General features: G+C 73.2%; 33 protein-coding genes and 1 riboswitch (1 of these 34 cut by a window edge). Of the genes, 11 read left to right on the top strand and 22 right to left on the bottom strand.

Going from position 1 to position 41,513, the window contains the following annotated elements:
- Positions 1-425: 425 nt before the first annotated feature.
- Both C3489_RS02475 and C3489_RS02470 read right to left on the bottom strand, forming a co-directional pair.
- Entirely contained in the window at positions 426-1,100 is a 675-nt protein-coding gene (locus C3489_RS02475; protein ID WP_103779323.1) for a transglycosylase family protein, read from the bottom strand.
- Between the two features lie 3 nt (positions 1,101-1,103).
- Positions 1,104-1,273: riboswitch (cyclic di-AMP (ydaO/yuaA leader) on the bottom strand.
- 184 nt (positions 1,274-1,457) lie between these two features.
- Positions 1,458-2,525, bottom strand: a complete 1,068-nt coding sequence (locus C3489_RS02470; RefSeq protein WP_103779321.1) for a transglycosylase family protein — start codon at positions 2,523-2,525, stop codon at positions 1,458-1,460.
- A 223-nt stretch (positions 2,526-2,748) separates the two neighbouring features.
- On the opposite strand from C3489_RS02470, the gene C3489_RS02465 reads away from it, so the two are divergent.
- A complete protein-coding gene (locus C3489_RS02465) occupies positions 2,749-3,432 on the top strand; it encodes a DUF899 family protein (RefSeq protein ID WP_103779319.1) in 684 nt (227 codons plus the stop codon).
- 7 nt (positions 3,433-3,439) lie between these two features.
- On the opposite strand, the gene C3489_RS02460 is transcribed toward C3489_RS02465, so the two are convergent.
- The 7 genes from C3489_RS02460 to C3489_RS02430 form a co-directional block, all read right to left on the bottom strand.
- Positions 3,440-4,735 (bottom strand): cytochrome P450, encoded by a 1,296-nt coding sequence (locus C3489_RS02460; protein WP_103779317.1) that lies wholly within the window; start codon positions 4,733-4,735, stop codon positions 3,440-3,442.
- Entirely contained in the window at positions 4,732-5,769 is a 1,038-nt protein-coding gene (locus C3489_RS02455; protein WP_103779315.1) for a nucleoside triphosphate pyrophosphohydrolase, read from the bottom strand. Before C3489_RS02455 ends, C3489_RS02460 begins: the two co-directional genes overlap by 4 nt.
- 127 nt (positions 5,770-5,896) lie before the next feature.
- Positions 5,897-6,541, bottom strand: coding sequence for a SurA N-terminal domain-containing protein (locus C3489_RS02450; protein ID WP_103779313.1), 645 nt, complete (start codon positions 6,539-6,541; stop codon positions 5,897-5,899).
- Positions 6,542-6,687: 146 nt separating this feature from the next.
- Entirely contained in the window at positions 6,688-7,518 is an 831-nt protein-coding gene (locus C3489_RS02445) for a glycoside hydrolase domain-containing protein (RefSeq protein WP_103779311.1), read from the bottom strand.
- 123 nt (positions 7,519-7,641) lie between these two features.
- Positions 7,642-9,150 (bottom strand): serine/threonine-protein kinase, encoded by a 1,509-nt coding sequence (locus C3489_RS02440; RefSeq protein WP_181139466.1) that lies wholly within the window; start codon positions 9,148-9,150, stop codon positions 7,642-7,644.
- 17 nt (positions 9,151-9,167) lie between these two features.
- Entirely contained in the window at positions 9,168-9,743 is a 576-nt protein-coding gene (locus C3489_RS02435) for a hypothetical protein (RefSeq protein WP_103779307.1), read from the bottom strand.
- Positions 9,744-9,850: 107 nt separating this feature from the next.
- Positions 9,851-11,938 carry an N-6 DNA methylase gene (locus C3489_RS02430; RefSeq protein WP_103779359.1) on the bottom strand — a complete coding sequence of 696 codons (2,088 nt, stop codon included), beginning with the start codon at positions 11,936-11,938 and terminating at the stop codon, positions 9,851-9,853.
- Positions 11,939-12,185: 247 nt separating this feature from the next.
- On the opposite strand from C3489_RS02430, the gene C3489_RS02425 reads away from it, so the two are divergent.
- Together C3489_RS02425 and C3489_RS02420 are read left to right on the top strand one after the other, a co-directional pair.
- A complete protein-coding gene (locus tag C3489_RS02425) occupies positions 12,186-12,878 on the top strand; it encodes a hypothetical protein (RefSeq protein ID WP_103779305.1) in 693 nt (230 codons plus the stop codon).
- A gap of 67 nt (positions 12,879-12,945) precedes the next feature.
- Complete coding sequence (locus tag C3489_RS02420; RefSeq protein WP_103779303.1) at positions 12,946-13,677, top strand: hypothetical protein; 732 nt, start codon at positions 12,946-12,948, stop codon at positions 13,675-13,677.
- Positions 13,678-13,727: 50 nt separating this feature from the next.
- Here C3489_RS02420 and C3489_RS02415 read toward each other — a convergent pair whose 3' ends face one another.
- Positions 13,728-14,474, bottom strand: coding sequence for an HNH endonuclease family protein (locus tag C3489_RS02415; protein ID WP_103779301.1), 747 nt, complete (start codon positions 14,472-14,474; stop codon positions 13,728-13,730).
- 176 nt (positions 14,475-14,650) lie between these two features.
- Between C3489_RS02415 and C3489_RS02410 the strand changes: the two genes are divergently transcribed.
- Positions 14,651-14,836, top strand: coding sequence for an antitoxin (locus tag C3489_RS02410; protein WP_103779299.1), 186 nt, complete (start codon positions 14,651-14,653; stop codon positions 14,834-14,836).
- A 66-nt stretch (positions 14,837-14,902) separates the two neighbouring features.
- Here the strand turns inward: C3489_RS02410 and mfd are convergent, their stop codons facing one another.
- From mfd to C3489_RS02395, 3 genes are all read right to left on the bottom strand, one after another.
- Positions 14,903-18,436 carry a transcription-repair coupling factor gene (mfd, locus tag C3489_RS02405; protein ID WP_103779297.1) on the bottom strand — a complete coding sequence of 1,178 codons (3,534 nt, stop codon included), beginning with the start codon at positions 18,434-18,436 and terminating at the stop codon, positions 14,903-14,905.
- Positions 18,437-18,652: 216 nt separating this feature from the next.
- Positions 18,653-21,232 (bottom strand): ABC transporter permease, encoded by a 2,580-nt coding sequence (locus C3489_RS02400; protein ID WP_103779295.1) that lies wholly within the window; start codon positions 21,230-21,232, stop codon positions 18,653-18,655.
- A complete protein-coding gene (locus tag C3489_RS02395) occupies positions 21,229-22,017 on the bottom strand; it encodes an ABC transporter ATP-binding protein (RefSeq protein ID WP_103779293.1) in 789 nt (262 codons plus the stop codon). Before C3489_RS02395 ends, C3489_RS02400 begins: the two co-directional genes overlap by 4 nt.
- 431 nt (positions 22,018-22,448) lie before the next feature.
- On the opposite strand from C3489_RS02395, the gene C3489_RS02390 reads away from it, so the two are divergent.
- Complete coding sequence (locus tag C3489_RS02390; protein ID WP_103779291.1) at positions 22,449-23,945, top strand: MFS transporter; 1,497 nt, start codon at positions 22,449-22,451, stop codon at positions 23,943-23,945.
- On the opposite strand, the gene C3489_RS02385 is transcribed toward C3489_RS02390, so the two are convergent.
- Entirely contained in the window at positions 23,935-24,126 is a 192-nt protein-coding gene (locus tag C3489_RS02385; protein WP_103779289.1) for a hypothetical protein, read from the bottom strand. The two genes, C3489_RS02390 and C3489_RS02385, sit on opposite strands and share 11 nt — an antisense overlap.
- A gap of 114 nt (positions 24,127-24,240) precedes the next feature.
- Here C3489_RS02385 and C3489_RS02380 point away from each other — a divergent pair, with 114 nt between their 5' ends.
- Together C3489_RS02380 and C3489_RS02375 are read left to right on the top strand one after the other, a co-directional pair.
- Entirely contained in the window at positions 24,241-25,080 is an 840-nt protein-coding gene (locus C3489_RS02380; RefSeq protein WP_103779287.1) for a helix-turn-helix transcriptional regulator, read from the top strand.
- Positions 25,052-25,321: a DUF397 domain-containing protein gene (locus C3489_RS02375; protein WP_103779285.1), complete on the top strand. Its 270-nt coding sequence runs from the start codon at positions 25,052-25,054 to the stop codon at positions 25,319-25,321. The genes C3489_RS02380 and C3489_RS02375 overlap by 29 nt, the downstream gene beginning before the upstream one ends.
- Here C3489_RS02375 and C3489_RS02370 read toward each other — a convergent pair.
- From C3489_RS02370 to C3489_RS02355, 4 genes are all read right to left on the bottom strand, one after another.
- Positions 25,318-28,890, bottom strand: a complete 3,573-nt coding sequence (locus C3489_RS02370; RefSeq protein WP_103779283.1) for an SAV_2336 N-terminal domain-related protein — start codon at positions 28,888-28,890, stop codon at positions 25,318-25,320. The two genes, C3489_RS02375 and C3489_RS02370, sit on opposite strands and share 4 nt — an antisense overlap.
- 7 nt (positions 28,891-28,897) lie before the next feature.
- Positions 28,898-29,953 (bottom strand): MoxR family ATPase, encoded by a 1,056-nt coding sequence (locus C3489_RS02365; RefSeq protein WP_103779281.1) that lies wholly within the window; start codon positions 29,951-29,953, stop codon positions 28,898-28,900.
- Positions 29,950-31,461 carry a hypothetical protein gene (locus C3489_RS02360; RefSeq protein WP_258054535.1) on the bottom strand — a complete coding sequence of 504 codons (1,512 nt, stop codon included), beginning with the start codon at positions 31,459-31,461 and terminating at the stop codon, positions 29,950-29,952. Before C3489_RS02360 ends, C3489_RS02365 begins: the two co-directional genes overlap by 4 nt.
- A 120-nt stretch (positions 31,462-31,581) precedes the next feature.
- Complete coding sequence (locus tag C3489_RS02355) at positions 31,582-32,511, bottom strand: TIR domain-containing protein (protein WP_103779277.1); 930 nt, start codon at positions 32,509-32,511, stop codon at positions 31,582-31,584.
- Between the two features lie 306 nt (positions 32,512-32,817).
- On the opposite strand from C3489_RS02355, the gene C3489_RS02350 reads away from it, so the two are divergent.
- Positions 32,818-33,216, top strand: a complete 399-nt coding sequence (locus C3489_RS02350) for a DUF485 domain-containing protein (RefSeq protein ID WP_103779275.1) — start codon at positions 32,818-32,820, stop codon at positions 33,214-33,216.
- Entirely contained in the window at positions 33,213-34,823 is a 1,611-nt protein-coding gene (locus tag C3489_RS02345) for a cation acetate symporter (RefSeq protein WP_103779273.1), read from the top strand. The genes C3489_RS02350 and C3489_RS02345 overlap by 4 nt, the downstream gene beginning before the upstream one ends.
- 72 nt (positions 34,824-34,895) lie before the next feature.
- Here C3489_RS02345 and C3489_RS02340 read toward each other — a convergent pair whose 3' ends face one another.
- From C3489_RS02340 to C3489_RS02330, 3 genes are all read right to left on the bottom strand, one after another.
- Positions 34,896-35,780, bottom strand: a complete 885-nt coding sequence (locus C3489_RS02340) for a cellulose-binding protein (protein WP_103779271.1) — start codon at positions 35,778-35,780, stop codon at positions 34,896-34,898.
- A 191-nt stretch (positions 35,781-35,971) separates the two neighbouring features.
- Positions 35,972-39,067 (bottom strand): SUKH-4 family immunity protein, encoded by a 3,096-nt coding sequence (locus C3489_RS02335; RefSeq protein ID WP_103779269.1) that lies wholly within the window; start codon positions 39,065-39,067, stop codon positions 35,972-35,974.
- Positions 39,068-39,074: 7 nt separating this feature from the next.
- Positions 39,075-40,064: an SMI1/KNR4 family protein gene (locus tag C3489_RS02330; RefSeq protein ID WP_103779267.1), complete on the bottom strand. Its 990-nt coding sequence runs from the start codon at positions 40,062-40,064 to the stop codon at positions 39,075-39,077.
- A gap of 330 nt (positions 40,065-40,394) precedes the next feature.
- Between C3489_RS02330 and C3489_RS02325 the strand changes: the two genes are divergently transcribed.
- Together C3489_RS02325 and C3489_RS02320 are read left to right on the top strand one after the other, a co-directional pair.
- The gene (locus C3489_RS02325) at positions 40,395-40,913 is read left to right on the top strand and encodes a YwqJ-related putative deaminase (protein WP_103779357.1); all 519 of its coding nucleotides are present in this window, start codon (positions 40,395-40,397) and stop codon (positions 40,911-40,913) included.
- Between the two features lie 37 nt (positions 40,914-40,950).
- On the top strand, positions 40,951-41,445 hold the full coding sequence (locus C3489_RS02320; RefSeq protein WP_103779265.1) for an SUKH-3 domain-containing protein: 495 nt from the start codon (positions 40,951-40,953) through the stop codon (positions 41,443-41,445).
- A 13-nt stretch (positions 41,446-41,458) separates the two neighbouring features.
- Here the strand turns inward: C3489_RS02320 and C3489_RS02315 are convergent, their stop codons facing one another.
- A protein-coding gene (locus C3489_RS02315; RefSeq protein ID WP_103779263.1) for a sensor histidine kinase crosses the window boundary here: on the bottom strand, positions 41,459-41,513 show its 3' portion. 1,262 nt of this gene lie beyond the right edge of the window; the window shows 55 of its 1,317 coding nt (coding positions 1,263-1,317); its start codon lies beyond the right edge, outside the window — the gene reads right to left on this strand; it ends in the stop codon at positions 41,459-41,461.

The following is a 41,513-nucleotide window of genomic DNA, read 5'->3' as shown; positions in this document are numbered from 1 at the left end:
GCGCCGGGACCCGCCACGCCCACCCCGACGCGGCCCCGCCACGCCGACGCGGTACGTCCGCCGCCGGCACACCCTCACCCCGCCCCGCGACCCGCAGGGTGGGCCGAAGAGACCCCGCCCCGGCGCGCACGGGGGAACGCGCACCGGGGCGGGGGGATTGTGGGGACGGAGGCGCCGGGGACAGAGGCGTCGGCGCCGGGGCGTTGGGGGCGGGGCGCCGGGGCGAGGGCATCGGGGGGCCAGGGCGTTTCGCTCCCTCACCGCCCGCCGTCGGAGGCGAGCCGCCCGCCGGGGGCCGCCTCGCCCACCCCGACGCTGCCCCGCCCGACATCTGCCGCCGAGGCGGCCTCGCCCCACCCGCCCGGACAGAGCCCCGCCCCGGTGCGTACGGGGGAACACGCGCCGGGGCGGGGGGATCGTGGGGGTTACTTCAGGTGGAGCTGCTGGCCCGGGTAGATGAGGTCGGCGTCCTCGACGATGTCCTTGTTCAGGTCGAAGAGCTTCTTCCAGCCGCCCTGCACGTGGTGCTTCTCGGCGATGGTGCTCAGGGTGTCGCCCTTGACGACCTTGTACTCGCCGTCGCCCTTCTTGACCTTCTTGCCGGTCGGCGTGGTGACCGTCTTCGTGGACTTCTGGGTCTTCGCCGCCGGGCGCTCGGCGGAGCGCGAAGCGCTCTGCTGCTCGGTGGAGCGGGTGGTCGTGCTCGCGGTGGAGCCGCCGCTGTACGGGGTGCTCGACAGACCCGTACCGCACACCGGCCAGGCGCCCTTGCCCTGTGCGGCGAGGACCTTCTCGGCGATCTCGATCTGCTGCGCCTTGGTGGCCTTGTCGGCGGTGGAGGCGTACGCGGTGCCGCCGTACGCGGCCCAGGTGGAGGCGGAGAACTGCAGACCGCCGTAGTAGCCGTTGCCGGTGTTGATGGACCAGTTGCCGCCGGACTCGCACTGGGCGACGGCGTCCCACTCGGCGGCGGTGGCGGCGGAGGCGTTGCCGGCCGCCATCAGCGGAGCGGCGACGGCGGCGCCGGTGACACCGGCGAGCGCGAGGGCGCGAGTGGCCTTGGACGGACGACGGTGCTTGCCCTTGCCGGTAAACAGCATGGTGGATCCCCTCACCGACGCCTGCGAGGTGAGCTGTCGGGTTCGGGCCGGTTGAGTTGCCCGGCCACCCCTCCCCCTGGGAGGCGTGGCTCCACCCCTAGCCGCTCCGGCTCAACCGCCGGGTACGGCACTTACCTTGGGTCCCCCGCTCCTGCCTGCGGCGCGTGTACGCGACGACTGTTCCCGTGCGGCCGCTGGCAGGATTCGGCGTTGCGGCCGGCCGGGGCTCGCGGTGGCGAGCGGTCATGACCGTAGACAGGCGTTCGGCGGAATTTCAAAGACGATCACGGCTTCTGAGACTCATCCCACACTTTCACCAAACCGGACATCAGTCTCAAAACCGGGCGTCAACTCCCGCTACTTTTCGCCCGTTTCGCCCCCGACAACCAGCGTCTGACCGGGCACGATACTGCTCGGGTCGGCACCGATCGCTTCCTTGTTCTCCTCGTACAGCGCGCGCCACCCGCCCTCGACGCCAAGGGAGTCGGCGATGGAGGTGAGGCTGTCCCCGGTGCGCACGGTGTAGCGCGAGGCGTGCCGGCCGGCGGCGGGCGCCGCGCTCACGTCGGCCGCACCCTCCTCCGCGCTGGCGCCGCGATGGCGGCCGGTGCCGCCGAGGGCGCCGGTGTCGACGAGGTCCGAAGAACCGACGATCTGCTGCAGGTTGTCCGGATCGTCGCTGTTTGGGGCACCCGTGGAGGGGCTGCCGGACGGCGGTGTCGCGACCGGGTCCGGGCTGGCGGAAGCGCCGGGCACGGCCGTACCGCTCGCGGGCGGGGTGGTGGACGACGGGCCGTCAGAGGGCTGCCCGGTGGCGCCCGTGGAGGGCGTCTGGGAGGGAGGCGTGGTCGCGGCGTCCGAGGGCGTCCCGGAGGAGTCGGACAAGCCGGGCGAGTCCACCGAACCGGAGGTACCGGAGCTTTCAGAGGTTCCGGACGACTCGGAGGATCCCGAGGCGGAACCGGAGGAGCCGGCGGTCGCACCCGCGGAGGCCGAGCCGGCGCTCGCCGTGTCGCCCGGCACACCCGTGTCGACGTCCGCCGAGGAGGAGTCCCCGGACAGCCCCGAACTCAGCGCGCACAGCGTCCAGCGGCTGACGCCCTCGTCCGCGAGGATCTTCTCGGCGACGGCTATCTGCTGCGAGCGGCTGGCGAGGTCCGGCCGGGCCGCGTACTCCAGGCCGCCGTGGCTCTCCCAGTCGTCCTGCGACAGGTGCAGGCCGCCGTACAGCCCGATGCCGGGGTTGTCGCTCCAGCGCCCGCCGCTCTCGCACTGGGCCACCTTGTCCCACGTGGTGCCGTCCGCCGCGTGCGCGCTCGCGGCGCCGAGCAGCGGGATGGCGACCGCGGAGCCGGTCACTCCGGCCGCGACGAGGAGGGCCGGAGCCTGACGGGGGCGACGGTGACGACCGTTCCCGGAGAGCATGCGGTGACCTTTCGCGAGACAGCAGTGACGGCGCGACGCCTGAGGGGCTCGGTGTCACGCTGACGAGTGAACGTATCGGCTGACGATCTCCAGTCACAAGTTCATGCCGCGCAGATCACGTGAAGATCACAAAGTTGAAGGTGTGTCATCTTTGTGTCGACGGCACGTCAGATACACCATGAGTCCTACATGACCTGGGGGGCTTCCCAGCCAGGAGGACGCGTTGCACCGGCACACCCGACTGTCCGGCGAATCCGCCGAGTACCTCGCCGCCCGCGAAGAACTCCGCCTCGCCGAGATCGAGCTGATGCGCCACCGCGAGCAGGTCGCGGCACGGCGCAGGGCGCTGCCACCCGGGCCCGAGGTCGAGGACTACGTCTTCCTGGAGGGTCCCGCGGACCTCGACGCCGGCGACGAACCCGTCCGCGAGGTCCGGCTGAGCGAGCTGTTCACCGGCCCGGACCGGGCGCTCGTCGTCTACCACTTCATGTACGGCAAGCAGCAGACCAGCCCCTGCCCGATGTGCACCCTGTGGATCGACGGCTTCGACGGCGTCGCCCGCCACCTCGCGCAGAACGCCGACTTCGTCGTCGCCGCGGCCGCCGGCCCCGCCGCCCTGCGCGCGCACGCCCGCGACCGCGGCTGGTCCCGGCTGCGCCTGCTCAGCTGCGGGGACAGCACCTTCAAGTACGACCTGGGCAGCGAGGACGAGGACGGGGCGCAGGACTCCACCGTCTCCGTCTTCACCCGGGACGGCGACGGCACGGTCCGCCACTTCTACTCCGCCCATCCGCGCATGGCCGACGACATCCGGGAACGCGGCATCGACCTGCTCAACCCCGTCTGGCACCTGCTGGACCTGACGCCGGGCGGGCGCGGGGACTGGTACGCGTCGCTGGACTACTGACGGTCCCTCAGCCGCGCACCGGGGTGAACTCCACCGGCAGGGTGCGCAGACCCCGCATGATGAGCCCGCCGCGCCAGCGCAGCTCGGCCGGGTCGGCCGCGAGCCGCAGGTCCGGCAGCCGGGTGAGCAGCGTGGCCAGCGCGGTCTGGCCCTCCAGGCGGGCCAGCGGGGCGCCGAGGCAGTAGTGGATGCCGTGGCCGTAGCCGAGGTGCTGGTTGTCGCGGCGGGCGAGGTCCAGCACATCGGGTTCGGGGAAGCGCGCGGGGTCGCGGTCGGCGGCGGCCAGGACGACGAGGACGGGGTCGCCCGGTGCGATGTCCTGCCCGCCGATGGTGAGCGGCTCGGTGGCGAACCGCCAGGTCGCCAGCTCCACCGGGCCGTCGTAGCGCAGCAGCTCCTCCACGCCCGTCTCCAGCAGCGCGGTGTCCCGCGCGGCCAGCGACTCCTGCAGCCGCCGGCGCTGCCCGGGGTGGGTGAGCAGGGCGTAGGTGCCGTTGCCGATCAGGTTCACGGTCGTCTCGAAGCCGGCGAACAGCAGGATGAAGGCCATGGCGGCGGCCTCGTTCTCGGTGAGGTGCTCACCGTGGTCGGAGGCGCGGATCAGACCCGAGATGAGGTCCTCGCCGGGAGCCGGTTCGGCGGGCAGCGCCTGCCGCTTCCGGTGGATCAGCTCGGCGAGGTAGCCGCGCATCTTCTTCACCGACCGGGCGACCCCGCCCCTCGGCCCGCCGCCGTGCCGGATCATCATGCCCGCCCAGTCCCGGAAGTCGTCCTGGTCCTCGCGCGGGACGCCGAGCAGGTCGCAGATGGCGTAGATGGGCAGCGGGAAGGCGAACTCGTGGATGAGGTCGGCGGAGCCGCGCTCGGCGAACCGGTCGATGAGGTGGTCGGTCAGCTCCTGCACCCGGGGCGCGAACTCGGCGACGCGGCGTGGCGTGAACGCCTTGCTGACCAGCCGGCGCAGCCGGGTGTGGTCCGGCGGGTCGATGTTCAGCAGGTGCGTCATCAGCTCCGCCTTGCGCTCCCCGGGGATGCCGGTCTTGCCCTTGGCGTGCGCCGGCTCGTCGTGGTGCGCCGGGTTCTTGCTCAGACGCTGGTCGGCGAGGGCCTGGCGGGCGTCGGCGTACCGGGTGACCAGCCAGGCCTCCACCCCGCTGGGCAGCCGGGTGCGGCGCACGGGTTCGTGCTCGCGCAGCCAGGCGTAGGCGGGGTAGGGGTCGGTGGCGAACTCCCAGGTGAAGAGTTCGGGGGCGGGGCCGGCGGGGTGCCGCGCGGCGGGCCGGTCAGCGGGCTGGTCACTCACTCCTCGACGGTATCCGGCTCCGGGTGGGCCTCCGCGTCGCGGTGGGGGGTGAGGCCGGCGGACACCTCGTCCGGGGCGACGCCCTCGGCCTCGCGGATCGCGTCCCGGTAGGCGCGGGCCGCCGCGCGCAGGGACGTCTCGGGGTCGACGCCCTCCGCCTCGGCGCCGGCGGCGAGCGTGAGCAGCCGGTAGCCGATGCCGTCGCCCTGCGGCAGCTCCACGTCCAGGCCGGCCGTACGGGCGCGGGCGGCGAGCTTGGCTGCGAGGGAGAGGGCGGGCTGGTGCAGCGGGATGCCCTCGGTGACGGAGGCACGCCGCTTCTCCTGCGCCTTGGTGCGCAGCCAGTGCTCCTTGACCTCCTCGGGGGTGGTGGCGGTGGCGTCCCCGAAGACGTGCGGGTGGCGGTGGATGAGCTTGGCGACGATACCGCCGGCCACGTCGTCGATGGAGAAGGGCGCCTCGGCGTCCTCCTGGGCGATCCGGGCGTGGAAGACCACCTGGAGCAGGACGTCGCCCAGTTCCTCGCGCAGCTCGTCGCGGTCGCCGTCCTCGATCGCCTCGACCAGCTCGTACGCCTCCTCCATGGCGTACTTCGCCAGGCCCTCGTGGGTCTGCCGCGAGGACCACGGGCAGGCGGCGCGGATACGGTCCATGACCTGCACGAGGTCCAGGAGGCGGGCGCCGGGCAGGTCGTAGGAGGCGGGCAGCAGCTCCAGCTCCGGCATGCTGACGCGGCCGGAGCCGGCGAGCCGTGCCAGGCCGTCGGTCAGCGCGGGTTCGCCCTCGCCGCTCGCCACGACGACGACCGTGCGGTCGCCTTCGCAGGCGGCGAGGAGTTCCTCGGCGGTCGCGGCGGTCACCTCGACGTCGACGCCGGCCTCGCGGAGGTAGGGGAGCTGGGGGTGGGTGTCGTCGGCGCACAGCACCCTGTCGGCCTCGCGGAGTGCCTTCCAGGCGGGCCAGGAGAGGAGGCCCGGGGCGACTCTGTGGCTGGTGGTGAGCAGGACGATGCGGCCGGGGTTTGCGGTGTTCACGCTTCGAACGTACCGCCCACCAGCTCGGGGGGTGCCTGGGGGCGGGCGGGCGCGGGTTGTCTGTGGCTGGTCGCGCAGTTCCCCGCGCCCCTTGGTTGGATGCCTCGCCGTCGGCCGGGAGGTCCCGTTACGTCGGCTGCTGCTGCGTCGTCGCCGTGACCTCGCGGACCCACGGGGTCTTCACGTCGACCCTGCCGACCTTCTGGACGTCCCATGCGCCGTAGCGCGGGTTGACGTCCACGCCCAGTTCCTCCGACGCCTTGGACAGGGCCTTCCAGAAGGCGGGCTGGTCCGTGCTCGTGCCCAGCTTCGCGGCGAGCTTCTGGGCCTCGGCCTGCAGGCGCAGGTTGTCGTCGACGCGCTGCGGCGGGATGCCGTACTCGCGCAGCCAGGCCGCCTCCAGGGCCTTCGCGCCGCCGAGCTGCTGCTCCACGCCCGCGCGCAGTTCCTGCACGTCACGGCGGGTGACGGAGACGCCCGCGTCCTGCGCGGCGCGGTGCAGCACCTCGTCCAGGAGCATGCCGTGCAGGGTCTGCCGGGTGAGACTGCCGGTGCCGGCGACCACCCGGGCGTAGTTCGCCTGGTCACCCGCCGCCGCGCGCTGCGCCGAGCGGACCTCGTTCACCCGGTTCTCCAGCTGGGAGACGGTGATCTTCTGGCCGCCGACGACGGCCGCGGCGCCGGGATGCGAGTCGCTTCCGCAGGCGGTGAGCAGGGGCGCCGCGGCGATCGCGGCGGACAGCAGGAGCGCGGTGCGACGGCGGCGGTGCAAGGGGAACCTCCCGAGGAGATTGTGCGACGGTGCACAAAGTCTTGCGGTGATCGATGGTAGGCAGTGGGGCAGCTGAGGCCAACCCATTCGACCAACGATTCACCGCCACTTCGGGCACCGCCGCGCGCGCCCGCCGGGGAAGGTCGTCAGCCGACGATGGCCACCGGCGCGTCCCAGGCGTCCCGGTCCACGGTGATCGTGTAGCCGCGGCGGGTCTCCTTGCTGTTCACCTGGTACTGGTGGCCGCGGCTGTGGTTGGTGAACTGGGTCGCGCCCCACGGCCAGTCCGCGGTGGTGGTCTCCTTCTTGTCCCACAGCGCGTACCAGAGGTTGCCCGGCAGGTCCGTCTTGTTCGTGGCCGTGGCGATCGCCTTGGCGCTGGAGCTGCTGAAGCCGTAGAACCCGGCCCGGTAGGTCTTGGCCCGCAGCCCCTTCGTGAACGCGCGCACGTACGTCAGCACGGCGTCGTTGCACGCCTTGTTCGTGATGTCGTACGGCTCCATGTCGAGGTAGACCGCGCTGCCGGCCTTCATGCCGAGCGCGGACGCCTTGGCCACCGCGTCCTGCGCGTCGCTCGCGCCGAGGGAGGCGGCCGTGGCGGCGGTCAGCTTCTCCGGGTTGCGGCTGGTCTGGCAGGGGGGCTGCGCGCCGACGTAGATCGGGATGAGCTTCCAGCCCTGGGCGTTGACCGACTTCACCCAGGACGCGGTGAGGTTGGGCTGGCCGCAGCCGCGGTTCCGGCCGCCGACGTAGACGGCGGCGCCGCCGTAGTAGCCGTCGGCACGCCAGGCCTTCATCGCGCTGAGCGAGGGCGCGGTGCAGGTGTCGAACGCCCGGCCGGTGAACGTCCGCTGCGCGGGCCAGGTGGTGGCCGCCATGGACTGCTGGGCGGCGATGCCGGCCCCGGCGACGACGGCGGCGCCCGTCACCGCCCAGGTGACGTATCTGCGCTTCTTCGACTGACGATGACCGGCCACGCCGACCCCACCCCTTGATTCACACGACGGCTAGAGCGGCTCGTACGGTAACCGGGGCCGCGCCGCGCTTTCGGAAACCCGGACTCTCGCCCGCGGCAAAGATCGCCCAAGGCACGGCAAAGGCTATCCGCGCACCTGTCCGAGCCACTGCAGGGTCCGCCGTACGTCCGTGGCGAGCGGGTGGCCGGGGCCGTGCAGCCGCTCCACGTCGTGCAGCAGGCGCATCAGGGTGTCGTGGGCGGCGGGCCGGTCGCCGAGGGCGAGCAGCAGATGGCCGATGCGGCGGCGCAGTTCGTGCGCGAGCGCGGGGTCGCCGGCGACGTACTGGTTCTCGTAGTACGGCAGCAGCGCCCGGTACTCGGCCAGTGCCGCCGCCGGTTCGCCGAGCTGCTCCAGGCACTGGGCGGCGTCGTAGCGGAAGCGCAGGGACTGCGGGTCGGACGCGCCGGCCTCGGCGGCGCGCTCGTCGGCCAGGCGGCGCAGTTCGGGCAGCGCCCGCCGGTACTGGCCGTCGTCCATGAGCGTGGCGGCGTACTGCTTGCGCAGCGTGCGTACGACCGGGGAGTGCGTGCCGTGCTCCTCGGCGGCGACGGGCAGGATCGCGCCGAGGATGTCGACGGCCTGGGTGATGCGGCCCTGTCCGAGGAGCCGCTTGACCTCGTCGACGGCGGCGGCGACATCGGGCTTGCCGGCGGCGGGAGTGGTGGTGGGTGACGGCTGGGGCGCGGGGGTGCGGGCGCGGTCCGGCCAGGGGGCGTGCGGCCGCAGGAAGGGGCGGGTGGGGTCCAGCGGTGCCCCGCTGGGCATGCCGCGCGCGGGCAGCAGCGGCGCCAGCTCCTCGTAGACCTGCTGCGCGGAGGCGGGCCGGTGCTGCGGGTCCTTGGCGAGCAGCCGCAGCACCAGCGACTCCAGCGCCTCGGGGACCTCGGGGCGGATACGGCGCACCGGCACCGGCGGCTCGTACAGGTGCCGGTGCAGCACGCCGAGCGCGGTGGAGCCGGCGAACGGCACGTTGCCGCTGAGCAGTTCGTGCAGCAGCACACCGAGCGCGTACAGGTCGGTGTACGGGCCGACCGCGCCGCCCATCGCCTGCTCGGGGGCCATGTAGGCGGGCGAGCCGATGGGGGAGCCGGTGTGCGTCAGCCGTGTGGTGTCGGTGTCCATCACGGAGGCCACGCCCAGGTCGAGCACAGTGACCGTGCCGTCCTGCTTCACCATCACGTTGCGCGGCTTGAGGTCGCGGTGGACGATCGGCACGGCGTGCACGGCGCTGAGCACGGCGCACAGCTGCGCGGCCACCGCGACCGCCCACTGCCACGGGTAGGGGTCGTGCTCGGCGAGGTGGTCGGACAGGTCGGCGCCGTCGACGTACTGCATGACGAGGAACAGCTCCTCGCCCTCGCTGCCCGCGTCGTGCACGGTGACCAGGCCGGGGTGGTCGACCTGCGCGGTGACCCGGCACTCGCGCACGAAGCGGCGGCGCAGTTCGTCCGCCTCCTGCCCGGCGACCTTGTCGGGGCGCAGCAGCTTCACGGCCACCCGCCGGTCCAGCCGGCGGTCGTAGGCCGTCCACACCTGGCCCATGCCGCCCTGGCCCAGCAGGGTGGCCAGTTCGTAGCGGCCGGCGACCATGCGTCCTGTCGCCACGCTCACCTTCCGCCCTCGCCGTGTCCGTCCTGGCGGCGCAGGTAGTCGCTGAGCTCGTCGAGTTCGGCGCGCACCTGGTCGATCCGGGCCGGGGCGGGGCGCTGCGGCGGGGGCGGCGGGGTGACGGGGGCGGGGGTCCGCGGCACCGTGCCGGGCGTCATGTACGGCGGCGCCGGCTGCGGATAGCCGTACGGGCTGTGCACGGTCGTGGCACTGGGGTGCGCGTACCCGGCGGCATAGGGCCGGAAGTGGCGTATGTCGGCGTACAGGTAGTACGCGACGCACGCCGCCATGTTGAGCAGCAGGACGATCATGCCCGCGTTGCCCTGGGGCGTGCTGAAGTCGTCGGTGTGGTCGGTGGCGAGCAGGCTGAAACTGAACGCCAGGACGGCCAGCGAGCCGGCGAAGATCCACCAGTCGCCGCGCTTGCGGGTCACGATCGCCGTGCGCAGCGGCGCGACCCAGGCCAGGAAGCCGATGCTGAGGACCGCCACCGCCACGAAGATCACGCGCAGCAGGACCAGCACCCCGGTCGAGGGGCGACGGGACGGGGGCGGGGCGTAGCCGTGGCCCTGCATGGCTGCTCTCCTGAAGGCCTGATGCGGATGAACGTCGTACCGGCTCCGAGCGTATAGGCCGACACGGACAACACGTCACGTGTTGTACCGAACCGTTGTCACACTGATCACTCGGGGGCGACCGTCCCGTCCGTCAGCCCGTCGTACATGCCGCGCACGAGCTGCTCGCCGAGCCGGCTCGCGTGCCGCAGGGCCCGTTCGAACTCCTCCAGAGCCCGGAACCGATCGCCGTAGCGCCGCTGTTCCTCCAGCGGCAGCCGGGGCAGTTGCAGGCGGCGCACGTCGAGCCGGGTGGCGGTGGAGGCGTAGCTGCTGGCCTGGCGGTTGTTGGCGGTGCCGCGCAGGAAACCGGCCAGGAACCAGGGGTCGAGCGCGGTCCGGTCGGGGCGCAGCAGGACGAGGTTGCGGCCCAGCGCTGCGCCCTGGGTGGCGTCGTCGATGACACGGGCCACCGCGCCGCCGCCGAGCACCGGCACCACCACGTCGCCCGGCTGTGTCAGTACGGCCTCCTCGTCGCTCTCCGGCAGGGAGCCGGAGGGGGCGGTCCCGGCGAGCACGTCGTGGTCGGTGAGGACCCGCACGCGGGTGGGGCCGCCGGTGCCGCCGGTGCGCATCTCCAGGGCGCCGCCGCGGGCGAGTTCACCGACGGTGGTGAGCGGCCAGCGCCCACGCCGGGGCGCGTCGACGGGCGCGGGCGTGAGCTCCCCGGTCAGACGCAGGGTCTCGCCGAGGCGTTCGCGCACCGCCGTGAGCGCCCCCGCGCCGTCGGCCGGCGTCGCGGGCGGCAGATGGCGGGCGGGCGCCAGGTCCACGTCGTCGTCCAGGAGGTCGATGACGGGCAGGGAGCGGGCCAGACCGGGCCGTTCCTCCAGGGTGCCCGCGCGTTCGAAGGCGGCCCAGGCGTCGAGCACCGCCTCCCGTACGGCGTGCCAGTCGGGCCCGCCGCGCCCCTCCCCCGCGAACTGCCCGGCGTCGGCGAGCAGCACCTCGGGCTGCGCGGCCACGCCGGTGGGCCGGCGCAGCAGCCACAGGTGCAGCGGGATGTTGTACGGCGGTGCCGCGCCCACCGGCAGCGCGATCACGGCGCGCAGCGCGCCGCGCCGCAGCAGGTCGGCGCGGATACGGCGGCCGGAGCGGCGGGAGGCGGTGGCGGGCGGCATCAGCAGGACGGCGGTGCCGCCGTCCCTCAGCCGGGCGAGCGCGTGCTGGACCCAGGCCAGTTCGGACTCGGCGCGGGCCGGGAAGCCGTACTCCCAGCGCGGGTCGTAGGCGAGTTCGTCGTGGCCCCAGTTGCGCTCGTTGAACGGCGGATGGCACAGCACGGCGTCGGCGCGCAGGGCCGGATGGGCGTCGGCGCGCAGGGTGTCGCCGGCGGCGGCGTGCACGGCGGCCGGGGAGTGCAGGGCGAGCCGCAGCGCGGTGAGCGCGGCCAGGTCGGGCGCGCTGTCCTGGGCGTACAGCTGCCGGCCGGGGCGCGGCGCCAGGGCGCGCAGCAGAGCGCCGGTGCCGCAGGCCGGGTCGAGGACGGTGGCCGCGTCGGGGGCGAGGTCGGCCATGAGGGAGGCCAGCTCGGCGGGGGTGAGCGTGTACTGGCGCGGGTTGGCGTCGAGATGACGGCCGAGCAGGAACTCGAAGGTCTGCCGTGCCCCGAGTTCGGCGGCGAGTTCGGCGGTGTGCCGCAGCAGGGGCACGGAGGGCATGAGCTGGGGGCCGGTGGGGGTGCGCACGGCGGGCGCCGGGTCGTGCGGGCCGGTGAGGCGCGGGGTGAGGACCTGCTCCAGGGCGGAGGGCAGTAGGGCGGCCAGGCGTTCGTCGGAGCCGGCGCTCGCCTCCAGCCAGACGGTGGGGCGGTCGTGGATGAGCAGCAGGACGCAGCCGGCGTGGATCAGGGCGGTGACCGGGCCCTCGGGGTGGCCGGCGAGCTGCTGCCAGACGCGTTCGCGCAGCGGGACCTCGGCGAGTTTGCCCTGGCGGCGCAGCCAGGTCTCGACCTCGGCCAGGGCGAAGGAGGGGCTGGTCTCGGTGCCGCCGACGGGCTTGGGGAAGTCGGCGTGCCGGCGCCGCCAGTTGCTGACGGCGGCCCGGCCGACGCCCGCGAGGCGCGCGATGCCGGCGGCGGTCACCTCGGTGGCGCTGTCGGTGGCGTGGCCCGCCGCTGTGGAGGGCGCTGCCGCCCGCCTGCCCGCCCCGCTCATGGCGTGGTCTGCCGCCTTGTCCCGCACCGGCCGCGCTCCCCTCGTCCGCGCTGGGTGACCGCCCCGTACGGCCACCCGTGTGTCGCTGAGGATACCGAGGAATGCAAGATCCGACCCTTCACAGGCGTGTACGCAACCCACCCTGTGAACCGTGTTGACTCGGTTCACAGCTCATGCTCTTATTGACCCAGCGAACGAACGGCCGCCCACAAGGGGGCGGTCACATCGTCCGAGGGGGGACACAGCCATGGGCATGAAGGGCAAGGTCGCGCTGGGCGCCGTCGTGGGGTTCGTCGTCATCGGGGCCGTCTCGATGAACGCCGGCAACGACGGCGGCGACGGCGACAAGCCGGCCGGCGGTACGGGGTCGTCGGCCTCCGCCGGACAGAAGCCGGGCGCGGGCGAGGACAAGGGCACGGCCGAGGCCGCCGAGGAGAAGAAGGCCGCGTTCGACGGGGACGGCGAGTTCCAGGTCGGCTCGGACATCAAGCCCGGCACCTACCGCACCACCGGCAACGCCGACGGCATGTGCTACTGGGAGCGGGCCAAGGACGCCTCCGGCGAGACGGACTCCATCCTGGCCAACGACAACGTCACCGGCGCCAGTTACGTCACCGTCAAGCCCGGCGACAAGCTGTTCAAGTCCACCGGCTGCCACGACTGGGAGGCCGTGGACGCGGGGGCCAAGGGCACGCCCGCCACCGCGATGAAGGGCGACGGCGGCATGTTCAAGGTGGGCGCCGACATCGCGCCCGGCACCTACCGCTCCACCGGCAACACCGACGACTCCTGCTACTGGGAGCGCACCAAGGACGCCGGCCACTCGGTCGACTCGATCATCGCGAACAACAACGTGTCCGGCTCGGCCGTGGTGACCATCAGCGCCTCGGACGCCTACTTCAAGACCTCCGGCTGCAAGGACTGGAAGAAGACCGGCTGACCCGGCCGGAGTTCCGGACCCCCCCCACACCGGACCCATCACCCACCATCTCCACCAAGGAACCCCCATGCGTCGCACCGCTCTCGCCGCAACCGCCCTCTGCCTGGTCACCGCGACCGCGGCGGCCCTGACCGGCTGCCAGTCCGGGCAGGACAAGGCCGACGACAAGCCGGCCGCCTCCGCCGCACCGGCGAAGGCCAAGGACCCCAACGCCGGCCTGCCGACGGGCACGCAGCTCAAGCAGCTCCTGACCCCGGCGTCCGTCTTCCCGGCCGGGCTCACCCCGGTCGCCGACGGCGCGGCGGACAGCGGCGGCGACTACCTCGCGCCGAGCAGCCGCTCCACCGCCAAGACGGACTGCACCAAGCTGGAGAACACCGCCTGGCTGGACGTGACCGGCTACAAGGGCGGCGTGTCGTTCGCGCAGGACGACTACGCCAACCAGGACCAGACGGAGGAGATCGCCGAGGAGGTGGACGCCTTCCAGGGCACCACCGCCCGGACGGTGCTGCAGCGGGTGCGCGAGGTGGCCGCCGAGTGCGCGACCTTCACGGACACCGCCGACCACGTCAAGGTGCGGGTCAAGGGCAAGGCCGCGGACGGGCTGGGGGACGAGGCCTACGTCATCACGCTGACCAGCGGCTCCTGGGAGAACGGCAGCACGCTGATCGCCACCCGGGTGGGCAGCACCGTCGCCACCGTGATGTCCACCGCCGGTTCCGACAACGGCGCGGCCGCGGCGAAGAAGGTCGCGACGCACCTGGCGGCCTCGCTGAAGAAGGCCGGCCAGGCCTCCTGACCGGCCGCCCGAGGGGGGGAGGAGAGGGGTGCGGGCACGGCCCGCACCCCTCAGCCGCACTGACGCAGCATCATCTGCTTGTCGGCCGCGGTCACCGGCAGCGCGTACTTCAGCGACACCTGTGCGAAGCGCACCGCGTAGGCGCACCGGACGCGCTTGTCCGGCGGCAGCCAGGTCGCCGGGCCGGAGTCGCTCTTGGCGCCGTTGGTGGGGCCGTCCACCGGGATCAGGTTGAGCGGGTCGTTGGCGATGGCCTCGCGCTTGTCCTTGGCCCAGCGCGAGGCACCCATCTGCCAGTCGTACGACAGCGGCATGACGTGGTCGATCTGCACCGTCGTCGCACGGGACTTGGTCCACTCGATGGTCTTGCCGGTGTAGGGGTCGTGCAGGGTGAGGGCGACGACCACGCAGTTGGAGCCCTTGCGGAAGCGGAGGTTCTCGCCGTCCCGCTTCAGCAGGTCGTTGCGGGTGTCGCAGCCGTTGTGGGCGTAGGGGACGTCACCCGGTACGGAGTCCATCCAGGCGTAGCCGAACTCGGCCCGCTCATAGCCCGTCTTCGGGCCGCGGCCCTTGGTCGCCACCTTCCCGATGAGCGCGCGGGCCTCAAAGCGGTCGGCGGCGGAGGTGACGGGCGCCAGCCCGGGTTTGGTGCCGTCGGGATTGTCCAGCGGGCTGACCGCGTGCCCGTCGCCGGCGGACCCCTCGGGTCCGGAGGAACCGTCCGTCTGCTGCGTACAGCCCGTCACACCCAGCACCACCGCGGCGGCGACCGCGATCCCGCCCCTCAGACACCTCACGGTGCGTCCCTCCCCTTGCTCCGACCGGTTCCGCCCCGCACGGGCGAGTCTTCCCGCCCGCCCGCCGTGTACACACCGTAACCGAACAGAGGTTCAGACCAACTGGGCTTATCTGGGCATCCTTCGCACTCCCGGCGTATCGTCGGAAGGGAGTTCTCACCGGAAGGAGCGTCCGCATGGGCCTCTTGGACAGGTTCCGCCAGAACAAGCAGGCGCAGGACAAGGCCAAGCAGATGTCCGACGCCGGCGAAAAGATGGTCAACGACAAGACCGGCGGGAAGTACGAGAGCCAGGTCGACGCCGCCCAGCGGCAGGCCGAGGAAAGGCTCGGCATGAACCGCGAGCGTCCCGACCAGCAGTAGGGCTGTGGACCCCAGCCGAAGCCGCCCAGGGAGCACCGGAGTTCCCAGGGCGGCTTCGCCCGTCTGTCACGAGTCCAGCACCGACGTCAGGAACTCGCCCACCCAGGACAGCAGTTCCCGGCCGACCAGCGGCTTGCCGCCGACCTTCGCCGTCTTCGGGCGGGGGATCAGCACCTGGTGGGTGGCCGGCTTGACGACGCTGCCCGGGTAGAGCCGCTTCAGGCGCAGTTCCTGCGACTCGCGCAACTCCACCGGCGCGAAGCGGATGTTGGTGCCCTGCAGCACGATCTCGCCGACGCCGCACGCCCGCGCCAGCATCCGCAGCCCCGCCACCAGCAGCAGGTTCTCCACCGGCTCGGGCAGCTTGCCGTAGCGGTCGGTGAGTTCCTCGCGGACGTTCTTGATGTCCTCCTCGCTGTTGGCGGAGGCGATGGCCCGGTAGGCCTGCAGACGCAGCCGCTCGCCGGGCGCGTAGTCGTGCGGGACGTGCGCGTCGACCGGCAGCTCGATCTTGACCTCCAGCGGCGCCTCTTCCTCGATCTCGCCCGTCTCCAGCTGCCGCCGGTAGTCCGCCACCGCCTCGCCGACCATCCGCACGTACAGGTCGAAGCCGACGCCCGCGATGTGCCCGGACTGCTCGCCGCCCAGCAGGTTGCCCGCGCCGCGGATCTCCAGGTCCTTCATCGCCACGTACATGCCCGCGCCCATCTCGGTGTGCTGGGCGATGGTCGCCAGCCGCTCGTGCGCGGTCTCGGTCAGCGGCTTCTCCGGCGGATACAGGAAGTACGCGTACCCGCGCTCGCGTCCACGGCCGACCCGGCCGCGCAGCTGGTGCAGCTGGGACAGGCCGAAGGTGTCGCCGCGCTCCACGATCAGGGTGTTGGCGTTGGCGATGTCGATGCCGGACTCGACGATCGTCGTGGAGACCAGCACGTCGAACTTCTTCTCCCAGAAGTCGACGACGACCTGCTCCAGCGCCGACTCCGACATCTGGCCGTGCGCGGTGGCGATGCGCGCCTCGGGCACGATCTCGCGCAGTCTGGCCGCCGCCCGGTCGATGGACTCCACCCGATTGTGGATGTAGAAGACCTGGCCCTCGCGCAGCAGCTCACGGCGGATGGCCGCGCCGATCTGCTTCTCCTCGTACGGCCCGACGAAGGTGAGCACCGGGTGCCGCTCCTCGGGCGGGGTGGTGATCGTCGACATCTCGCGGATGCCGGTCACCGCCATCTCCAGGGTGCGCGGGATCGGGGTCGCGGACATCGTCAGCACGTCGACGTTGGCGCGCAGCTTCTTCAGCTGCTCCTTGTGCTCGACGCCGAAGCGCTGCTCCTCGTCGACGATGACCAGGCCGAGGTCCTTGAACTTGGTCTCGGAGGAGAACAGCCGGTGGGTGCCGATGACGATGTCCACCGAGCCCTCGCGCAGGCCCTCCAGGACCGCCTTGGCCTCGGTGTCGGTCTGGAAGCGGGAGAGCGCCTTCACACTCACCGGGAACTGGGCGTACCGCTCGGAGAACGTCCCGAAGTGCTGCTGCACCAGCAGGGTCGTCGGCACCAGCACGGCGACCTGCTTGCCGTCCTGGACCGCCTTGAACGCGGCCCGCACCGCGATCTCCGTCTTGCCGTAGCCGACGTCGCCGCAGATCAGGCGGTCCATCGGGACCGTCTTCTCCATGTCCTCCTTGACCTCGGCGATGGTGGTGAGCTGGTCCGGGGTCTCCGCGTAGGGGAAGGCGTCCTCCAGCTCCCGCTGCCAGGGGGTGTCGGCGCCGAAGGCGTGCCCGGGGGCGGCCATGCGGGCGCTGTACAGCTTGATCAGGTCGGCGGCGATCTCCTTGACGGCCTTCTTCGCGCGCGCCTTGGTCTTCGTCCAGTCGGCGCCGCCGAGCCGGTGCAGGGTGGGCGCCTCGCCGCCGACGTACTTGGTGATCTGCTCCAGCTGGTCGGTGGGGATGTACAGCCGGTCGCCGGGCTGGCCGCGCTTGGCGGGCGCGTACTCCACGACCAGGTACTCGCGTGTGGCGCCCTGCACGGTGCGCTGCACCATCTCGATGTAGCGGCCGACGCCGTGCTGCTCGTGGACGATGTAGTCGCCCGACTCCAGGGTGAGCGGGTCGATGGTCTTGCGGCGCCGCGCGGGCATGCGGGCGCCGTCCTTGCCGGCCGCCTTCTGCCCGGACAGGTCGGTCTCGGTGAGCACGGCCAGCTTCAGGCCCGCGTCGACGAAGCCGTTGTCGATGGAGCCGCACGCCACGTGCACGACGGACGGGCTCAGCTCGCCCAGGTCGGTGTCCAGGCGGGCGGCGATGCCCTCCCCGCCGAGCACCTCCACCGTGCGGGCGGCCGGGCCGTGGCCCTCGGTGACGTACACCGTGCGCCAGCCGTCGGCGAGCCAGCCCTTGGTGTCGGCGAGGGCCCGCGCGGTGTCGCCGCGGTAGGTCTCGGGGGCGTGCATGCCGAGCTTGAGGGTGTCGGCGTCCACGGCGAGGTCCGCCGCGAACGGCGACACCGACCACCACATCATGTCCAGCTCGCGCGCCCGGTCGCGGACGTCGGCGATGGACCACAGGGAGGCCGCGCCGACGTCGATGGGCGCCTCGCCGCCGCCGGCGGTGGCGGCCCAGGACGCCTGGAGGAACTCCTGGCTGGTCGCGACCAGGTCGGCGGCGCGGGTACGGACCCGCTCGGGGTCGCAGACGACGGCCATCGAGCCCTTGGGCAGCACGTCGAGCAGCAGCTCCATGTCGTCGACGAGGACCGGGGCGAGGGACTCCATGCCCTCCACGGCGATGCCCTCGGCGATCTTGCCGAGCAGTTCGCCCAGCTCCGGGTGGTCCTCGGCGAGCGCACGGGCGCGTTCCCGCACGTCCTCGGTGAGCAGCAGCTCGCGGCACGGCGGCGCCCACAGGCCGTGCTCGGCGACCTCCAGGGAGCGCTGGTCGGCGACCTTGAAGTAGCGGATCTCCTCGACGTCGTCGCCCCAGAACTCCACCCGCAGCGGGTGTTCCTCGGTGGGCGGGAAGACGTCCAGGATGCCGCCGCGCACGGCGAACTCGCCGCGCTTCTCCACCAGCTCCACCCGGGCGTACGCGGCCGCCGCGAGCGCCTCCACGACGTCGTTCAGATCGGCGCTCTGGCCGGTGCGCAGCGCCACCGGCTCCAGGTCGCCCAGGCCCTTGACCTGCGGCTGCAGCACGGAACGCACGGGCGCGACGACGACGGAGACCGGGCCGGTCTCGGGGTCGTCGGCCCGGGGGTGGGCCAGGCGGCGCAGCACGGCGAGACGGCGGCCGACGGTGTCGCTGCGCGGGCTGAGCCGCTCGTGCGGCAGCGTCTCCCAGGAGGGGTACTCCACGACGCCCTCGGGCGGCAGCAGCGAGCGCAGGGCCGCCGCCAGGTCCTCGGCCTCCCGGCCGGTCGCGGTGACCGCGAGCACCGGGCGGGCGGCCTCGCGGGCCAGCGCGGCGATGGTGAAGGGGCGGGCCGCCGGGGGACCCACCAGGTCGACGTGCATCCGGTTGCCGTCGGTGGCCGCCTGAATCGCTTCCGCGAGGGCGGGGTCCTTGACGACGGCGTCGAGCAGACCGTGCAGGCTCATGGAGGGCGGGTTCCATCCTGGGGCTGGGCAACACGAGCCCCCGGCGGTGTGGAGCCGGGGGTGTCCAGCGTACGTCGGTGCGGAGGCCGCCGTCGGGCCTGTGGACAACCGTGGGCCTCCGCACCCGCCCGCCCCGTCCCGGCCGGGCACAAGGGGACGCGCCACCGAGACCCCCGTCCACGGTGGCGCGTCCCTGCTCCCGCCCGGCCTGCGCGGCTAGTCCGTCGCGATGGCGTTCAGGACGTTCATCCGGCCCGCCCGGAAGGCCGGGACCAGGGCGGCGAACAGGCCCACGAAGGCCGAGCCGACGAAGACCGCGGTGATCGTCGGCCAGGGGATCTCCAGAACCTTCAGGCCCTCCAGGGCGAGCAGCTTCTGGGCGGTGGCGCCCCAGCCCATGCCGAGCCCGAGGCCCAGCAGGGCGCCGAACAGGGCGATCACCACCGACTCCATGCGGATCATCCGCCGCAGCTGGCGGCGCGAGAGGCCGATGGCCCGCATCAGGCCGATCTCCCGGGTCCGCTCGACCACCGACAGGGCGAGGGTGTTCACCACGCCCAGGACCGCGACGATGATCGCCAGCCCCAGCAGCCCGTAGATCATGTTCAGCAGCTGGCCGATCTGGTCCTTCATCGCCTGCTTGTAGTCGGTCTGGTCGCGCACCGTGTACTGCGGGTAGTCGTGCAGCGCCGACTTCAGCGACGTGTACGCGGCCTCCTGCTGCCCGTCCCTGGCGGAGGCGAAGAGCAGCATGTCCAGCGGCATCTTCTCGGCCGGCACGTACTTGGCCACCGTCGCGACCGAGGCGTACATCGCGCCCTTGTCGATCACCACGTCGTCGCTGGTGATCGCGCGGACCGTGAGCCGGGCCGTCGAACCGTCCTTGAAGTCGACGGCGACCGTGGAGCCGAGCTTGATGCCGTGGTCCTTGGCGAAGCCCTCGAAGACGGACATCGAGTCGGGCCGGTAGGCGTCCTCCAGGCGGCCGGCGACCGTCTTGGTGCGCACGTCCTGCGCATAGGTCGGGTCGGCCGCGTTGATGGTCTCCTTCTTCGTGGTGCGCCCGTCGGGGGTGGTCAGCGTGGCGTCGAGGACTTTGTACTCGGTGACCCGCTCAAGACCCGGCACGGCCTTCGCCGCCTTCACCGCCTGCGGAGTGATCAGCTGCCCGCTGTCGGACTGCACGATGAAGTCGGTGCCGACGGACTTGTCCAGCTCGTCCGTGGCGGAGGCGACCATCGAGGAGCCGACCACCGACAGGCACGCGACCAGCGCGAGCCCGATCATCAGCGCGGCGCCCGTCGCGCCGGTGCGCCGCGGGTTGCGCAGCGCGTTGCGCTCGGCCATCCGTCCGACCGGCCCGAAGACGCGCAGCAGTACGGCGCCCAGGACGCGGACCACGCCACCGGCGAGCAGCGGGCCGACGACCACGAACCCGATCAGGCTCAGCACCACACCGAGGCCCAGCCACAGCGAGCCCTGGCTCGCCTTGTCCGCCTGCGCCGCGAGGTACAGGCTCGCCCCGCCGGCCCCCGTCAGCGCCAGACCCAGCGCACCGCGCACCCAGCCGGCCTTCCCGTCGGCCGGGGTGCCCGCGTCGCGCAGCGCGGCCATCGGGGAGATCTTTCCCGCGCGCCGGGCCGGGAGGTAGGCCGCCAGGACCGTCACCACGACGCCCAGCACCAACCCGGCCACGGGGGTGGTCCAGGCGACCGTGAGGTCGTCGGTGGACAGGTGCATGCCCATCTGGCCCATGAGCTTCATCAGCCCGACGGCGATGCCCACGCCCGCCACCGCGCCGAGCAACGAGCCGACGACGCCCAGCATCAGCGCCTCGATCAGCACCGAGCGGTTGACCTGCTTGCGGGAGGAGCCGATGGCGCGCATCAGGCCGATCTCCCGGGTGCGCTGGGCGACCAGCATGGAGAAGGTGTTGATGATCAGGAAGATGCCGACCAGGAAGGCGATCCCGGCGAAGCCGAGCATCGCGTACTTCATGACGCTCAGGAAGCTCTCGACGTCCTTCTGGTTGGCGTCGGCGCTCTCCTTGGCGGTCAGCACCTTGTACTCGCCGCCCAGCCCGGCGACGACGTCCTTCTTCAGCTGGTCGTCGCTGATCCCGGGCGCCGCGGTGACGTTGACGTTGGTGTACACGCCGGTCTGCCCGACCAGCGCCTGCTGCGCGGTCTTCGTGTCCAGGTAGAAGATCGCGGCGCCGGGGTTGGTGACCTGGAAGGCGGCGATGCCGGACACCTTCGCGGTGTGCGTGCCGATGGCGCTGATCACGCCGATCGAGTCACCGAGCTCGATGTGGTGCTTGTCGGCGGTGTCCTCGTCGACCATCACCTGGCCGGGCCCCTTGGGCGCCGCGCCCTCGGTGATCTTCATGGTGCGGGCGTCGTTGCCGTTCCAGCTGCCGACGATGGTCGGGGCGCCGGACGACGGCGACAGGTTGTCCTTGTCGGCGTCGACGACGGTCACCGAGGTGGAGAAGACGGTGCCCTCCGCCGACCGCACGCCCTTCACATGGCGGACCTTGTCCAGCACGGACGCCGGCATGACCGGCGGCTTGCCGTTGTCGGAGGTCGTCTCGCCCGTGTCGGAGGCGTCCTTGGCGCTGACCGTCACATCCGAGGAGGTGGCGGCGAACAGCTTGTCGAAGGTGGTGTTCATGGTGTCCGTGAACACCAGCGTCCCGCACACGAACGCCACCGAGAGCAGCACGGCGACGGCCGACAGCGCCATCCGGCCCTTGTGCGCGAAGAAGTTGCGCATCGAGGTCTTCAGCACGGTCATGACGTGCGCCCCCGGGCGTCGAAGTCCTTCATCCGGTCCAGGACCTGATCGGCCGTCGGCTGGTGCATCTCGTCGACGATGCGGCCGTCGGCGAGGTACAGCACCCGGTCCGCGTACGAGGCGGCGACCGGGTCGTGGGTGACCATGACGATGGTCTGCCCCAGCTCGGTCACCGACCGGCGCAGGAAGCCCAGCACCTCCGCACCCGCACGCGAGTCGAGGTTGCCGGTCGGCTCGTCACCGAAGATGATCTCCGGTCGGGCCGCCAGCGCCCGCGCCACGGCGACCCGCTGCTGCTGACCACCGGAGAGCTGGTTGGGCCGGTGCTTGAGCCGCCCGGCCAGACCCACGGTGTCCACCACGCGCGCCAGCCACTGCTGGTCCGGCTTGCGGCCGGCGATGTCCATCGGCAGCGTGATGTTCTCCAGGGCGTTCAGCGTCGGCAGCAGGTTGAACGCCTGGAAGATGAACCCGATCCGGTCCCGGCGCAGTTGGGTGAGCTTCTTGTCCTTCAGCCCGGTGATCTCGGTCTCGTCGAGGTGGATCTGCCCGGACGTCACGGTGTCGAGCCCGGCCAGGCAGTGCATCAGCGTGGACTTGCCGGACCCGGACGGGCCCATGATCGCGGTGAACTGCCCCCGCGCGATGTCCACATCGACGTGGTCGAGCGCGACGACCCGGGTCTCCCCGGACCCGTACGCCTTGACGACCTGCCGCGCCCGCGCGGCGACGGCCGTACGCCCTCCAGTGCCCCCGTGCCTGGGAATGGTCACAGCCGAAGTCACGGTATGTCTCCTATGTCGGTCGGCAGAATCGAAAAGGGTGCCCCGGTCGGTCGTTCGTCCGGCGCCGTTCGGTTACGACGTCGAGTCTCGCGGGCGGCGGGGGTGCCGCGCGCTGGTGTGAGACCCCGTCTTCGGGCGGGGGAAAACCCCACCCCGGTGGTTCGGTCAGCCGCCCCCCAGCGGCGTGAAGCCAGACTAGGGACGCCGGCCGGGCCCGCTCGTCCTCCGGTGGGACGAACCCTCCCCGGGCCGTAGTGCGGAGGAACCCCTAGGGGCACTCCACCGCCGGGTGGAGAGGCGATCGGGGTCGCTCTCCACCCTCGGGCCCACCCAGGCTGCACCCTCCCGCAGCGTCAGGCACAAGTGCGAAGCTGTCCCGAGCAGATAGCTGCAAGGGGCACGCAAAACGCGTGCACGGCGAGAGGGCACCGGTGGACACAGCGAGACCAGCGATACGTGACGGCGTCACCCGCACACCCGGCACCCGGCAGCGGGCCGCGGTGGTGGCCGCGCTGATGCTGGCGATGGCACTGGCGGCGCTGGACTCCACCGTCGTCGCCACCGCCGTACCGCAGATCGTCGGCGACCTCGGCGGCTTCTCCGTCTTCTCCTGGCTGTTCTCCGGCTATCTGCTCGCCGTCACCGTCACCCTCCCGGTGTACGGCAAGCTGTCCGACACCTTCGGCCGCAAGCCCGTCCTCGTCGCCGGCGCCGCGCTGTTCCTGCTCGGCTCCCTGCTGTGCGCGCTCGCCTGGAACATGGGCTCCCTGATCGCCTTCCGCATCCTGCAGGGCCTGGGCGGCGGCGCCCTCCAGGGCACCGTGCAGACCCTCGCCGCCGACCTCTACCCGCTGCAGCAGCGCCCGAAGATCCAGTCCAAGCTGTCCACCGTGTGGGCGGCGTCCGCCATCGCCGGCCCCGGCCTCGGCGGTGTCCTCGCCGCCTACGCCGACTGGCGGTGGATCTTCCTCGTCAACGTGCCCATCGGAGCCGCCGCCCTCTGGCTGATCGTCTGCCACCTGCACGAGCCGCACCGCGAGCGCCCCGCACGCGCGCGTGTCGACTGGGCGGGCGCCCTCGCCGTGTTCGGCTGCGGCGGCGTCCTGCTGACCGCGCTCGTCCAGGGCGGCGTGTCCTGGCCCTGGCTCTCCCCGCCGTCCGTCGCCCTGTTCGCGGCCGGTCTCGCACTCGCCGCGGTCGTCGTCCTCGTCGAACGCCGCGCCGCCGAGCCCATCATGCCCGGCTGGGTGTGGCGGCGGCGCACCATCGCCGCCGTCAACCTCGCCCTCGGCGGGCTCGGCCTGCTGATGGTCGCCCCGTCCGTCTTCCTGCCCACCTACGCGCAGTCGGTGCTGGGCCTGGGCCCGGTCGCCGCCGGGTTCGTGCTCTCCGTGTGGACCCTGACCTGGCCGATGTCCGCGGCCGTCAGCCAGCACGTGTACCGGCGGATCGGCTTCCGCAACACCGCGATGCTCGGCATCGGCACCGCCACGCTGATCCTGCTGGCGTTCCCGCTGCTGCCCTACCCCGGCGCGGCCTGGCAGCCCACCCTGCTGATGATGGCGCTCGGCGCGGCCCTCGGCCTGTTCCAGCTCCCCCTCATGGTCGGCGTGCAGTCGACCGTCGGCTGGGCCGAACGCGGCACCACCACCGCGTCCGTCCTCTTCTGCCGCCAGACCGGCCAGACCCTGGGCGCCGCCCTGTTCGGCGCGATCGCCAACGGTGTCCTGGCCGCCCGCCTCGGCGGCGCGAGCGACCTCGACTCCGTCACGCGCGCGTGGGAGGCCGGTACGGCACCGGAGGCCGCCCGGCACGCCATCGCCGACGCGGTCCACGCCGTCTACGTCGGCGCGGCCTGCGCGGCGGCGCTGGCGTTCCTCGTCCTGCTGTGCGTCGCGCCGCGCCGCTTCCCCGTCCTCAAGGACTGACGGTCCGGCAGCGCGGGCACGCGCACGGCGGGAACCGGCCCACCACGTCGTACGGGATCTCGTCCCGCGACGGCTGGTACGTCACCCTCGGTCCCCAGGTGCGGCCACCGTCCCTGGAGACACGCAGGGTGATGTACGGGGCGATGAAGCCCTCTTCCTTGTCGTCCGCCTGCTCGCTCACCCGTCCGCCCTTCACTTTCCGTGCCGATCCCTGCACACAGTGACGTCGCCGTGGGTAACCTCGGAAGGTGACCGAGCGTGACAAAGAGGTTCGCACGAGGGGGAGTTGCGCGGCATGGCCATCGAGGACAACCCGCTCACCCGGCTCCAGTACGGCCAGGAGCTGCGGCGCAGGCGGGAGGCGGCGGGGCTCACGCAGGAGGAGCTGAGTCAGCGTGCGGTGATGTCCCGCACCCACATCGCCCACATCGAGGCGGGGCGCCGCCGGCCCGACGTGGAGGACGCGCGGCGGCTGGACCAGGTGCTGGGGACGGACGGGTTCTTCGAGCGGTTCCTGCCGACGCTGGACGGCAGGAAGGTCGCGGAGCACTTCGCGGAGGCGCTGGAGTTCGAGGGCCAGGCCGTCGAAATCCGGGAGTACGCCCCGAAGCTGGTGCCCGGCATCCTCCAGACGCCGGACTACGCGCGCGAGGTGCTCAGTTCAGGCGCCGTACCCAAGAGCCCCGACGAACGTGACGAGCTGCTCGTCACACGCCTTGAACGCGCCCGCATCCTCGGCAACTTCCACTCGCCCAGGGTCTGGATACTGCTGGACGAGGCCGTGCTGCGACGGAAGATCGGCGGCCCGCGCGTGATGTGCGAGCAGCTCCGTCACATCGCCGAGCTGGGCGACAGCAACCGCATTCGCGTGCACGTGCTCCCGTTCTCTGTGGGGTACCACGCCCTTCTGGAGGGCTTCGTTTCGCTCATGCGGTTCGAGGACATGCCGCCGATCGCCTACACAGAGGGCCTCAAGTCCGGCCGAATCTGGGAACTTCCGTCCGTCGTCCACGAGTGCCAGGTGGCCTACGATCATGCTCTGGGCGATGCCTTGTCGCACCGCAAGTCCCTGGCACTGCTCAGGCAGGTCGCGGAGGATTACGAGCATGAAGCACAGCGAGTACAGGATTCCTGACGCCTCCGTCCTGACCGGCTGGCGCAAGTCCAGCTACAGCGGCGGCAGCAGCGGCGACTGCCTCGAAGTCACCGCCTGGCGAAAGTCGTCGTACAGCGGCGGCAGCAGCGGCAACTGCCTTGAGGTGGACGACAACGCCCGCCCCACCCACGTCCCCGTCCGCGACAGCAAGGCTCCCACCGGCCCGGCGCTCGTGTTCTCCGCGTCGGCCTGGTCGGCGTTCGTCGCCTCGCTGCGCTAGGGGCGCTCGTCGGCGAAGGCGTTGCGGAGGTCGTCCAGCAGCGCGGGATCGCAGGGGACCAGGCTCGTCTGATGTGCCACGGCGAGAACGTGCTCGGCGATCTCGTCCAGCGCCCGTCCGTACTCCTCGGGGTCGGTCCGCATCAGGGTGCGGAGCCCCTCGCTCGTGGGCCCGGGCAGCAGCCGGTGGTCCCGCATGCGGGCCGGCATCCGGTCGGGGGGCTCCCACAGCACCGGGACGACGGCCAGGAACGGACCGGTCGACCGGCGTTCGAAGGCGTCCCACTCCCTGCCGCACCACTCGCTGCGGAAGTAGCGCGAGGAGAAGAGCGGAACGAGTACCCGCGCGCTGGCGAGCCGTCGTCTCAGCTCCGTCTCCCACGAGGCTCCGTGGGCCATCCCCTCCAGCGCGACGCCGGGGGCCGAACCGGGTGCCAGCCTCCGCACCCGCTCGTTCAGATCCCGCAAGAAGCGGCGCACCATGTCGTCGGATCCCGAATGCGCGTAGCTGAGAAAGAACAGCGGCGCGTCCGACGGCTCCCGCTCGCTGAGGGCGCTCACGAACGTGTCCAGGTCGTGCACCATGGCGTCGACCAGGTCGGGTGTGATCACATGCTCGGTCCTGCCCTCACCGCCCACCCCGACCAAGGAGTGCAGTCGGCCCTCCGCGTCGACCAGGGCTGCGGGGCCGGGCGGCGGGGTGCCACCTTCACCGGCCGGGTACAGCACCAGTTCCGGTGCGATCCGGGCCTCGCCCGACGTGTGCCATACCGCGACCACAGGGCTGTCCTCGGGTGGGGAGATGTCCGCCGGCTGCAGCACGGCTTCTGCGACTTGCAGGGCGAGCAACCCGTTCGAGTGCCTGCCCAGAGTGCCGCGAACGCCTCTGCCGAGACCGGCACTTCGAACCTGCAATGGTCCCGACCCCGTCGATGATTCGGTGGTGAGCACCAGGTTGCGCCGCACCGCCACCCCCGTGCCGACGACTTGGTCCCCCACGGTGAGCCACACCAGGGACGGCGTGATCCGGTCAAGGCGCGTCCGCTTGGCCATGAGAGCGAAGGTGTAGGAGCCGACATCCACGGACTGCCCTTCGATGCGCGACACCGCGTCCGCCAGATCCCGCGGCATCGTGCCCACCGCGTCCACGAGCACCCTGAGTTGCTGCTCGTCGTTCCACAGCGTGCCGCGCCGGGCGGCCAGTGACCGGTACAGGTACAGCGCCGCGTCCGCACGGCTGAAGCCGTCGATCCGCACGGTCGTGGCCTCGTCGTCCACCCAGTGCGTCCCGTCGGCGACCGTCACCAGCAGGCTGCCGTAGTCGGGCGGGAGCCATACGAGGGGCGGCCCGTCGGGGTGGTACGGGTCGGGGAGGTAGGTGTCCTGGGTGACTCCGTCGTAGATCAGCAACCAGTCGGGGTGGTCGCACAGGTAGTCGAAGAGCCGGTCGAGCGGCAGCGAGGACAGGTCTCCCTTCCTGCCGCGCCCGAGCCCGAGATCCTCGGCGAGCGCGCCGAGGCCCTCCAGGAGCGACCGGCGGCTGTGCGCGTCGATCCAGCGGACCGTGCCGAATGCTCCGCGCAGCCGTCGCGCGACGTCCGCGGCCATGACGGTCTTGCCGGAGCCCGGGGGACCCTCGATGACGCAGGTCGCCGTGTTGTCACGCCAGCGGTCCGACAGGGCCTCGTCGAGCAGTCGCTGCACGACCGTGATGGCCTCGGTGCGCGAAAGCTGGACCGGCGGCGGGGGCGGGATGCGGCTGTCCACCACCCGCCCACCGTCCTCGGTGAGCGCCCCGCGTTCCTCCTCGTCCTGACGCCGCCGGCGGCGAAAGCGGGAGAACAGCCCCGTGCCGCGCTGCCGCTCCCGCCGTCCCTCCGGGCCGGGCACGCCGCGTGCCGGCGCCCCGCCCAGACCCAGCTTGGCCGCCACCTTGTCGTGGTCGCCGCCGATCCCGCCGATGACCTCGACCGCGACCTCCGCGAACGCGAGGCTCTCGGCGGGCAGTTCCCGGCCGTCCGCCCCGACGCCCGTACCCGCGACCGCCGCCAGCGCCGCGAAGTCGTTGACGCCGCCCAGCGTGGCCGTCACCCGGTCGCTCACCCCGTCGACGACCTCGCCCAGCACCCGCAGGGACTCCGTGCGGGTGAGCCGGTCCAGCAGCGCGCCGCGCACGCCGTCGCGGAAGTCGTACACCACCTCCTCGGGGTCCTCGCCCGGGCGCGGCGGCGTGCGCCGGACCAACAGGCCCGACAGGAAGACCTCCGCGAGGTGCATCGGCGTGGACGACGGCAGCATCGTGCGCTGCACCAGCCGCATCACCGGCAGGCTCAGCGGGGCCGCCGCCAGCAGCCGCAGCAGCCGGTAGGCGTCGGGTGAGTAGCCCTCCTCGAAGCGTTCGACGAGGACGGCGGGGGCCGCCGGCTCGTCCGTCGCCGCCGGCGGGGCGGGACGGTCGACGACGGTCAGGGGCGCGGCGCTCAGCGGGGTCCAGTCCGTGGTGCGGCCGGAGACGAGCCGCGACCACGGGGCGATCCAGTCGGCGCTCAGTTCCAGCACCGGCAGCCAGCGGATCGCCGCCCGGGCCTCGGCACCGGCGCTGCCGCGCGGGACGCCGGGCAGCGGGCCCGAGGAGCGGTACTCCAAGGTGGCGCGGGTCGTCTCCGTGGAGCGGGCGCGGACGGGGGCCGGGCGCAGGGCCGTGCGGTGCCACAGACGGCTGGGCAGCACCTGGAGGACGGCGACGGGGCGGCGGCGGGACCAGTCGGCCAGGGTCTCGGCGAGTTCCGTGCCGTACCAGGCGGGACCGACGCCGTCGGTGAGGACGAGCACGACGCGGCGGTTCGTCGGGTCGGCCAGAGTCTGCCGCCAGCGGCGGGTGGGCGCGGCCGGCCGGCTGGTGCCGCGCCGGAAGGGCGCCAGGGTCGGCTCGGGGCCGTCCGTGCCCAGCGCCCAGGCGCGGACGTGGGCGAAGGCGCCGTGCCGGGCGAGCAGACCGTGCAGTTCGCGGGCCAGGCGGTGCCACACGGTCATCGTGGTGCCGGTGTCGACGAGCAGGTCGACGCCGAAGCGGCGTTCCGCGGCGGGCCGCAGCACCGGCAGGAGCAGCTCCGTCTCCGCGGAGGCGGCGGCGGTGGCCGCCACGTCCAGGGTGCGGGCGCGCACGGAGGGCACCGTCTGCCGCAGCGGGCGCAGCGCCCGGGTGAGCCGGAGCGGCTCGGGCAGGGCGGCGGGCTGGGCGACGCGGACGGTGTGGCCCCGGCCGGGGCGGTGGTGGCCGGTGCCGCCGGCGGCGCCGGGCAGATGGAGCTGGGTGGACGGGGTGCGCGGCGCGTCGTCCCGGCCGGGGTGGGGATCGGGGGTGGCGGGCGGTGGGGGCGGGATGTCGGGGCGCGGGCCGGCGGGTGAGGCGGCGGCGTCGCCGAGGAGGGACCAGTCCAGCGGGTCCAGGCCGCTGAGCCGGGCGATCCACAGCACGTCGAGGGCGTCACCGGCGTCCGGTGCGCCCCCGGCGTCCAGCAGCCGGGCCAGTTCCTCCCGCAGGATGCCGTCCCCCGTGCCCTCGCTCATGCCCGGCTCACCCCTGGTCCAGGCGGCGCAGCAGGTCGTCCTCGATCAGGCCGCGCCCGGCGGCGTCGTCCCACAGGCCGCGCTCCGCCATCAGCAGCGCGTTCAGCAGCTGGTCGTTGGCGAGGACGCCGTTCTCCCGCTGCTTGGCCAGGAACCGTTCGATGAGCTCGGCCCGCAGGGCCGCCGAGCGGCTGCCTTTCGGCCCGGCCTCTCCGAGGTGCGCGGCGACCATGCCGGCCAGGCGTTTGTCGTCTGCCGCCTTGATGTCCAGGCGGATGCAGCGGCGCAGGAACGCCATCGGGAACTCGCGCTCGTCGTTGCTGGTCATGACGACGAACGGGAACTCGGTGCAGGCCACCTGCCCGTCCGTGACCCAGGCCGGCGTGCGGTCGACGGTCATCACCTTCTGGCCGCCGGGGCCGAGCCGGGCCAGCTCCGGGATGAGGAACTCGCCCTCCTCGAAGACGTTGAGGAGGTCGTTGGGGAAGTCCATGTCGCTCTTGTCGATCTCGTCGATGAGCAGCACCCGGGGCCGGCTCCAGGGCAGCAGCGCGGTGCCGAGCGGGCCCAGCCACAGGTACTTGCCGATGTCCGGCGGCTCGGGCGCCGTGTCGCCGGGCTGGAGGCGCAGGCCGGCGTTGCGCAGGCCGGCTTCGTAGAGGCGGCCCACCGCGTCGTACTCGTACAGGCCCTCCTTGAGCGTGGTCCGGCTCGTGACGGGCCAGCGCAGGACGGGACCGAGCCCCAGTTCGTGGGCGACGGCGTAGGCGAGGGTGGACTTGCCGGTGCCGGGCTTGCCCGTGAGCAGCAGCGGGCGGCGCAGGTGCAGGGCGAGGTTGACGAGGTGGATCTCCCGCTCGCCGGCCTGGTAGGCGGCGCCCCGGCCGCCCTCGCCGAGGTGCCGGCGCACGGCCTCGTCGTCGGGGGCGCGGGGCGGGGCGATCGGCCGGCGGTCCCCGTCGTGCCGGAAAGCGCGCCAGGGGGGCGCCTTCGGCAGCCGGCGGATGCCGTCGTGCGGGACGCCGGATCCCCGGTACACCCACCAGTCCTGCGTCTGCGTCATGCTGCTCCTTCGCCGGCCGCCCGGGTGCCGGGCATGGGCTGGTCCTGCCCGCTGAAGACGCATGTCGGGTCGTCCCACAGCAGGGTGATCTGGTTGTGCACGCTGTGCGTGTCGTGGCGGCCGCGCCTGCGCGCCTGGTGCACGCGGTGCGGCAGTTCGGCCAGGTCGGCGGGGGGCTGCCCGGCGCGCAGGGCGTCCAGCAGCGGGTGCGGGTCGCCCGCGTCGCGCCGCCAGACCATGACGGGGATGCCGTCCTCCAGCAGGGCGTCGTCCACGGCCTGCCGGATGAGGTCGTCGTCGTGGTCGTAGGGCGTGCCCAGGCCCAGGCAGCCCAGGTCGGGGTGGGCGCTCAGCCAGTCCACCAGGTCGGTGAGCCGGGTCAGCCGCAGCGGCGGGTACTTGCCCTCGGGGCACTTCCACGGCTGTGCCGCCGCCGGGTCGGGGCAGGCCGGGCCGTCGGCCGGGGCGCGGGTGCTCAGCCAGCCGATGCGCTGCAGGGCGTCGGCCGGGGTGCGGTCGCGGTCCAGTGCGTTCCAGCGGCGGATCCAGCCGTCGTGGACCATGCTGTCCCGGTAGCGGATCAGGGACCGTACGACGACCTGGCAGCTGCGGCTGAGCGGACGTCCCGCCGGGCCGCCCGGCCATGCCTCGGCCGGGTGGCCGAGCAGCGAGTGCGGCAGCAGGAACTCCACGCGTTTGGTCACCCCGCGGGCCGCGTCCGCCGGTTCCCGCCAGGAGGTGAGGAAGTCACGGCCGCGTTCGGTGAGTTCGTCACCGGTGAACAGTCCGGGTCCGGACTGCGAGCCGAGGAAGACGGGCCGGTCGTCGCCGACGCGCTCGTAGTGGTAGCCGCGCAGGGAGTAGCGGCGCTGGGCGGGCGGGAGGTCGCTGGGCGCGTCCTCCTCCTCGACCCGGATCTGGATGATGACCTGGCGCTCGCCGTCGGCCGCCGGGGCGACGGGCTCTCCCGGCGCGGCGCCCGTGATCTCGGCCAGCAGTGCGGCGAGCGGGCCGCTCGGCCCCGTCTGGGCGGCCAGCATGCGCAGAAAGCGCAGGAGTTGCTCGCGCGGCTCGGCCGGGCCGTGGGCGGGCACCCGGGAGTCGTAGAGCTTGAGCAGCACCTGCGGCAGGCTCGTGCCGTCCAGGGGCCGGCGCTGCGCCCGCCGTTCGGCCAGGAACCGGGCCACCGTCGCGGCGCCGAACCCCTTGGGCCGGCAGCGCAGTTCGACGACGAGTGCCAGCAGGACGTCGGCGGGCAGGTGGCCGGGCGGGCCGGTCAGCGCGGTGACCGCCAGCTCCAGCCAGGCCACGTCGATGTCGTCGTCGCCGTACATCTGCGCCAGCGCGCCGCACAACGCCTCCAGCGCCCCGTCGCGGTGGGCCGCCCGGACGATGGCGTCGAGGTGGGCCAGGTACTCCGGGTCCTCCGCCACGTTGAACGGGTGGCCGAGGCGGAGCTTCTCCCCCATCCGGACCAGCAGGGCCTGCCGCATCTTCAGCTCGTTCATGCGGGGCACGCAGGCGAGGATCGGCACCAGGTGCCTGCAGGCCTGGTCCGGTCCCTGCTGCCGCTCCGGCCGGCGCTCCTTTCGGCCCCGCCGCAGCGCGCGGGGCCCGAAGAACCGCACTCACGCCTCCCCGACGTCGATCCCGGAGGCGGCGAGCAGTTTGCGCACCCGTTCGGTGCCGACGTCGTCCGGCTGGATCTGGAGCAGGGCCACGTACAGGGCCTTCAGCACCGCGTCCGGGGTCAGGAGCGTGCGTCTGATCCGGCGGGCCAGTTCCGCCAGGTGCAGCCGGGCGCTGGGGTCCTCCTCCACGTCGAAGGGGCGGTCCAGGCCCAGCTCCTCGCCCATCAGGGCCAGCAGGGTGTGCCGGTAGCGGAGCTGCGACAGCCGGGGGCACGCCAGCAGCGCTTCGGTCAGCTCCTTCTGCCCGGGCATGACGAACGACGGGGGCGGCGGCTGCGGCGGCTCCACCGGGGACGGCTCGTGGACCGGCGGGGGCAGCGTGAGCGGCGCGGCGTCCTCGGTGCGCGGCGGCAGGTACGGCTGCGGGCCCAGCGCCGGCTCGGTCTCGTACGGCTGGTCCGTCAGCAGCCGCAGCAGGGGCTCCGCGCCCTCGACGGTGAAGTCCTCGACGCCGTACCAGGTGCGGGTGGGGCCGCCCAGCCACACCGGCAGGTCGTCGGCGCTGCCGCCGGGCAGGACGACGGGGACGATCCGCTCCAGGGCGGCCCCGGGGTCGGTGTAGACGAGGGTGCGCAGCAGCCCCGCCTCCCACTGCACGCCCGCGCCCTCGCCGGGGGCGGCGTCGCCCTCCGCGCGCCGCTTGTACTGCGGCGAGGCGACCACGATCACGAACCGGCTCTCCCGCACCCCGCGCAGCATCCACAGCGCCCAGTCCTGCCGGCGCTCACCGGCGGGCAGGTCCAGCTGCGCGTCGATGCCGCTGCCCCGCAGGAACCGCCAGAACTCCCGCACCCGGCCGATGTGCCGGTCGTCGTCATGGGCGTACGAGATGAACACCCGCACGGGCGACGGTCGCGTGCCCCCCATGAACTCTCCCCTCACCCCCGCCCCCGCGACGGAGCCGGCTCCATGATGACCCAACGAGCGTCCCGGGGAGCGCTGTTCGCGGAGCTTGACGGGGGCCCGGCGTGCCGAGACGGGGTCGTAAAGGTCGGAGTTAACGCAGGTAACACCGGTGCTGGGCCGGGATTCGCGCGCAGCAAGCGCATACCGACTGATCAGTTTGGGGAAAACGCGGCGCGCGGCGGTGGGCGCGGGTAACGTGCGTCCACCCGCTCACCCCACTCCCTGCGGTCCGCCGCCCCGGACCCGAGCCACGCAAGGAGCAAGGGAATGTCCTACGACTCGTCCCCGTCGTACTCCACCTACCCCTGGCAGCCCGTCCAGCCGCCCGCGCCCCGGCCGCAGAGCCCCGCGCACCGGCCCCTCGGGCACCACAGCGACCTGCGCGTCCTGCGCAGCGCCTACCGCTGGCAGCGCCGCACCGCCACGCTGACCGCGCTCGGCTACTTCACCCTCTTCCTCGTGCTGTCGGCGTTCGCCCCGTCCTTCATGACCCGCACCGTCGCCGACGGACTGCCCGCCGGACTCCTGCTCGCCCTCGTCCAGCTGCCCGTCACCTGGCTGGCCGTCGCGGTCTACGAGCACACCGCCCGCCGCCACGTCGACCCCATCGCGGACCGCATCCGCAAGCAGGCCGAGGTGGACGCCAAGCGGGAGGCGGCACGATGACGGAGTTCAGCGGCAACGCCCAGACGATGGCCCTGATGGCCTTCACCGCCGTCGCCACGCTCACCCTGCTGCTGTGCGTGATGACCGGCCCCGACAGCGACGACCTCGACGAGTTCTACACCGGCTACAGCTCCCTGTCCCCGCTGCGCAACGGCCTCGCCATCGCCGGCGACTACATCTCCGCCGCCACCGTGCTCGGCACCGGCGGGGTCATCGCGCTGTGCGGCTACGACGGCGTCGTCCTCGCCCTCAGCACGGCGCTGTCGCTGATGCTGATGATGTTCCTGCTGGCCGAACCGCTGCGCAACGCCGGCCGGTTCACCATGGGCGACGCGCTGGCCCGGCGGATGCCCGGCCGGGCGGTGCGGGTCACCGCGAGCCTGGTGACGCTGGCCGCGCTGGTGCCGCTGATGCTGGTGCAGCTCGCCGGCACCGGACAACTGCTCGCCTTCATCCTGGGCTTCACCGGCGACTCCCTGAAGACCGGCGTCGTCATCGGCCTGGGCGCACTGATGATCAGCTACGCGGCGATCGGCGGGATGAAGGGCACCGCGCTGATCCAGATCCTGAAGATCGTGATGCTGCTCGGCTCGGGCGCCGTGGTCGCCGTCCTCATGCTGAACCGCTTCGGCTGGGACCTGGGCGCGCTCTTCGACGCGGCGGCGGCCAAGAGCGGTGTGGGGCCCGCCTTCCTGCACTCCGGGCTCCAGTTCAGCGGCGGCGCCAGCCCCCGCCTCGACATGATCACCTCGGAGCTGACCGTCGTCCTCGGCGGCGCGTGCCTGCCGCACATCACCATGCGCATGTACACCGCCTCCAGCGCCCGCCAGGTACGCCGCTCGATGTCCTGGGCCGTGTCGTGCGTGGTCCTGTTCGTCCTGGTCATCACGATCATCGGATTCGGTGCCACCGCCCTGCTCGGCCGCGCCGCCATCGCCGGCGCCGACCCGCGCGGAAACACCGCCTACCTGCTCGGCTCCCGCGCGGTGTTCGGTGCGGACGTGTCCAACGCCGAGTCCCTGCTGTTCACCACCGTCACCACGGCGATCTTCCTGACCGTGCTCGCCTCCGTCGCCGGGATGATCCTCGCCTGCGCCAACTCCCTCGCCCACGACGTCTTCGCCACCCGCACACAGGACGTCTCACCCCGCCGCGAGATGCTCCTGGCCCGGCTGTCCGCGCTCGGCGTCGGCGTCCCGGCCATCCTGCTCGCCACCCAGGTCCAGCACCGCAGCCTCCAGCCGCTGGTCACCCTGTCCTTCTGCATCGGCGCCTCCGCCCTGGCGCCCGCGCTGGTGTACAGCCTCTTCTGGCGCCGCTACACCCGCGCCGGGCTGCTCGCCACGCTCATCGGCGGCACCCTGTCCGTGGTGCTGCTGATGCCGGGCACGAACCTGGTCTCCGGCTCGCCCGTCGCGGCCTTCCCCGAGGCCGACTTCAACTGGTTCCCGTTCACCACGACCGGCCTGGTCACCATCCCCCTGGGCTTCGCCCTCGGCTGGGCCGGCACCCTCCTGTCGGGCCGCCGCACGGCCGAGGAACAGCGACGCCAGTACGAGGCGGTGGAGGGGTGGATCCTGGCGGGGGCGGTACGGCGGGGCGGGTGACCGTGGGCGCCGGCTGCGGGGGCCGGGCCATGGGGTACTTCTCGGTGCAACCCCCGTCCACTGCGCCCCCGTCTACTCCACCAAGCGGCCCGTCAGGGCCGTGAGGCTGCTGCGCATGCGGTCCATGTGGGCGCACACCTCGTCCCAGCGCTCGCCGTGCTCCCGCAGCACCTCTTCCGTCTCGCGGGCGATCTGTTCCTCCCGCAGCCGCGCCTCCGCCAGCAGTTCGGCCGCCTGCACCCGGGCCTCGTCCTGCCGGCGGCGCCCGGCCTGCTCGGCGTCGGCGCACGCCTGCATCGCCTCGGCCAGCGCCTCCTCCGCCCGGGCCGTCAGCCGCGCGTGCTCGGCGTCCAGCTCCTCGGCCCGCGCGGCGGCCTCCCGGTCGGCCGCGGCCAGCCGCGCGGCGTGCTGCTTCTCCTGATCGGCGAGCATCCCCGCGGTGCGCTGCCGCAGCGCCCGCCGCGCGGCCAGCTCCTCGACCCGGGCCGCCTTGAGCGCGCGCCGGGCGGAGACCCGGATCTCGTCGGCCTCGGCGCGCGCCGCGAGCAACAGCTGCCGGGCGTCTTCGCAGGCCTCCGCGCGCCGTACGTCCGCCTGCTCGTGCGCCGCCCGGAGCACCTCCTCCGCGTACGCCTCGGCCTGCGCGATCTCCTCCTGCGCCGCGCGCCGCGCGCCCTCCCGCACGGCCTCCGCCTCCTCGCCGGCGAGCGCGAACAGGCGCTGTGCGCGCTCCCCCAGGACGTCGTACGTCTGCGGCTTGAGCTCGGCCACCACCTCCCGCAGCCGCTCCGCCTCGGCCTCCATCTGCTTGGCCAGCACGGTCAGCCGGGCCGCCCGCTCCCAGCCGGCGTCGCGCTCCTCGGCGAGCGCCGCGACGCACGCCTCGACCTGTTCGGGGCGATAACCACGCCCCCTGACGGTCACGAAGCCGTACGGCGACGACGGTGCACTGCTCATCCCGGAACCCTCTCCGCCGAACGGACGCGAAATGATGATGTGGCGCACATCTTGAGGTATCGGACAGAAATACTCATAACGCGACACTCCGGGCGCATGTCACGGTCGCCGGAGAACAGAAAAGGGCCGGCCCCGATCTTCCGATCGGAACCGGCCCATTCGGCCCAAGGCCGCGGGTCACTGACGGAGGGTCAGAGCAACCCGTCCCACATCTGCTCCAGCAGCACCGACCACCAGCTCTCCGCCGACGCCAGCGCCGCCGGGTCCAGCGCCGCCAGCTGCGCCTGGAAGTCCACCGTCCAGCGGCCCGCCTGCTCCTGGTTCAGCCCGTACCTCAGCCGCCACATCCGTCCGAGCAGCGCCAGGCACCGCTGGAACTCCGGCAGCCCGGTGTTCACGAACTGCGGCGGCACCGAAGCCCCGCCCGGTCCCGCCTCCACCGGCACCGCCACGATGTTCGCGGTGCCGTACTGCACACACAGCGCCCTGCCGAAGTCGGTGCCCATCACCAGGTACGAGCCCGCGTCCGGCGCCGGCTGCACCCCGCGCTCGGCCGCCAGCTCCGCCAGCGTCGGCACCGGCCGCCCCGGCTGGGCCTGCGCCCAGAAGAACGGACCCAGGTCCACCGGCAGACCCGCCACCACCAGCGAGTGCGCCACGATCGGCGGCACCCCCTGCCGGGACACCGCCTGCTGCTCGAACCGGAAGATCCCCGGCCCGAACGCGCCCGCCAGCTCCTGCGCGATGCCCTCCGGCGGGATCGGCGGCACCGGCTGCACCGGCGGCAGCGGCGCCCGCACCGGCGCCGGCCGCGCCGGGCCGTCGGCGACCTGGTGCAACTCACCCTGATGGGCGAGCAGCTGCCGCATGCCCTGCTGACGGCTCGCGTGATCCGTGCCGTACGGCGCGATCGACGTGATCCTCGCCTGCGGCCACTGCTCCCGGATCATCCGCGCGCAGTACGCACCCGGCAGCTCGCACGACTCCAGCTCGGTGTGCAGCTCCAGCACCTGGTCCGGCGGCACGTTCATGGCGCGCAGCTCGTGGAAGATCTGCCACTCCGGGTGCGGCGTGCCCGGCGCCGAACGCCGGATCAGCTGCTGCTCCGAGCCGTCCTGCGCGCGGTAGCGCAGCACGGCCTGGTAACCGGGGCCGACGGTCGGCTGACCGGGGGCCACCGGCTGCGGGTAACCGGGGGCCGGCTGGCCGGGACCGGGGGGCATGGCCCCGGGGGGCACGGCGCCAGGCGGCATCGCGCCGGGCGGCACGGCCCCGGGCGGCATCTGCTGGACGGCGCCGGGGGGCGGCGGCGGTGTGCCGGGGGCACCCGGGGCACCGGGCGGGGGCACGGGAGCGCCGGGGCCGCCCACGGGGGGCGCGGCCAGCACGGTCTCCGCATGGTGCACGGCACCGCGCGCGCCACCCGCCGAGTGGTGGGCACCCGGAGCACCCGGGACACCTGGGGCACTCGGAGCACCCGGAGCGCCCGGAGCGCCTGGAGGCTGGGGGGCGCCCGGTCGTCCGGGGTCGGCGAGCATCGTCGCGGCGTGGTGGACACCGCCGGGAGGCGTACCGCCCGGAGTGCCCGGCGCACCGGGGACACCCGGAGTGCCCGGGGCACCCGGAGGCTGCGGGGCCCCCGGTCGTCCCGGGTCGGCGAGCATCGTCGCCGCGTGGTGGACACCGCCCGGAGGCGTGGCACCCGGGGTGCCCGGAGCGGGCGGAGGCGTGCCGGGACCGGCCGGGGCCGGCTGCGGGCCCTCCGGGCCGTCGGGTCCCAGCGCGGACACGAGTTGGGTGGGCACATACCCGCCCGGCGCGGACGGCGGCGCAGGCGTACCGCCCGCCCGCGCGCCCGGAGCCCCCGGGGGGCGCCCCGGCGGAGGCGGCGGGGTCGCACCCCGCCCACGCCGCGGAGGCGGCGCCGCCTTGCTGGTCGCGGCATCGGCGATGTCACCGGAGTACGGCGCCGACGGCTGCGCGGGCGCACCGGGAGCGGCCGGCGGAGGCGTCGCCGAAGCACCGGGAGCCCCCGGAGCCTGCGGATAGCCGTACGACGGCGCAGCGGGCGGCGGAGGCGTCTGGCCACCCTGCGGATAGCCGTAGGACTGCCCACCGGGAGCCGGCGGAGGCGGAGGCGTCTGCCCGCCCTGCGGATAGCCGTACGACTGCGCGCCGGGGGCCGGCGGAGGCGTGCCCGGAGCACCGGGGCCCTGCGGGTAGCCGTACGACGCGGGACCCGGAGGTGGCGGCTGCGTACCGCCCGGCGCCGGCATCGGCGGCGGGGTGCTGCCCGGCGCGGGCGCGTCCGGTTCGGGGATCGCCGGGGCGACCGCCGTCGGGGGAAGCGCGCTGCCGGCCGACATCAGCGCGGTCTTGGCATCCGGCAGCGACACCGGCGGCCGGTCCTCGCCGGCCTCGCTCAGCGGCGGCGCGAACACCGTCTCCGGCAACGGCACGGAACGGTCCTCGCCCGCATCGGCGTTGGTGTCCGTACCGGCCCACGGAGTGGCCCCCGCCGGCGCGCTCGGCGCCTGCGAGGAAGCGGGCCCGACCGGCGCACTCGGCGCCTGCGCGGCACCGGGGCCAACCGGCGCACCGGGCGCCTGCCCGGCACCCGGGACCTGCCCCGCGCCCGGCCCACCGGCCGCACCGGCTGAACCGGCCGCACCCGAACCCGTCCCCCCGGCCGAGCCGTCCGACGCCCCCCGGGCACCCGGCGCCGGCACACCGGCCTGCGTCTGCGGCAGCTCCCCGGCACCGGCAGCCGCGACGGCACTCCCAGCCCGCCCGGCACCCTCGGCTGCGACGGCACTCCCAGCCTGCCCGGCACCCTCGGCCGCGGCGGCACCCCCCGCCTGCCCGGCGCCGGCGTCCGCGTCCGCGGAACCCCCGGCCCCCCGCCGATCCGGGATCCCCAGCTTGTCCGCCGCCTCCTGCAGCCACTCCGGCGGCGTCAGCAGGAACGACGTCTGGTTCAGGTCCACCCGGGCCGCGGGGGCCGGCGTCGGCTCCTCCGCCGTCTCCGGGCGCCCGTACTCCTCCTCGTACCGGCGGATCACCTCACCCACCGGCAGCGCCGGCCACAACGTGGCCTCCCCGCTGTCCCGCGCGAGCACCAGCCGCTGCCCGCCCCCGTCGGAGCGCGGCCCGTCCGCCCGGTCCTCCCCCCACACCACGAACCCGAGCTCGAACTCCCGCACCCGCACCTCACGATGCTGGTACGCGGGAACGTCCCCGTTGATCCACTCTTCCGCACGCTCCTGCGCCTGCGCGAACGTCACCATCGCGAACTCACTCCCCCGCGGAAGAAACCGGAACGGCACGCGCGAACCCGCCGTCCACCATCAGATTCGCCACCGTCTCCAACTCCGGCGGAGATCCCGCGAGCCGCGACAAGAACGCGTCGAAGTCCTCCCCGCACGGCAGCAGCAGCCGCTCCGTGCGCTCCGCCGGCGTCCACGACGGATCGACGTCCCGCGCGTCGTCGTACGCGCAGAACCACACCGAACCGATCCGCTCGCCCTTCACCTTCACGGCCAGCAGACCGCCCTGGACGAAACCGACGCCCAGATAGTCCTTCGTCAGATGGTCCCGCAGACACTTGTTGACGTACACCAGGTCATTGACCGCCGCCTCGTCCCGCACCGTGAAGAACGGCTGGTCCACCAGCAGCCCCAACTCCGCGTCCAGCGCGGTCCCCACCGGCGCACACCCACCGGCAGCCTTGAGGAACGAGCGGTACGCGCCCGGCAGCCGGTACCCGAGGTCCTCCTCGACCCCCTGCACCTGCGCCTCCGTCACCGCCACACCCGACTTCGGCAGCCCGAAATGCGCCGGCCGCGTCTCCTGCAACGGCCGCGTACCACGCTTGTCCTGGTCCACCGCCGACGTCGCGATGCCACCGTGATGCCGCAGCAACGCCTTCACCTCGACCGGGACCAGCTCAAGGCGGCGCGAACCCACCACGTGATGCCACGTCCACCCGTGCGGCGTCGCCACACTCGGCACCGTGTCCCACAACTCGTGCCCGCTCGCCGACAGCGCCGCGTTCGCCGACACATAGTCCGTCAACCGCAACTCGTCGACACCGAAGCCCTCCGGCGGCTCCGCGATCTCCACAGCCGCACGCGCATAGGGCGAGAAGTCGGGGTAACCACGCTCGTCCACCCGCACCCCCCTGGGATGACGAGCGGCCCGAACCGGATCCGGGAAGTGCACGACCTGCCCGGCATAAGCCGCGTTCGGCGGCGCGGCTTGTTGCCCGAGCCGACCTGTCGTCATGGCGGTTGCCCCCTGCGGCACTCTGTACGACCCGCAGGGACCACCCTTGGCCCACCACGGCCCGTATCCGACTGTCTCAACGGTCCTGGGCGCTCCGACCGCGCCCATCGCGGTGCCGACAGCCTATGCGGTACGACCGCCCCGGTCACCGGCACCGGCCCCGCACCGGCACCCACCCCTCCGCTTCCCGTGACCAGCCGTCACGCCCATGTCACCGCACCGTCACAGCCCACACCGGCACAGGCGTGTCACCCCGACCCAGCTTCCGCACGCAGCACACCATTTGGCACTCTGAGTCCTTCGGGGGATGCTCGGGAGGGTATGACGATCATGAACGCCACGCAGACGGGACCGGACACCGGCGCAGCCACCGGCGACCCCCGCATCGGCTGGAGCAGCACCGACACCGCTCAGCCGCCCACCCTCCGCCACCGCCGCGACGGCATACTCCCCACCGTCGCCGCCGCACTCTCCGTCCGCGGCGCCACCCTCACCGGCACCGCCGCCCGCGGCGACCAGCCGCCCGCCCTGCACCCCCTCGTCCAGGACTTCCTCGACACCCTCACCAGCGGCCAACGCGACCGCTTCACCGGCCGCTGCGCCGAGACCATCCTCATCTCACGGCACATCGCGACCGCCGACGCCGCCCGCAGCAAACGCGCCGCCCGCAAACCCATGACCAACGGCGAAGCCCGCAAAGCCCTCAAACACGCCAAACTCACCACCCGCCGCATCCGCGAGGACGGCGACCCCCTGCACGGCACCTTCGCCACCCCCTGCCGCGCCTGCACCGCCCTCAGCGCCCACTTCGGCGTCCGCATCGTCGACCCCACCACCAGCGACGACTGACCACCCACACCCACAAGACACCGACGAACCAGGGCAGATGCACACCGACCGCACCTCGACCACCCGCTTCCCCGTCCCCGTCGACGCCGCCCTGCGCACCGCCGGCTGGCAACCCGGACGCTGGGACATCAAGCAAGCCGAGACCTGGGCCGACACCCTGCGCGAACACACCTCACCCGCAGGCCACCGCCACACCGTCTTCCCCGCCGCCGTCGAAGCCTGGGCCGAATTCGGCGGCCTCACCGTCGCCCCCACCGGAGCCGGCCGCCAGATCGCCCCCACCGCCCTCCACCTCGACCCCCTGCACGGCCTGCACCTGGCCCGCACCCTGGCCGACCTCGGCCGCGCCCTCGACACCGACGTCGCCCCCCTCGGCACCGAAGCCGACACCCAGGCACTCATCGCCATCGACGCCGACGGCCGCGTCTACGCCCTCGACCACACCGGCGACTGGTACCTCGGCCCCGGCATCGACCAGGCCCTCACCGCCCTCATCACCGGCACCCAGCCCGTACGCCTCACCACCGGCTGACCCCCCGCACGCCCTACGGCGCCGGAATCACCGCCGAAACCCGGAAACCCCCCGCATCCGTCGGCCCC

Source organism: Streptomyces sp. Ru71 (assembly GCF_002920535.1).
In the GTDB taxonomy this organism is placed as follows: Bacteria; Actinomycetota; Actinomycetes; order Streptomycetales; family Streptomycetaceae; genus Streptomyces.
Note: the sequence above shows the minus strand (reverse complement) of the source record. Positions and strands in the feature narration are given on the sequence as shown.

Coding starts and splice junctions, on each gene's coding strand:
- C3489_RS02475 (WP_103779323.1), bottom strand. CDS start 1,100: ATGCTGTTTACCGGCAAGGGCAAGCACCGTCGTCCGTCCAAGGCCACT.
- C3489_RS02470 (WP_103779321.1), bottom strand. CDS start 2,525: ATGCTCTCCGGGAACGGTCGTCACCGTCGCCCCCGTCAGGCTCCGGCC.
- C3489_RS02440 (WP_181139466.1), bottom strand. CDS start 9,150: ATGGTCGCCGGCCGCTACGAACTGGCCACCCTGCTGGGCCAGGGCGGC.
- C3489_RS02435 (WP_103779307.1), bottom strand. CDS start 9,743: ATGCAGGGCCACGGCTACGCCCCGCCCCCGTCCCGTCGCCCCTCGACC.
- C3489_RS02430 (WP_103779359.1), bottom strand. CDS start 11,938: ATGAGCGGGGCGGGCAGGCGGGCGGCAGCGCCCTCCACAGCGGCGGGC.
- C3489_RS02425 (WP_103779305.1), top strand. CDS start 12,186: ATGGGCATGAAGGGCAAGGTCGCGCTGGGCGCCGTCGTGGGGTTCGTC.
- C3489_RS02420 (WP_103779303.1), top strand. CDS start 12,946: ATGCGTCGCACCGCTCTCGCCGCAACCGCCCTCTGCCTGGTCACCGCG.
- C3489_RS02410 (WP_103779299.1), top strand. CDS start 14,651: ATGGGCCTCTTGGACAGGTTCCGCCAGAACAAGCAGGCGCAGGACAAG.
- mfd (WP_103779297.1), bottom strand. CDS start 18,436: ATGAGCCTGCACGGTCTGCTCGACGCCGTCGTCAAGGACCCCGCCCTC.
- C3489_RS02400 (WP_103779295.1), bottom strand. CDS start 21,232: ATGACCGTGCTGAAGACCTCGATGCGCAACTTCTTCGCGCACAAGGGC.
- C3489_RS02380 (WP_103779287.1), top strand. CDS start 24,241: ATGGCCATCGAGGACAACCCGCTCACCCGGCTCCAGTACGGCCAGGAG.
- C3489_RS02375 (WP_103779285.1), top strand. CDS start 25,052: ATGAAGCACAGCGAGTACAGGATTCCTGACGCCTCCGTCCTGACCGGC.
- C3489_RS02370 (WP_103779283.1), bottom strand. CDS start 28,890: ATGAGCGAGGGCACGGGGGACGGCATCCTGCGGGAGGAACTGGCCCGG.
- C3489_RS02365 (WP_103779281.1), bottom strand. CDS start 29,953: ATGACGCAGACGCAGGACTGGTGGGTGTACCGGGGATCCGGCGTCCCG.
- C3489_RS02360 (WP_258054535.1), bottom strand. CDS start 31,461: ATGAACGAGCTGAAGATGCGGCAGGCCCTGCTGGTCCGGATGGGGGAG.
- C3489_RS02355 (WP_103779277.1), bottom strand. CDS start 32,511: ATGGGGGGCACGCGACCGTCGCCCGTGCGGGTGTTCATCTCGTACGCC.
- C3489_RS02350 (WP_103779275.1), top strand. CDS start 32,818: ATGTCCTACGACTCGTCCCCGTCGTACTCCACCTACCCCTGGCAGCCC.
- C3489_RS02345 (WP_103779273.1), top strand. CDS start 33,213: ATGACGGAGTTCAGCGGCAACGCCCAGACGATGGCCCTGATGGCCTTC.
- C3489_RS02340 (WP_103779271.1), bottom strand. CDS start 35,780: ATGAGCAGTGCACCGTCGTCGCCGTACGGCTTCGTGACCGTCAGGGGG.
- C3489_RS02335 (WP_103779269.1), bottom strand. CDS start 39,067: ATGGTGACGTTCGCGCAGGCGCAGGAGCGTGCGGAAGAGTGGATCAAC.
- C3489_RS02330 (WP_103779267.1), bottom strand. CDS start 40,064: ATGACGACAGGTCGGCTCGGGCAACAAGCCGCGCCGCCGAACGCGGCT.
- C3489_RS02325 (WP_103779357.1), top strand. CDS start 40,395: ATGAACGCCACGCAGACGGGACCGGACACCGGCGCAGCCACCGGCGAC.
- C3489_RS02320 (WP_103779265.1), top strand. CDS start 40,951: ATGCACACCGACCGCACCTCGACCACCCGCTTCCCCGTCCCCGTCGAC.